38 protein-coding genes (2 of these 38 cut by a window edge) are annotated in these 57671 nt (G+C 67.1%); 18 read left to right on the forward strand and 20 right to left on the reverse strand.

The features are described 5' to 3' along the window. The 5 genes in view from OG394_RS02520 to OG394_RS02540 are tightly spaced (at most 28 nt apart) and all read right to left on the reverse strand, a layout consistent with a single transcriptional unit that may run on beyond the window. Positions 1–139: the start of an AraC family transcriptional regulator gene (locus OG394_RS02520; RefSeq protein ID WP_328993152.1), read on the reverse strand. The gene continues 743 nt to the left of window position 1, outside the view; the window shows 139 of its 882 coding nt (coding positions 1–139); it begins with the start codon at positions 137–139; the stop codon falls past the left edge of the window. Next, entirely contained in the window at positions 136–1434 is a 1299-nt protein-coding gene (locus OG394_RS02525; protein ID WP_328993154.1) for a polysaccharide lyase 6 family protein, read from the reverse strand. The genes OG394_RS02520 and OG394_RS02525 overlap by 4 nt, the downstream gene beginning before the upstream one ends. A gap of 28 nt (positions 1435–1462) precedes the next feature. Next, entirely contained in the window at positions 1463–2329 is an 867-nt protein-coding gene (locus tag OG394_RS02530) for a carbohydrate ABC transporter permease (protein WP_328993155.1), read from the reverse strand. Continuing rightward, positions 2326–3252: a carbohydrate ABC transporter permease gene (locus OG394_RS02535; RefSeq protein ID WP_328993157.1), complete on the reverse strand. Its 927-nt coding sequence runs from the start codon at positions 3250–3252 to the stop codon at positions 2326–2328. The genes OG394_RS02530 and OG394_RS02535 overlap by 4 nt, the downstream gene beginning before the upstream one ends. A 20-nt stretch (positions 3253–3272) precedes the next feature. Next, complete coding sequence (locus OG394_RS02540; protein WP_328993158.1) at positions 3273–4601, reverse strand: sugar ABC transporter substrate-binding protein; 1329 nt, start codon at positions 4599–4601, stop codon at positions 3273–3275. Positions 4602–4860: 259 nt separating this feature from the next. On the opposite strand from OG394_RS02540, the gene OG394_RS02545 reads away from it, so the two are divergent. Continuing rightward, positions 4861–7896: an alpha-N-acetylglucosaminidase gene (locus tag OG394_RS02545; protein WP_328993159.1), complete on the forward strand. Its 3036-nt coding sequence runs from the start codon at positions 4861–4863 to the stop codon at positions 7894–7896. A 261-nt stretch (positions 7897–8157) separates the two neighbouring features. After that, entirely contained in the window at positions 8158–9162 is a 1005-nt protein-coding gene (locus OG394_RS02550; RefSeq protein ID WP_328993160.1) for an endonuclease/exonuclease/phosphatase family protein, read from the forward strand. Here OG394_RS02550 and OG394_RS02555 read toward each other — a convergent pair. Both OG394_RS02555 and OG394_RS02560 read right to left on the reverse strand, forming a co-directional pair. Then, positions 9159–10424 carry an aminotransferase class V-fold PLP-dependent enzyme gene (locus OG394_RS02555; protein WP_328993161.1) on the reverse strand — a complete coding sequence of 422 codons (1266 nt, stop codon included), beginning with the start codon at positions 10422–10424 and terminating at the stop codon, positions 9159–9161. The genes OG394_RS02550 and OG394_RS02555 overlap by 4 nt on opposite strands. A 30-nt stretch (positions 10425–10454) precedes the next feature. Beyond that, entirely contained in the window at positions 10455–10742 is a 288-nt protein-coding gene (locus OG394_RS02560) for a nitroreductase family protein (RefSeq protein WP_328993162.1), read from the reverse strand. Positions 10743–11008: 266 nt separating this feature from the next. Here OG394_RS02560 and OG394_RS02565 point away from each other — a divergent pair, with 266 nt between their 5' ends. Beyond that, complete coding sequence (locus OG394_RS02565) at positions 11009–12187, forward strand: serine hydrolase domain-containing protein (RefSeq protein WP_328993164.1); 1179 nt, start codon at positions 11009–11011, stop codon at positions 12185–12187. Between the two features lie 1063 nt (positions 12188–13250). Beyond that, a complete protein-coding gene (locus OG394_RS02570) occupies positions 13251–13436 on the forward strand; it encodes a hypothetical protein (RefSeq protein ID WP_328993165.1) in 186 nt (61 codons plus the stop codon). Positions 13437–13672: 236 nt separating this feature from the next. Here OG394_RS02570 and OG394_RS02575 read toward each other — a convergent pair whose 3' ends face one another. Further along, positions 13673–15109, reverse strand: coding sequence for an MFS transporter (locus OG394_RS02575; RefSeq protein WP_328993166.1), 1437 nt, complete (start codon positions 15107–15109; stop codon positions 13673–13675). Positions 15110–15344: 235 nt separating this feature from the next. Further along, positions 15345–17519 carry an MMPL family transporter gene (locus tag OG394_RS02580; protein WP_328993167.1) on the reverse strand — a complete coding sequence of 725 codons (2175 nt, stop codon included), beginning with the start codon at positions 17517–17519 and terminating at the stop codon, positions 15345–15347. A gap of 91 nt (positions 17520–17610) precedes the next feature. Here OG394_RS02580 and OG394_RS02585 point away from each other — a divergent pair, with 91 nt between their 5' ends. Then, positions 17611–18285 carry a TetR/AcrR family transcriptional regulator gene (locus OG394_RS02585; RefSeq protein ID WP_328993168.1) on the forward strand — a complete coding sequence of 225 codons (675 nt, stop codon included), beginning with the start codon at positions 17611–17613 and terminating at the stop codon, positions 18283–18285. Positions 18286–18331: 46 nt separating this feature from the next. Here the strand turns inward: OG394_RS02585 and OG394_RS02590 are convergent, their stop codons facing one another. The 8 genes from OG394_RS02590 to OG394_RS02625 form a co-directional block, all read right to left on the reverse strand. Further along, positions 18332–22300 carry an RICIN domain-containing protein gene (locus tag OG394_RS02590; protein WP_328993169.1) on the reverse strand — a complete coding sequence of 1323 codons (3969 nt, stop codon included), beginning with the start codon at positions 22298–22300 and terminating at the stop codon, positions 18332–18334. A gap of 9 nt (positions 22301–22309) precedes the next feature. After that, a complete protein-coding gene (locus OG394_RS02595) occupies positions 22310–28525 on the reverse strand; it encodes an RHS repeat-associated core domain-containing protein (RefSeq protein ID WP_328993170.1) in 6216 nt (2071 codons plus the stop codon). A gap of 203 nt (positions 28526–28728) precedes the next feature. Then, complete coding sequence (locus tag OG394_RS02600) at positions 28729–34236, reverse strand: ATP-binding protein (protein WP_328993171.1); 5508 nt, start codon at positions 34234–34236, stop codon at positions 28729–28731. Between the two features lie 180 nt (positions 34237–34416). Then, positions 34417–35664 carry an ROK family transcriptional regulator gene (locus OG394_RS02605; protein ID WP_328993173.1) on the reverse strand — a complete coding sequence of 416 codons (1248 nt, stop codon included), beginning with the start codon at positions 35662–35664 and terminating at the stop codon, positions 34417–34419. A 24-nt stretch (positions 35665–35688) separates the two neighbouring features. Continuing rightward, complete coding sequence (locus OG394_RS02610; RefSeq protein ID WP_328993174.1) at positions 35689–38154, reverse strand: beta-galactosidase; 2466 nt, start codon at positions 38152–38154, stop codon at positions 35689–35691. Then, complete coding sequence (locus OG394_RS02615; protein ID WP_328993175.1) at positions 38151–39083, reverse strand: carbohydrate ABC transporter permease; 933 nt, start codon at positions 39081–39083, stop codon at positions 38151–38153. The genes OG394_RS02610 and OG394_RS02615 overlap by 4 nt, the downstream gene beginning before the upstream one ends. Then, positions 39083–39979: a carbohydrate ABC transporter permease gene (locus tag OG394_RS02620; protein WP_328993176.1), complete on the reverse strand. Its 897-nt coding sequence runs from the start codon at positions 39977–39979 to the stop codon at positions 39083–39085. Before OG394_RS02620 ends, OG394_RS02615 begins: the two co-directional genes overlap by 1 nt. 3 nt (positions 39980–39982) lie before the next feature. Beyond that, a complete protein-coding gene (locus OG394_RS02625) occupies positions 39983–41281 on the reverse strand; it encodes an ABC transporter substrate-binding protein (protein WP_328993177.1) in 1299 nt (432 codons plus the stop codon). Positions 41282–41541: 260 nt separating this feature from the next. On the opposite strand from OG394_RS02625, the gene chvE reads away from it, so the two are divergent. The 7 genes from chvE to OG394_RS02660 all read left to right on the forward strand — a co-directional run bounded on the left by chvE (position 41542) and on the right by OG394_RS02660 (position 49378). Next, positions 41542–42666 carry a multiple monosaccharide ABC transporter substrate-binding protein gene (chvE, locus tag OG394_RS02630; protein ID WP_328993178.1) on the forward strand — a complete coding sequence of 375 codons (1125 nt, stop codon included), beginning with the start codon at positions 41542–41544 and terminating at the stop codon, positions 42664–42666. Between the two features lie 2 nt (positions 42667–42668). Beyond that, positions 42669–44207 (forward strand): multiple monosaccharide ABC transporter ATP-binding protein, encoded by a 1539-nt coding sequence (gene mmsA / locus OG394_RS02635; protein WP_328993179.1) that lies wholly within the window; start codon positions 42669–42671, stop codon positions 44205–44207. Further along, positions 44204–45448 (forward strand): multiple monosaccharide ABC transporter permease, encoded by a 1245-nt coding sequence (gene mmsB, locus OG394_RS02640; RefSeq protein WP_328993180.1) that lies wholly within the window; start codon positions 44204–44206, stop codon positions 45446–45448. The genes mmsA and mmsB overlap by 4 nt, the downstream gene beginning before the upstream one ends. 745 nt (positions 45449–46193) lie before the next feature. After that, a complete protein-coding gene (locus tag OG394_RS02645; RefSeq protein ID WP_328993181.1) occupies positions 46194–46319 on the forward strand; it encodes a hypothetical protein in 126 nt (41 codons plus the stop codon). Positions 46320–46357: 38 nt separating this feature from the next. Further along, positions 46358–46930 carry a MauE/DoxX family redox-associated membrane protein gene (locus OG394_RS02650; RefSeq protein WP_328993182.1) on the forward strand — a complete coding sequence of 191 codons (573 nt, stop codon included), beginning with the start codon at positions 46358–46360 and terminating at the stop codon, positions 46928–46930. Between the two features lie 19 nt (positions 46931–46949). Next, on the forward strand, positions 46950–47492 hold the full coding sequence (locus OG394_RS02655) for a TlpA family protein disulfide reductase (RefSeq protein ID WP_328993183.1): 543 nt from the start codon (positions 46950–46952) through the stop codon (positions 47490–47492). Beyond that, on the forward strand, positions 47489–49378 hold the full coding sequence (locus OG394_RS02660; RefSeq protein ID WP_328993184.1) for an ABC transporter ATP-binding protein: 1890 nt from the start codon (positions 47489–47491) through the stop codon (positions 49376–49378). The genes OG394_RS02655 and OG394_RS02660 overlap by 4 nt, the downstream gene beginning before the upstream one ends. Positions 49379–49436: 58 nt before the next feature. On the opposite strand, the gene OG394_RS02665 is transcribed toward OG394_RS02660, so the two are convergent. Next, positions 49437–49637 (reverse strand): hypothetical protein, encoded by a 201-nt coding sequence (locus OG394_RS02665; RefSeq protein WP_328993186.1) that lies wholly within the window; start codon positions 49635–49637, stop codon positions 49437–49439. Between the two features lie 220 nt (positions 49638–49857). Between OG394_RS02665 and OG394_RS02670 the strand changes: the two genes are divergently transcribed. The 6 genes from OG394_RS02670 to aceB all read left to right on the forward strand — a co-directional run bounded on the left by OG394_RS02670 (position 49858) and on the right by aceB (position 55340). Next, positions 49858–50973: an aromatic ring-hydroxylating oxygenase subunit alpha gene (locus OG394_RS02670; protein ID WP_328993188.1), complete on the forward strand. Its 1116-nt coding sequence runs from the start codon at positions 49858–49860 to the stop codon at positions 50971–50973. A gap of 79 nt (positions 50974–51052) precedes the next feature. Next, complete coding sequence (locus tag OG394_RS02675) at positions 51053–51607, forward strand: hypothetical protein (RefSeq protein ID WP_328993189.1); 555 nt, start codon at positions 51053–51055, stop codon at positions 51605–51607. Positions 51608–51647: 40 nt separating this feature from the next. Next, positions 51648–52007: a cupin domain-containing protein gene (locus OG394_RS02680; protein ID WP_328993190.1), complete on the forward strand. Its 360-nt coding sequence runs from the start codon at positions 51648–51650 to the stop codon at positions 52005–52007. 108 nt (positions 52008–52115) lie between these two features. Further along, a complete protein-coding gene (locus tag OG394_RS02685) occupies positions 52116–52760 on the forward strand; it encodes a redoxin domain-containing protein (RefSeq protein WP_328993191.1) in 645 nt (214 codons plus the stop codon). 82 nt (positions 52761–52842) lie between these two features. Continuing rightward, complete coding sequence (locus tag OG394_RS02690; RefSeq protein WP_328993192.1) at positions 52843–53706, forward strand: cytochrome c biogenesis CcdA family protein; 864 nt, start codon at positions 52843–52845, stop codon at positions 53704–53706. Positions 53707–53747: 41 nt separating this feature from the next. Further along, entirely contained in the window at positions 53748–55340 is a 1593-nt protein-coding gene (aceB, locus tag OG394_RS02695; protein WP_328993193.1) for a malate synthase A, read from the forward strand. A gap of 171 nt (positions 55341–55511) precedes the next feature. Here aceB and OG394_RS02700 read toward each other — a convergent pair whose 3' ends face one another. Then, on the reverse strand, positions 55512–56183 hold the full coding sequence (locus OG394_RS02700; RefSeq protein WP_328993194.1) for a response regulator: 672 nt from the start codon (positions 56181–56183) through the stop codon (positions 55512–55514). Then, positions 56180–57671 carry the 3' portion of a sensor histidine kinase gene (locus OG394_RS02705; RefSeq protein WP_328993195.1) on the reverse strand. It continues 248 nt past the right edge of the window, so 1492 of the gene's 1740 nt are visible here — the last part of the coding sequence; its start codon lies beyond the right edge, outside the window; the stop codon is at positions 56180–56182. The genes OG394_RS02700 and OG394_RS02705 overlap by 4 nt, the downstream gene beginning before the upstream one ends.

Raw genomic sequence — 57671 nt, forward strand, 5'->3', positions numbered from 1 at the left:
ATTCGCGATGCACCTTGGTGATCCGGGCCGCGACCACGAGATCGAGCCGGCACCGGTCCAGGTGGCACCGGATCAACTCGGCGTCGGGCGGCGTGACCACCGCCGACCGCGCCGTGGCGGACGCCGTGGTGGAGGTCATGACGCGAACGGGCCGACGTCGGCCGCCTTCAGCGGGCGGACCCGAACCTCGTCCGCCCACGTGTGGGCTCTGCGCCTGCGGATGAACCCGTCGGCCGGGATGTTCCCGTCCGCGGCGTCACCCCAGAGGATGTTGCCGCGCCACGTGATGCCTTCCTGGAACGGCATGTCCACGTGTGTCCCGCTGTCGGCGATCAACAGGTTGTGCGCGATCGTGCAGTCCAGCGGCGGCAGTACGCGGTGACTCTCGCCGCTGATGCCCTTGCCACAGTTCAGCACGGTGTTGCGTCCGATCAGCACCCGGTCGGGCGCGTCGTTGCCGCGGCGCGACGCCGCCGATTCGCCGGGGAAGTGGTCGCGAACGTTTCCGCTACCAAGCACGATGCCCGACCCCTCGATCTCCTCGATGTAGTTGTTCGTGATTCGGTGGTCGTCGCCGTAGATCCGGACTCCGTTCGAGCCCGACAGGATGAAGTTGCCCTCGACCCGGTTGAAGTTCCCGTGCCGGAGGACGATGCCGCCGAAGCTGTCGCGGATCGTGTTGTGCCGGATCGTGTTGCCCGAAGACTTCACCGAGATCGCCTCCGGGTCACCGTTCGCGCGCTCGAACAGGTTGAAGTCGACCAGAGCGCCGGCGGTGCTCAGCGCCCGCGGGCTGACGCCGAGCCGGATCGGCTCGCCGCCGTTGTCACCGGGGAAGGTGTGGTCGCTGAAGTGGTTCCGGGTGACGTGCACGCCCTGGGCCATCTTGTCGCTGCCGGCGCCCTCGATACCGAGGTAGATGCCGAGCGTCGACTTCCCGTGGAAGGCGTTGCGGTCGATCGTGCTGTGGTCCGCGCGAACCATCAGCCAGTGCAGACCCTCGATATCGGCCAGCTGGAAGTCGTTCCGGGTGAGCCGGATCCGCTGGCAGTCCGGCGGCAGCTCCAGGGTGGTGCTCTGGCGGAAGGCGAAACCACTGATGGTGATGTCCGACGACGCGGCGAAAACGAAACTCCGCTCGCCGGTCAGCACCACGCCGGCCGGGGACTGCGCCCGTACGACGATCGGCTCCAACGCCGTACCGTGTTTGGCCGTGACCAGGATCGGCGTACCGGCCGGAACCGGATAGGTGCCATTGGCAACGGTGATGACGTCGCCCGGTACGGCGCCGTTGATCGCCTGCTGCAGTTCTTCGAGCGTGCTCACGAGCGAGTCATTGCCGCTGGCAACGGCCGGAACGGCTTCGAGAAGTCCGGTCAGTCCTACTGCAACTGTGCCAGTGACGCTGACAGCGAGAAACTTACGGCGGTCCATGTTTGCTCCGAAGTGGTTTGGGGTGTTCTCAGCCCTTGAGGGCGCCGGAGGTCAGCCCGCGGGCGAAAGAGCGTTGGAACAGCAGGAAGACCAGCACCGACGGCAGCAGCGCCAGCAGCGAGGCGGCCATCACGACACCAGGTGTGACGACCGGATCGATGCGCAGCGTCCGCAAGGCCAACGGCAGTGTGTACGCGGAGGAATTCGTTGCCACCAGCAACGGCAGCAGGTACTGGTCCCAGATCATCGTGAAGCCGAACACCCCGATGACGCCGAGGGCGGGCTTGCACAGCGGCAGGATGATCTGGGCGAAGATCCGGAACTCGCCGGCGCCGTCGATCCGCGCCGCCTCCTCGAGCTCGCGGGGCACGTCCTTCATGAACTCGGTCATCACCAGGATCGAGAAGGCCCAGGCGCCGAGCGGCACGATCATGCCGGCCAGCGTGCCCATCAGGTTGAGGTGCACCAGCGGCAGGTCCGCCAGGATCAGCGTCAGCGGCAGGGCCAGGATCTCCTCGGGCAGCATCATGGTGGCGAGGATGGCGACCATCACCAGCGTCATTCCCGGGAAGATCTTGCGGGCCAGTGCGTACCCCGCGAGCACCGAGACCGCGACCTGCAACAGCAGACCGAACCCGACCACGAAGAACGAGTTCATCAGGTAGCGCAGTACCCCGTGGTCGAACGCGATCCGGAAGTTGTCCAGCGTCGGCCGGGTCGGAATCACACTGAGCTGAGTCGGGTCGGACACGTGATTGAACGAGCTGACCAGCAGCGCGAGCAACGGTCCGGCGAACACGATGAACAGGCCGGCGTAGATGATCGCCTTGAACACTTTGGCAATGGTGCCCGTGCGCTCGGTGAGACCGAGGGCGGTCTCCGTGGCGGCGGTCATGCGGATCTCCTCCGTCGGAGCAGCTGGACGCAGATGGTCAGGACGAGGGTGGCGACGAACAGCAGTACCGCGCCGGCCGAGCCGACCCCGAGCCGGTTCTGTTCCAGGCCCAGCTTGTAGATAAGGGTCATCACGACTTCTGTCGAGCCGTTCGGCCCGCCGTTGGTCAACAGGAAGACCTCGGTGAAGCTGCGGAAACCACGCACCGCGGCGAGCACGAACAGGATCGCGAAGACCGGCCGGAGCCCGGGCAGCGTCACGTGCAGGATCCGCTGCTTGGTGGAAGCGCCGTCGACCGTGGCCGCCTCGTACAGACCGCGGTCGATACCGGCCAGGCCCGCGAGGAATATCATCATGTCGTACGGCGCACCGCGCCAGATCCCCGTCAGCATGATCGAGCCGAGCGACGTGTCCGGATGGTTGATGAACCCCGACGGACCGAGCCCGATCAGGCCGATGACCTGGTTCATCAGGCCCTCGCTGGTCGGGTGGTACATGATCCGCCACAACTCGGCGACCACGGCCATCGGTACGACGACCGGCAGGAACGCCGCCGACCGGATGAAGCTCAGCTTCCGGGTCTGGCCCTCGACCAGGAGCGCCAGCCCGAACCCGAGCGCCATCGAACCACCGGTCTGCCCGATGGCGAGCAGGATGGTGTTCCAGGTCGCGGAGCGGAAGCTCTCCGAGGTGAGGATCTCCGCGTAGTTGGCAGCGCCGACCCAGGTGTTGCCGAGGTAGGGGCGGACCTCCTGCACCGACATCGAGACGGCCTGCGCCATCGGGATGAACTTGAAGTACAGGAAGAGGATCAGCGCGGGTGCCAGGAAGAGCCAGGGCACCCACCACTGGCCGATCCGACGCCGACGGGTCCAGCCCGTCGACGCGGTCGGTGGCGGTGGAGTCTTTACCGACGCCGTCACAGGCGCCGCCTCGCGAACACTCACGACGCGCCGATGCCCTGCTGGCTAAGGGTTTCGCCCAGCTTCTGGTCGAGCTTGGTGAGCTCGGCGTTCAGGTCGAGGCCGCAGTCGGCGATCAGGGCGTTGATCGTGTCGGCGGTCGTCTGACGTACGGGCGTCCAGTTCGGGATCGACGGCGCGTAGCGGCTGCCGTCGCGGTAGGCGTCGGCGTACACCTTCCACCGCGGGTCGTTGCGAACCGTGGCGATGTCGACGGTCTTGTTCACCGGCAGCTGCACGATGAAGGCCTTTTCGCCTTCCATACCGATCTTCTGGCCCTCGGGCGAGATCGCGAAGCTGGCGAACTTGTCCTGCGCCGCCTCATTGGCCGAGCCCGCCATCAGGTAGACGCTGCCGCCCTCGGCTAGCACGGTCGCGTCCTTCGGGCCCTTCGGCGCGGGAACGACCTCGTACTTGTCCTTGCCGAGAGCCTTGTCGAAGCGCGCCAGCAGGTACGGACCGACGACGTACATGCCGGTTCGGCCGGCCTCGAACGTCTCGTTGGTCGGGGGAGTGTCCATGGTCGCCGCGCCGGGCTGGACCACCTTCGACGTACAGGCGAGGTCGCGGAACCACTTGGTGGCGGCCACCGACTCGGGGGTCGACATGGCCGGCTTGTACGAGCCGTCGGCCTGCTTGGCGATGAAGTCGCCGCCACCGGCCCAGAGGAAGTTCGAGAAGTACCAGGAGGCGTAGCCGCGCTTGGTCGAGCCCGGAACGGCCAGGCCGTACGTGTCCGGCTTGCCGTTGCCGTCAGGGTCCTCGGTGGTGAAGGCCTTCGCCAGGGTTGCCAGCTGGTCCCAGTTCGTCGGCACGGGCTGGCCGACCTTCTGCCGCCAGTCCTTGCGGATCAGCAGGGCTGCCGCCTGCGCGGAGTACGGCACGCCGTACGTCTTGCCGTCGCCCGACTTCGCCGCGTCGAGCGCGGGCTGAAGAAGTTGGTCGCTGCCCTTGATGGCGGCCAGGTTCACCTCGCGGACGATGCCCTGGGTGACCATCGTGCCGAGCTGCGAGGAGTCGTTCATGACGATGTCCGGCAGATCCTTCTGCGCGGCACGTTGCGAGAGCTTGGTCTCGAAGTCGTCGAAGATCGCGGTGACCTCGACCTTCTGGCCGGTCGCCTGCTCGAAGGCCGCGGCGAGCTTCTTCATGCCCTTCTCACCGTCGCCACCGGGCGTGGTGCGGGCCCACAGCTCGAGCGGGGCGTTCGGATCCTGGGCGACCTTCTCGGCGCCACCCGTACTACAGCCCGCGACTAACAACGCCGTCATCCCGGCAATCGCGGCGATCAACTTGGGTGACCTAGACATCCCAGCTCTCCTATCCAAGCATCGGGATTGGTTGTTTTCCGATGCTATTTCGTCGCAAGATAGCGCTTTCCAAGCCTGAAGGTCAATGATTCGTCCGATGTCTACTTCTGGTGATCGGCGTTCATTTGTGATGCCCAGGCGACGACCGGTTGCGCTTGGCTTGCGCGTTACTGCTCGAAGGGTTGACCCGGTGAGCAGTGATGGACTAGTTATGAAGCGTCTGATCATAATCCGTCCACAGGAAAGCCGAGGTCAGCAGATGCCCCGTAGCCGAATACGTCAATGTCTCGCCGTCGGGATCGCGCTCTCACTTCTTCTACCCGTCGGCGCTGAGGCTGCGCCGACCTCAGGTTGGGACGTTGAGCCGGTCCGGGACGTGGTCGAACGGCTCTTGCCGGCCAAGCAGGCCCGGCAGATCTCGTTGCATCCGCTTTCTGGCGGCCGGGAGAGCTTCACGATCGGTGCGACCGATGGCGGGCAGGTGCGGATCTCGGCCACCGGGCCGAGCGCGATGCTGGCCGGGTTCAACGCCTACCTGGACCGGGTCGCCCGCGTCGACGTCTCCTGGAACGGCGATTCGCTGAACCGGCTCCCGGACAAGCTCCCTCTTCCGCGCCGGGAGATCCGGCAGGACGCGAGCGTCGCGAACCGGTTCGCCCTGAACGACACCGATGACGGCTACACGGGCGCTTACCGGACGTGGGCCGACTGGGAGCGCGAGATCGACGTACTCGCCTTGCATGGGATCAACCAGATGTTCGTGCCGGTCGGCACCGAGGCGGTGTACCTCGACACGTTCCGCCAGTTCGGCTACTCCGAGGCGGAGTTGCTCCAGTGGATCCCGCAGCCGAGCCACCAGCCGTGGTGGTTGTTGCAGAACATGAGCTCGTTCCCGTCCGCGGTCACGGCTGACCAGGTGCGGGAGCGGGCTGAGCTTGGCGCGAAGATCGTCCGGCGGTTGCGCGAGCTCGGGATCACGCCGGTGCTTCCGGGGTACTTCGGCACGGTTCCGCCGGGGTTCGCCGCGAAGGTGCCGGGCGCACGGATTGTGCCGCAGGGTGGTTGGGTCGGCTTCACACGGCCGGATTGGCTCGATCCGACCAGCGCGCCTTTCGCGGACGTCGCGGCCGCGTTCTACGCCAGCTCGACCCGGCTGTTGGGGTCGTCGACGCATTACAAGATGGACTTGTTGCACGAGGGAGGCAGCCCGGGCCCGGTGCCCGTTGGCGCCGCGAGCGTGGCCGTTCGGGATGCCCTCGACGCGGCACGTCCGGGCGCGATCTGGGTGTTCCTCGGCTGGCAGAACAACCCTCGGCCCGACACGCTGGCTGCGATCGACCGTCGGCGTGTGCTGATCGTCGACGGGCTCTCCGACCGGTACGCCGATACCGACCGGAACGCGACCTGGCCGGATACGACGTACGCCTTCGGGTCGATCTGGAACTTCGGCGGTCACACCACGATGGGCGCCAACACCGGCGTCTGGGAGGACCGGTTCTGGCGCTGGCGGGCCAAGGCGGGCAGCCCGCTCGACGGCATCGCGGTCATGCCCGAGGCGAGTGATAACAACCCCGCGGCGTTCGACTATCTGACCGGGTTGGCCTGGCGTTCCGGGCCGGTCGACCCCAAGGCTTGGTTTGCGGATTGGGCGGCGCGACGGTACGGGGGCACGGACGCGTTTGCGGCGAGCGCCTGGCAGACGATCGGCCGGACGGCGTACGCGATGCCGGCCGACGGGTGGAGCGAGGCCCAGGACGGGTTGTTCGCGATGGTGCCCTCGCTGACCCGGCGGACGGCCGCCAGCTGGTCGCCCGAGAGCATGCGGTACGACGCGACCGCGTTCGCTTTGGCACTCCCGGCATTGCTGCGAGTGGACCCGAAGCTGCGCGCGACGTCGTCGTACCGCTATGACCTGATGGACGTGACCCGGCAGGTGCTGTCGAACCGTAGCCGGACGTTGCTGCCGCGGATCAAGGCGGCGTACGACGGCAAGGACCGGGCTGAACTGGATCGGCTGGCCGGGATCTGGATGCGGTATCTCGGTCTGCTCGACGAGGTGACGGCGACGAACCGGCAGACCATGCTCGGCCCTTGGCTGGCGGACGCCGGCTCGGGGCACAGCGCTCGCACCTTGCTCACCGTCTGGGGCCACCGGGCCGGGTACGACGCCGGGCTTGGCGACTACGCCAACCGCGAGTGGTCTGGTCTGATCAGTGGCTACTACGCCCCGCGCTGGAAGGCGTACCTTGACGAGTTGTCGGCCGCGCTGCGGGATAACCGTGCGCCGACGAGCTTCGACTGGTACCAGCGTGGTGCCGACTGGGCGGCGAGTAGCGAATCGTTGCCGACGGCCCCTATCGGCGATATCCACGCGGTGGCGGGCCGGGTGCTCGACGTGCTGCGGTCCGAGCCGGAGCCCGTTACCGCGACTGCGACGGTCGATCCTGCAAACGTTCCCGACGGAGCGAGTGCGACCGTCTCGGTTCGGCTCCGGAATACCGATCCGTTTAGTGTTGCCAAGCAGGTGCGGGTGGCGCTCGAGGCGCCGAACGGCTCGGGTCTTACGGTTCGCGAGCCGGTGGTGGAGCTGGCAGACCTGGCGCCGAACGGAGAGGCGACCGCGACGTTCAGCGTCCAGGCGTCTGGTACGGCGACGGAGTTCTTCGCCACGCTGACGGCGTCGGTCACGTCGACGCCTGCGGGTCGGCAGACGTCCGCCGTACGGGTGATGCGGGCCGGTCCGGTCGCCGGGGCTCTCACGCGATCCACCAACGCAGCGGTCTTCGGTCAGCTCGGTGATCGCTATCTGATCGAGGGTGGCGGCAACGATCTTTGGGGTTCGACCAAGCACTTCGGTTCGATCTATCGACGTGGTGTGTTGGCGCCGGGCGCGACGGTAACTACACGAGTAGATCGCCAGGATCCGAGTGGTCCGTGGGCTCGTGCGGGTGTCATCGCGAGCACCGACCTGGCGGGGAACGACGGCCGCGGATTCCTTAACATCGCGGTGACGCCACAGAACGGCTGCGTCTTCTCGTACGACTCGAACAATGATGGGACGCTGGACCGTTTCGCCCAACTGACCGGTCTGACGGCACCACTGTGGGTCCGGCTCACTCGCGTCGGCGACACCGTCACGGGCTCCTGCAGCACCGACGGCACTACCTGGCGCGCCGCCGGTACAACGACGGTCCCGCCCGGCGCCACCCTCGACGCCGGTCTCTTCATGACCGCCGCCAACGGCGGCTCCGGCACCCGCGGCGCCGCCGAATTCACCACCTTCCACATCAGCTGAACCCGACCGACGGACGCGAACCTCCCACCTTGCGTTGATTCGTCTGCCTCCGCTCGCCCATTCCGCGGCGAGTTCGCCTAAAAGCGGACGCATGCGGGCGGATTCGGACGAATCAACGCCAAACGCCGGCCCGGCACCACCTCCGCCCCGGCAGGGCTCGTCGGCAGTTGGTCGGGCGTTCGCTTTTGAGCTGTGGACGGGGCCCGTGGAGGTGGCGTAGTTTGCGCGGAGTTGTTCGTTCTGGTGCAGATGGAGACTGTGATGAACAGATTTGCCAGGTTTGGTCTTGCGTTCGTGCTTGGGATCGGAGGCGTCGGGCTGGTCGAGCCGGCGGTGGCGGGTCGGCCCGGGGAGGAGGTTCGGGTGTTGACCTGGAACATCCTGCATGGGGGATTGGGGGAGTCGTCCGATGACGTCGTGAACAAGCGGCAGACCATCGATCAGATCGTCGCGGTCCGGCCGGATGTGTTCTTCTCGGTTGAGACCTATGGCGTGGGTCCGGCCATCGTGGACGCACTCAGCAGCAGGGCGGGCAAAGGGAAGTACTACTCGGCGCAGATCACGCCGGGAAGCGGGCAAGGCCAGGACAACCTGTGGGTTTTCAGCCGCTATCCGATCGTGCGGAAGTACCCGGCTGTCAGCGGTGGCGGGATCAGCTCGTTCAACTTCGGCGGCGTACGCGTCAAGCTGCCGAATGGCCGCGGGCTCAACCTGTTCCCGATCTGGACGACGTACACGAACCCGTGGATCGGCGACTTGATCGACGAGAACGCCAACGATGTCGTCGCCGGCCGGCCGCTTCGGCACAGCGCGACGGAGATCGAGCACGCCGAGCGGGCCCAACTGGCGCAGACGGGCGAGATCCTCAGGCAGCTCCACCGCGTACTCGACGGGAACTCCGACGCGACTCTGGTTGGCGGCGACCTCAACACGGTACCGAGTAGTGACTGGTCCGCGGCGAATGCCGGCTGCCCGAGCCACTACGGTCAGGCCTTCGACTTCCGCACCACCGAGCAGTGGACCGATGCGGGATTCACGGACACCTATCGCGCGGCCAATCCTGACGCCTGTACGGCGGCTGGCCGGACCTGGAGCCCGCACGAGCCGGCCGACCTCGTTCCGCAACGCATCGACTTCACGTTTGCCCGAGGCAACGATCTGCGAGTGGTCGGCTCCCACACCTTGGATCAGCGACTGTCGCAACACGGCCCTGGCATCTTCTACTCCGACCACGCCGCGGTAGTGACCGACCTCCGCCTCGACTAGCCGAGAGCCGCGACGGCCTTGATGACCTGGTCGACCTGCTCGGGCGTGGTGACGATACTCGTGCCGAATCGCAGCAGGGGGTTGTCGTACGGCGTGACGCTGGCGACGATCTTGTGCTCCTCGCGCAACCTCTTCACGGCCTCGCCAGGGCTGAGGTTTTTCGGGGAGCACATCACCAGGCCGGCGGACAATTCCGGGTCCTTCGGGGTGACAAGGGTGACGGTGTTGATGCCGGCCAGGCCGTTCTTGAGCCGGGTCGCCTGTTCGGTGATGCGGGCGGCGATCCGGTCACGGCCAATGGCCTGGTGAAACGCGAACGCCTCCGGCACCGCCCACCGATGCTCGAACGAGTGGTAACCACCCGGCGTGGCCATCCGTCCCGGCCCGTTCGTACCCGAAAAGCTCGGGATCAGCGGGGCGACGGCGTCCCACGCCCGGCCCCAAAGCAGACCGGTGCCGCGCGGGCCGAACAGCCACTTGTGCGTGCCAGTGGTGAAGAAGTCGCAGCTGAGCTCCGCCACCGCGAGATCCACCGCGCCGAAACCGTGCACGCCGTCGACGAACAAGAGCGCCCGGTCCTGCGCCGCTCGATTCGCGTTGACCGTGGCGAGCATGTCGGCGATCGCCTTGATGGGCAGGCGTACGCCGGTGCTGGAGTGGACCCACGTGACAACCACCAGCCGCGTTTTCGGGCCGATCGCGGCCTTCAGCCGGGCCACGATATCGCCGGAGTTCGCGGCGACGGGATCGTCGTACAACCTCGCCCGGCGTACGACGGCACCGGTGCGGGTGGTGAGTTTGGCCAGGGCGTCGTGAGTGCCGAAGAAGTCGTGCTCGGTGGTGACGACGTCCTGGCCGGGCCTGATGCGAATGCCCGCGCAAAGCAGGCCCATTCCCATCGTGGTGCTATCCGTAAGCGCGACGTCGTCCGGCCGAACGCCGTCGCCGAGATAGCCGGCCGCCGCCGTACGCGCCTTCTCCTCCAGCTCGAAGGCGTGCTCCAAGACGGAGGCGGTGTCGGTGTCGAGCGCCGTACGGTGCTGGTTGATCGCGTCCCGGACCGGCGCCGGGTGCGAGGCGAGCATGAACGCGCCGAACTGCGCGACGTCGGTACCTAGCGCGAACTGGGCCCGGACCGATTCCCAGTCCTTCGGGTCGAACGGTTTGGCCGCGTCCGGCTTGCCGTCATCCGTGCACCCAGCCAGTACGGCGCCCGCGCCGAGCGCCAGCCCTGCCCCGAGCACACTTCGTCTGCCGACCATGTCACCCCTCCTACCCAGATCCGTGCGGCCTCACGACCCCCATTGACCACGATGTACGACTTGCTCGACCCCACGCCGCCGTTCGGCCATACCGGTGTCGATGTACCAGTACGGCGCGGGCCATTTGGCCTCGGCCTTGTCCTGCCAGCCCTTGTCCGGTTGGGCATAGCGCTCGAGGAAGGCCCAGCCCTGGGCGAAACCGGCGGAGGGTGCTCGCAGCGCGCTGGCCAGGATTCGCTCCACGGCCTCGGGCGCGAGTGGGCGGTCAGCGAACTGTCGCACCATGCGCCGACGGCGGATCACCTCAGCGAACCCCACCCCCGCACTGTACGACGATCCCAGGTCTCTTCTTTATTCCGCGAGTGGTCGCATCTGGTCCGCACGGTAGACGCCTGCCGCGCCAAGGCTCGGACCAGATGCGACCACTCGCGGAATAAAGAAGTGGGTGCGCTAGCAGGTGGTGGGGTGGTTGGCAAGGGTGGTTGCGGGAGTACTGGTTGGCCAGGTAGCGGGATCGTTCGGGATGGCGCCGTTGGCGAATGCTGGACAGGTCCGAAAGTCGCCGTCCAGCAAGGAGAAAGTCCGTGTCCCAACGTCCGAATGAAACGCAGCCCACTCGCCGTCGGGTACTGGCCGCCGTCGCCGCGATGGCGGTCGCGAGCGGCCTGGTCATCGCCTCACCCGCCGCCGGCGCCGCCTCCACGGCACCCGGCGCCGCGAGGTCGGGGGATGTGGTGCAGGGGGAGTTGGACGTGCTGGTTCGCGACTTCCCGGCCGCGCTGGCCGCCGTACGGGGTCGTGATGGGCGCGTCCGGAACTACACGGCGGGCGTCGGCGATCTGACGACGAACGCGAAGGTCCCGGTCGATGGGCGGATCCGCATCGCCAGTAATACCAAGACCTTCACGGCGACCGTCGTACTGCAACTGGTCGGTGAAGGAAAGATCGACCTGGACTCGCCGATCGAGAAATACCTGCCGAGCCTCATTCGCGGGGAAGGCATCGACGGGCGCAACATCACCGTCCGGCAGCTACTGCAGCACACCAGCGGTCTGCCGGAGTACACGGACAAGCTGTTCGCCGACGGCATTCTCAAGGAACTGCACACTTATCACGAGCCGCGGGAGCTGCTCGATCTCGCGCTGACGAAGAAGGCCGACTTCGAGCCGGGGGAGCGGTGGAAGTACAGCAACACCAACTACATCGTCGCCGGGCTGCTCATCCAGAAGGTCACCGGCCGGCCGATCGGTGAGGCGATCACCGACCGAGTGATCAAGCGCGCGGATTTGCGCGACACCTACTGGCCTTCCCTCGGCGAGCAGACGATCCGGGGACGCCACCCGCGCGGCTACTACGCGGAAGGTCCCGACAGCCCGTTCGTCGATGTCACCGAGCTGGAACCGTCGATGGGCTGGGCGGCGGGCGGGATGATCTCCACACCGAGTGACCTGCTCAAGTTCTTCACGGCATTGGTCGGCGGCAGATTGCTGAAGCCCGAGCAACTCGCGCAGATGATGACCACCGTCGAGGCTCCCGACGCGAACGCGACCGGCGACGCCCGCTACGGCCTAGGGCTCGCCACTTTCCCCTTGAGCTGCGGCGGTTTCGCCTGGACGCACGGCGGCGACATCTTCGGCTACGAAACCCGCAACGCGGTAACCCCCGACGGCCGCGCCGCCGCAATCGCCGTCACAGCCCTCCCGCGCACCCTCCCCCAAGCCCAACGCGTCGAACAAGCCCTTGACACAACCCTCTGCCCCTAAACCCACGCAGTACGGCACCCCCACGTTCCCCCCGCACCGCCACCAAGCCCACGCGGCACGGCGCTCCCGCATTCCGCCGCATTGCCGCGAAGGCCATGCGGTACGGCGCTCCCCTGATCCGCCGCATTGCCGCGAAGACCATGCGGTACGGCGACTCCGCGGCCCGCCGTACCGCCTTCGCAATAGCCGCCTCCACCCTTCTGCCGCGAGTGGTCAGGTAAGGACGCGCCCCCCGCGAGTCTCCTGCCGCGAGTGGTCAGGTAAGGACGCGACCACCCGCGAGTTTCCTGCCGCGAGTGGTCGCGTCTGGTCCACTCGCGAGGTCTGGCCGCGAGTGGTCGCGTCCTGTCGGTCCAGTTGTTGGAGGTCAGATGTGACCACTCGTCGCAGAAGAATAAGAAAGGGGCTGGCCGGGCCTTCGGTGCGTGTCTCGCCGGTTCGCCGTAGGGCGCCGGCCGCGATCAGTACCACGCCGATGCCATCCAGGCCGGCCGCGGCCAAGGGCGCGGTACGCCGGCCGAGGGTGCGGTACGCCGGCCGAGGGTGCGGTACGCCGGCCGAGGGTGCGGTACGTCGGGCGCGGGTGCGGGACGCCGTACAGGGTGGGTCCCCAATTCCCAAGCCCGCGGGCGGATTTGTGGATAACCCCTCCGCGAGGTGCCTCCTTGTGTCGCGCGTGTGCAAACGCAACAAGGCACTTCGCGGGAGGGTTTTCCCCAAATTGGCCAGAACGTGTGCGCTACGGGGCCGATGGGTCCGATGAGGGCGGCGGGGCGACCGGGCGGCGGGGTGTGGGGGTTACATGCCCCAGCGGGGGGAGGGGGTGAACTGCCAGTTGGGGGGTGGGCACCAGGTTGGGTCCCAGCCGCGTTGTTGGCAGTAGGCGCGAGCGATTTCGTCCGGGGGCGGCGTCGGGAAGGGAGTTGGGCGCGGGGTGCTGGGGCGGGGTGTTGGTTCGGGCGTACGGGTTTGGGAGCGGGCGGGCTTCTCGGCCGAGACGCGGCTCGGCTTTGGCGCTGCTCGACCAGGGGACGTCTCCGACCAGGGAGGTCTCGTCGTTGGAGTGACGGTGATGGACGAACTTGGTTTTGGCGTTGGTGAAGTGATGCCGATCTTCTGTTCGGCCTGCGGATCGGACTGGTGGTTCCCGGCGATGCCGAGCATCATCAGCGCCCAGATGTTGACGCCGACGAATACCGTGGCGGCAGCGCTCCAAGAGAAGATCGCCCGCTTTGACGGGCCGCCGTAGTAACCGATCGGACCGGTTACCGGCTTACCCGCTTCGTTCACCCAGAACCGGTGATCCGTGGGCGGTTCCGGCCAAGAGGGGTGCGGACGCCAATCCCGCGTCGGTGCCCAGCCGCGATCCGGCGGCGGCCACTCCGACGGAACCACGAATCGCTTCACGCCGCTCTCTCCTCCCGACCTCACGCAGTGCGTGGACAGGATACAGATTTAATCCGCATTGGACTGCTAAGTGAAATATCAGTTGCGGACGCGAGCCGGTTGGGTGAAATCGGCCGTCACTTTTGCCGCCGTGGCGCGGGCACGCCGACTGGTGGTGACGAGACCGGTGACGAACACCACGAGACCGCAGGCGCTGATGATCCACCAGCCGGGCCGGGCGGCGTCGGCGAAGCCCACCTCGAGTGGACCGACGAGACGACTGGTCAAAACCGAACCGACTACCGCGACCCCCAAAGCGGCGCCCACCTGACGGCTGGTCGACGCGATCGCTGCGGCGACACCGGCCTGGGATTGCGGCATGCCCGACACGGCAGTGGTGTTGATCGGCGCGTTGAGCATGCCGAATCCGAGTCCGAAGTCGATGTACGCCACCAGCAGCAGGGCGGTCGGTGTGTCGGCGGTCGATCGGGACAGCAGCAGACCGCTGAGCGCGATACCGGCGCCGGCCACCAGCAGCGGCAGCCGGGGACCACGGGTGCCGACGATCCACCCGGACAGTGGCGCGAATACGACGGTCATCGCGGCCATCGGCAAGGTGAGCAATCCGGCTTGCAGGGCGGTGAGCCCCCGCGCTTGCTGCAGATAGAGCGAGTTGAGGAAGAGGAACCCACCCAGAGCGAAGAAGCCGCAGGCGGCCATCAACGCAGCGCCGGAGAACGGGGCACTGCGGAAGAACCGTGGATCGAGCAGTGGTTCCGTCCGGCGCCGTTCGTAGACCACCAGCCCGACCGCCGACACCAGAGCGACGTCGAAGCAGGCGAGGATCACGGGTGACGTCCAACCCTTCCCAGTGCCTTCGATGATCCCGAAGATGAGTCCGACCAGCAGCAGCATCATCAGCAACTGCCCGATCGGGTCGATCCGGCGCGGATGCGCTGCACGGGATTCGGGCACGAACCGGGCGGTGAGCACGAGTGCGGCGATCCCGACCGGCACGTTGATCCAGAAGATGGAGCGCCAGCCGGCCGAGTCGACCAGCGCACCGCCCACGACCGGGCCGACCGCCATGCTGAGCCCGACCACACCACCCCAGATGCCGATCGCCCGCGCTCGCTCCCTCGGTTCCGTGAACGTGTTCGTGATGATCGACAGCGCCGCCGGGTTCAGCATCGAGCCGCCGATGGCCTGAATGATCCGGAACACGATCAGCAGTTCGACGGTCGGCGCGAATCCGCTCGCCAGCGACCCAAGGCTGAAGATGACCAGTCCGGCCTGGAAGATCCGTCGGCGCCCGAACCGGTCAGCAGTCGAACCGGCCACCATCAACAGGCTGGCCAGCACCAACGTGTAGGCGTCGATGGTCCATTGCAGCCGCGAAACCGGAGCGTCGAACTCCTGCCGGATCGAGGGCAGGGCCAGGTTCACGATGCTGGTGTCCAGCCCGACGATGAACAGACTCAGGCAGCAGACGGCCAGGATCAGCCGCCGGCGGGGCGTTCGCGAGGGTGTGTTCACAAGGCCTCGATCCTGCCCGCCAGGCCCAAGGTTCAGCAAACCCTGGCGCCGAACTGCATCCGGCGCAGGGCGGCATCAGTTCCCGTGGGGCTTGGTGGACCGCCAGGTCCACACGATGGCGCGAAACACGTCCAATCGGAACGAAATCGGCCACCGTGTGGACCTGCGCGTCCGCAACACCTGACCCCGGCCACGGTCGGACATCGGTGCCCCGCGGAAACGGCAGGAGCACCCGTCAACTCGCGGCCTCCGGTGAGGGGCGGGGGCCGTGTTCGGTGATGCCGATGTGGGTGTGGAGGCGGCGGAGGGGAGTGGGCGACCACCAGGCGCGGCGGCCGAGGAGGCGCATGGCGGCGGGTACGAGGATGCCGCGGATCAGAGTGGCGTCGATCAGGATCGCCAGCCCGCTGCCGATGCCGAACAGCTGGATGAAGCTGACCGAGCCAGTGCCGAAGGCGAAGAAGCTGACGGCCAGCAGAATCGCCGCCATCGAGACGATGCGCCCGGTGCGGGCCAGTCCTTCGGTGACCGATGGGACCAGAGCCATACCGCTGTCGTGGTGTTCCTTGATCCGGCTGAGCACGAACACCTCGTAGTCCATCGACAAACCGAAGGCGATGCAGAACAACAGCACCAGCATGCTCGTATCAAGAGGCAACGCGGTGAAGCCAAGCAAACCCGAGAGATGGCCGTCCTGGAAGATCAGCACCATCGCGCCGAGCGTCGCGGAGAGCCCGATCAGATTCAGCAGCAGAGCACGGATCGGCTGGAGCACGCTACCGGTGAAGAGGAACAGCAGCAGGAAGGTAGTCAGCGCGATCAGCCCGCCGGCAAGGGGAAGCCGTGATCCGATCGCATGCTGGCTGTCCATGAACTGCGCCGTGTTGCCGCCGACAAGGAACTCGGGACCCGGCAGGGCACGGATGGCGGTGACCAGATCGCGCGCGGTGTCCGACCTGGTATCGGCATTCGTCACGACCGCCAGCCGTTGGATGCCGTCGGCAACCAATCGCGCATCGGCGGGACTCCGGCCGGCCGGCTTGCCGTTGGCGAAGGCGCCCGCGGCTGATTCCACCCGTACGACGTCCGGCAATTGCGACAACCTCACGGCGTACGACGTGATGTCAGCGGTGGCGACCGGGCTGGTGCCGATCAGGGTGATGGCCGACGTGTCGTCGCTGCGGAAGTCGTCGCGCAGGGCGTCACCGGCGATCCGGCTGGTGGCGGTGGTCGGGAGGACGCGGTCGTCCGGCGTACCGAACTCGACGTGCAGCAGGGGAGTGGCGAGTAGGAGGAGCCCGGCGACGACCGGTACCGCGGTGATGCCGGGGCGGCGCATGGCCAGTGCCGCGAGTCTGCCCCAGAACGGCGCGACGGTCTTCGGCTCACCCTTGGCCCAGGGGAGTCGCAGCGCGTTAACGCGATGCCCGAGCACGGCGAGGATCGCGGGCAGCACCACCAGCGCGCCTGCCATGGCGATCAGGATCACGCCGATCCCGGCGTACGCGAAGGAACGCAGGAAGAACAGCGGGAACACCAGCAGTGCGGCCAACGCGACGGCGACGGTGGCAGCGCTGAACACGATCGTGCGGCCAGAAGTTTCGACTGTACGGATCACCGCCGCGGCGACGTCGGACCCCTTGCCGAGCTCCTCGCGATAGCGGCTCACCATCAGCAGCGCGTAGTCGATCGCGAGCCCGAGTCCGAGCGCGGTGGTCAGGTTGACCGAGTAGATGGAGACGTCGGTCAGCGAACCCATGACCGACAGCTCGGCGAACGTGCCGAAGATCGCGATGGTGCCGATCGCCAGCGGGATCAACGCCGCGACCACGCTGCCGAAGGCGAGGATCAGCAGCACCAGGATGATCGGTACGGCGATCGCCTCGGCCAGCAGCAGATCCCGGCCGACCTGGGCGTTGACGTCGTGGTTGACGCCGGCCTCGCCCCCGATGGCGACGTTCAACCCATCGTGCGAGCCGCCGTACGTCTCCACCAGGCGTTCGACGACCTTGGTACGGTCGTCGAAGTCGCCGCCGATCGAGGCGACCAGCAGTGCCTTCGTGCCGTCCTCGGAACGCATCGCCGCCGCGCCCGTCGTCCAGTACGACGCGACGCCTTGCAGATCCGGCTCGGCGGACAGCCGCCGCGTCAGTTCCTTGCCCTGGGCAACGGCTTGGTCGACTGGGCGGCCGGCGTCGATGACGACCACCAGGTTGGCCTGGCCACCGAAGCGGTCGGCCAGGGCCTGTCTCGCGTGGGTCGATTCCGCGCCAGGGTCGTCGAAGCCGCCACCGGCCAGTTTTCCGAAGGCGCCGAAACCGGCGACGGCGGCAGCGGCCAGCAGGATCGCGGTGAGGACCAGGACGAGTTTGGCGCGACGTACGGCGAAGGTGCCGAGGCGATGCAGCATGGCGGTGCTCCGAGCGGTCTTGAAGTTTACGGGTGTAAACTTTACGTGTGTTAACTTGCCACGAATGTTCACAGCCGTCAACATCGAGTCCATGACCGATCGAACGCCCTATCACCACGGCGACCTCCGCAATGCCCTGGTCGGAGCCGCGGCCGAGCTCGCCGAGCAGGGCGGGCCCGACGCCGTCACGGTCCGGGCCGCTGCGCGTATCGCCGGGGTGACGCCGACGGCGGCGTACCGGCATTTCAGTGGTCACGAGGATCTGCTGCTGGCGGCGAAGGAGCGGTCACTCGCGTCGATGGAGACCGCCATGCGCAAGCGGCTCGCGCGGTTGCCCGACGCGCCCGATCCCGCCCAGGCGGCGGTGAACCGGCTGGAGGCGATCGGCCGCGGCTACGTCGACTTCGCCCTATCCGAACCGGGCTTGTTCCGCACGGCCTTCTGCTCCGACCCAGCCAAGCAGTCAGACCCCCAGCAGTCAGACCCCAAGCAGTCGGGAGCGCAGGACTTCGGTCCGCCAGGCGGCGCACACGGCATGCTGCGGAGCGGCATCGACGAACTGCTCGCCCTGGACTTCTTCCGGCCAGACCAGCGCGACGGCGTCGAGGTCGCGGCATGGGCACTGGTCCACGGACTGTCGTTCCTACTGCTCGACGGACCATTCTCCCGCCTGCCGGCCAAAGCCAAGGCACACATGCTGGACCAGGCCCTCGACGCTTTCCTCAGCAGTCTCTGGAACTCAAGGAAATCCCTGCTCGACGGTTGATACGACGGTACGGCGGACGCGCGGGTCCGCCGTACCGTCGCCGCTGTTACGGCTGGTCCAACCACCACCGCTGGCACGGGCCGTTCCAATAGCGCCAGGTGATCAGTCCGGCGCCGGCAGCCGGATTACACCCAGCCACATCGAGCGAATTGCCGTTGCTCTCCTGAGTGATGGACCACGTGCCGTCGAAGGCCGGTTCGACCCGCCATCGTTGGCACGAGCCCTCGTTCTCCGGCATCGTCGCCACCTGCAGGGCCAGGGCGTCAGTGCATCCGAGTACGTCGACCGCCTGTGCCGTACTGGGCTCGATGATCTTGTAAACGTCATCACCGAGCGGCAGGAACTGCCACCGCTGGCACGGACTCCCCGGCACCCACTCCCACATCCTCATCTCCGCGTCAGGCCCGCAATTCGCGACGTCGAGCGTCATGCCGCCGTGCACCGCGCGGACCCGGAACTGTCCGTCCGGCTGGCCGGGGTTGAAGCCGGCCCGCAGGATCCACTGCTGGCTCGCCTCCGCGGCACACGTCCGCTGGACGATGCTGACGGCCTCACCGGTGCTGCCCTCGGCCGGTGACGCGCACTTGTCGCTGTGCGCGAACTTCAGCCTGACCACCGTGTCGTAGCTGCTGCCCTCCAGATACTCGATCCGCAACTGCTGGTTCGACGTGCCCATGCAGGGCCACTGCAGTACGCCGACCTCGTCGCCATGCAGCTGGTTGTAGACATCGAGACAGCGCGGGCGGCCGTCGTTGATGTTGCCCTGGAAGTGCGCGGTCTGGATCTCGAACTGATCGATACCCGCTATCTGCTTGATCCGGAACCGCTGGTTCAGTCCGCCGTGGCAGGTGTGCTGGACCAGCCGCTCGCCGTCGGCCTGGTTGTTGTTCCAGACATCCAGGCACTTTCCGGTGTTCCGGGAGACCAGCTCGTAGGTCCGGTTCTCGATATCGAAACTCGGCCCGGTGCTCGCGCCGACCCGCGGCTCCCGCCACCCACTGGCGGCCGGCCCGAACGACGTACCGGTCGAGGTGAGCGTGTAGGCCTCGCGGCCACCACCATCCAGCGAGTAGATCAGACCGACATCTTCCTTGCCGTCGGCACTGAAGTCGCCAGTGGCCAGAGCTGTTCGCGCCGGGTCGAAGGTGGTCGTGTCGCGCCACCACTCGGACAAGGTGTACGCGCTGCCGGTGGACTTGAACACCTTCAGCGAGGCGTCTGTGCCGCTGTTCTCGTAGAGCGTGACGATGTCGTCCTTGCCGTCACCATCCACGTCTGCGACCTGCGGCTTACTGCGTTCCCAGCAGTACGCGCCGGCGCCGCTGTCGTGCAGGACGGTGGGTGTCGGGCTGAACGCCGTACCGCTCGACTTGAAGTACCGCGTGACCGTATGGCAGCCACCAACGTTTTGCATGTCGACGAGATCGGCGTTCTTGTCGCCGTCAACATCGGCGAGCAGGGGAGCGCTACCGGACCAAGGGCTGGTCGTCTGCAGCCATTCGGTCGGGGCGTTGAGCGTCGGCCCGAGAAAGGTGAGCGTGCGCCAGCTCGTCCCGGCGACGTTCAACTGGGCCACGATGTCGGACTTGCCGTCGCCGTTGACGTCGCCGGCGACGATCCGGGCGGTGCTCAGCGGCCAGCCGTTCGCGCCGCTGTGCCACACGGGCGCCGACTCGAAGTTGTACCGTTCGCTGTCCGACAACCCCCGGTACATACCGATCCGCCGTCCCGCCTCCTCCCGGACCAACACGGCATCCGTGCGGCCATCGCCGTCGAAATCACCGCGGACCGGCCGCGTGCGGTACATCGCGAAACCGCCGTTGGCACCGCTGTCCCAGGCCAGCTGACCGGTCTGCAGCCCACCGTCCTTGGCGACGATGTTCCAGATGGCGGTCCTGCCGTCGCCCTGATCCAGTACGGCGGACAGGTCCGCGCGGCCGTCGCCATTGACGTCACCGCGGCGTTTGGCCGGCAGCTGCGTGAGCTTGTTGGCGCTCAGCTGCCAGACGGTCGGCTCGTCACTGACGTTGTTCGCCGCATCGACCGCCTTCACGTAAAGCATCTTCGCCGGCATGGTCCCGGTCGCCGTCTGCCAGACGGTGAGCGGGATCTTCGCGGTGCCGTCCGCGCCCGCCTTGATCCGGCTGGTGATCCGCTCCGGCTTGAAGCCGTACAGGTACTCCGCCACGTCGGTATCACCGGGCGCCGGTCGCAGCGTCACCGTACCGACGGTCCGGGCCGGAATGGCCGCCTCTCCATCCGGGAAATCCGTGGATTCCAGTACCGCGCCGAGCGGCTTCTTGGCATCGACCGTGAAATAGCAACGCTCGGTCGCCGGGCCGAAGTCGATGTCGTCCGGGACGTTGTCGTTGCTGCGGGCGTAGTAGTAATACGTCTGCCCGTCCGCCAGCTTGGTGCGATCGATGGCCGGCCAGGCGAACGCTGAACCCGAGGTGGTGGTGGCCGAATCGAGCTCGTAGGTCAGCGCGTCGTTCGAGGCTTGGTGAATCGACAGCCGGGTGGTGAGGTTGTCACCGTCCTTGTCACTCGCCACCGCGGAGAACGAGTACCCCGACAGTGGCCAGCTGACCACGATCGGCGCCTCTTTCGGAGCGCAGGGCCGGGCCCGGGTGAAGTTGACCCGGCTCGGCTTGTTCGGCGCGTTGTTGTAGGTGATCACGATCTTCGCGGTGTGCCCGTGGAACCTCTTCCACTGCGAGATATCGGTCTCGCTGGGTGCCTTCAGGCCGAAGGTGATCGTGGACTGCCCGGCGTCAGCGACCTGCTGGGCCGCCCATTTGAGCCCGTCGGACGTCCAGGACATCAGCATGTCCGGCTGTCCGCCTGCTGTCCGGGCGTTACCGCTGGCGGTGGCCACATGAGCTCGCCAATGGCCGCCCGTGTTCCGCCAGGTGACGGGCTGGTTCCGGTCGATGCCGTGGGTCCACCACAGTTCGGTCGGGGTCGGTGATCCCGAGGAGCTGTGATCCAGCCAGATCTGGAACGTGCCGCTGGTCACCCGTGCGCCGGCGATGTCGCCGCCGCCGAACTGGAAGAACGAGCGGTAGGTGATGACGTTGTCGTACGACCTGCCCACCTTGGCGCCTTCACCGCGGTCGTAGTCCCAGTAGGACTGATCCTGATACTCCGCGCTGACGTGGGTCCAGAGGTAGTTGTTCACCGCCCAGGACGGGTCGATATAGACGGGGTAACGCGTTGCCGGTGCGTTGAGCAACTTCTGATCCGGCTCGATGACCAGGTCCTGGGCGGATCTGGTCGTCGGGATACTGGCGTGCTTCGCCCTGGGTTCCTGCTGCTGTACGGCGGTGGGGCTGTCCCACATCACCGCCTTGCCGGCCGTGAACAGCGCCTTGCCGCTCGCGTCGGTGGCAGTCGTCGTACCGTCCGGTTTGGTGGTCAGCTTCAGCCCCGAGCCACTGATCGGGAAGCGCAACCGCTTGAGTGCGGGGTTCTTGGCCGCTTCGCGGTTCTTCACCACCAAGACGTGCTGGAAGCCCGTGGCCTCGACCCGGACCCGCAGGTCCACGCCGGGAAAGACTTCCGGGTACGTCGCGGTGTCGCCGTCGAGCACCGGCTTCGGCAGCCGGTCCGGCCAGGCCATCCGGACCTGCTTGGTGTTCTTGCCTAGGGCAACGAGCTTCTCGTCGCCGCCACCGGACAGCCGCAGGTCGGTCACGATCAGGCCGGGCCGGACCGAGCCGTCCGGCTGGAACTTCAGTTTGGTGTCGATGGGCGCCCAGCCCGGGCCCTTTCGGGCCCGGACCGGAGTCGCGTATTGCTCCATCGTGTGCAGCCCCGAGGGCTCGCGGAACACCTGGGTCGTCTCCGACTTCAGGTGGTCCAGCTCAACCCGCTGGGCCGCTTTCGGTTCGGCGGACACCGAGCCGGACCCCACGGGCCCGGCGGCTTGTGCCGCCGAGTCCGTGGTCAGCCCGAGCGAGGGGAGGAGTAGAGCCGCCGCCGCGACACTGGTAATCGCCAGTCTCGTTCTCATCGAGAATCCTCAGCAACCGTTGTAGATATTCGAGCAGGGGTTCTCACGCCACATCTCTTCCTCGCGAAGCCGCTCCGGGGTCTTCTGCTCCGAAGCCACATCGATGGCGTGCAGGCCACGACCGCCCCAGTAGCCCGCCAGCCCGCCGGCCAAGGCGCCGACGATGCCACCGATGACCACGCCGGGCGGACCGGCGACCGTTCCGCCCGTGGCACCGAGCTGCGCACCGGCCCACGCGCCGGCCGACACACCTGCCGCCGTACCGACCGCGGCCCCGACCGCCATGCCGCTGTCGGTGTAGGTGTCGCGGCCGAGAGCCTCCTCGTCCGGGGGCGGCGGCTGCTTCGCCTTCTCCTCGTCCTTCTTCTTCTGCTCTTCGACCTGCTTGCGGTTGGCTTCCGCCGCCGCCTGTGCAGCCCTGGCCTGTTCACCGACCCGCCTGGCCACGGCGGCCAGCTGGTCCACTCTTCGATCCAGGGCCGCGACGCTCGAGTTCGTCGCCCTGGCGGCGGCCAGCGCCTTGGCCATCTCCTGGGCATCCGGGCCGGATTCCTTGATGAACCGTTTGGTGACGATCTTGATGACTTCCTTGGTGTGGTACCGAACCGTGCGGATGATCTCCTTGAAGATCGTCACCTGGCGGGCCACCTCGGCCACCAGCGCCTGGGCGAAGTCATGGAAACCGAAGGCGGTCGCGACCTTCGAAAGGAAGGTGTAGATCACGATCTTGACGTAGACCGTGATGACCTCCCGCTTCAGTTCCTTGATGCGCTTGGTGTGGTAGCGCACGATCGTCTTCAGCTCGGTGACCGTTTCGGTCCGATAGCGCTTGCCATCGGCATCAATCGAGCTGACCGGACTGTTGTTCGCGTACGCATAGGCGTTCAGCTGTTGCGGATCGCCCGGATCCACGACCGGGTCGACGGAGATGAACCGGCCGGTGGTCGGGTCGTACTCCCGCGCACCGAGATGGACCAGGCCGGTCGACGAGTCCTTCGTACCGCCGACGAAGTCCCGCTGGCTCGGCCAGGCGGTCGGTACCGCACCGCGCGCCTCGCCGTACGGGGTGATCCGGCGCCGCTGGAAGGCCTGCGTCTCCGCGTCGACCATCAGCGTCGCCGAACCGTGGTGGTCGGAGCCGAGCCAGGTCAGCTTGCCCCTCGGGTCGGCTGAGGTGGCAACGCGAACGCCGATGGTCTGCTTGCCAAACGTGTAGTGCCGCGTTCCGACCTGGGTGCCGTCCGGCTTCAGCAGCACCTCGGTGCCGCCGAGGTACAGCGTGGTTCCGGTGCTGTCCTTGCGGAGCAGCCGGTTGCCCTCGGCGTCGTAGATGTACTCGGTCTCCTGGCTGCCCTTGGTGACCTTGGTCAGTTTGCCTTCGGGATCGAAGTCGAAGGTCTCACCGACTCCGGCGACGGTCCGGCTGGTCTGGTTGCCGTTCGCGTCGTAGCCGTACTCGTTGACCTTGGTGCCTTCCGGCCCGGTCGTGGTGATCTTCTGTACGGCGTGCGGCCGCGGCTGGCCGGTGGCCGGGTACTCGTAGGTGCTGGTCGTCGCACCCGCCGCGGTGTTGCGGGTTTCGGTCTTGCGGTTGCCGATCTTGTCGAACGTCCACGAGTGCCAGTACGGCGCAGGTCCGCCGAGTTGGCTCGCGACCATCGGTTGCACGGCGCAGTTGCCGTCGCCCGGTGTCCAGGCCTTGGTCAGTCGCTTCAGCTCGTCGTAGTTGAAGCACTGGGTGTCCTTCGGCTCCGTGCTGCCGGTCGCGGGCGCGTCGACGATCTTCGTGACGTTCCCCGCGAGGTCGTAGCTGTAGCTCTGGTCCAGAACACGTTGCGGACCAGGCGTTTCCCGTTGGCTGATCGCCCGGGTCAGGCGGCGGGTGGCCTCGTCGTACACGTAGGAGTGACGCAGCCACTTGCCGTCGGTCGGCTTGACCTCGAGCAGCGTCAGATCGCCGTACGAGTTGAACTCCGAGCCCGTGACGTAGCTGCCGAGCTCACTCGACATACCGGTCGGCAGGTCGTTGCTGTCGTAAGTGGTCGTCAGGGTTTCCGCCGGCAGGCCACCGACCGCCGGTAGCTCGGTGGTCTTCAGCAGGCCATTGTCGGTATAGGTCTGGCTGGTCGAGTAGGTCTTGGCCAGACCGCCTTGGGCCGCGGGAATCGTGACCTCCGTGCCGGTCGGCTGGCCGGCGGCCGTGTACCCGGTGACCCGGGTGGTGTAGGCCTGGCCGTTCACATAGCGGGTCGACGTACTCGCCGAGCCCTTGGCGATCGTGTCGTAACTGCGCTCGACCCGTATCGGCCCGTCGACCGAACCTTCGCGCGAGGATGTCGGACGGCCGATCAGGTCGTAGGTGTAGAACAACTTGGTGCCCTTGGCGTCGGTGGTCGACGTCAACTGGTCCAGTTCGTTGTAGGTGAAGCTGGTGGTACCGCGGTCCGGCTCCTCGACCTTTGTCCGACGACCCTGTACGTCGTACGTGTAGCGCCACACATTGCCGGCCGGGTCGGTGACCGAGGCCAGCTGTCCCGCCTTGGTGTAGGTGTAACTCGTCTTGTCGTAGTCGCCACTCGGGTCCGGGGTGTTGTAGGTCCGCAATTCGGTCTGGCGGCCCTGGACATCGGTGATCTTCGTGGTCGCCTGCTCACCGGTCGGCGGGTTGGTGGTCTGCCGATCCGGTTCGTGGCTGTGCGTGGTGGCCCACTTCTCCTCGTTGTACGACCAGAACGACTCCTTGCCCGGCCGGTCGAGTGCGTCGTACGTCGTCGACTTGCGCGCCGGCAGTTCTTCCTCGATGGGGTCGAAGACCACGTTTCCGGGCGGTGCGTCGTTGTAGTATGGAGTGTTCTCGATCACCTGCAGACCGCGTGAGTCGTACTCGATATCGGTGATGACGCGCCCGATACCGTCGGCGGATGCCTTCTGGATCTGCCGCTTCCGCTGCAGGCCATCGAGGATTTCGTACGTCGTCTCGACGGATCCATCGGCTTGCAGGCTCTTGGTCTGCACGACGCCGGGCTCGTCGACGCCACCGAAGTAGGTGTGCTCGACGTTGGGCGTCGCCGACTCCGCGCGGCCGGGCAGCCAGACCTTCGCGATCCGGCCGAGACCGTCCCGCTTCGATACGGTCTCGCGACCGGCGACGTCGATGACCTTCTTCGCCTGACCCCACGCCGGGTCGAGCTCGGTGCTCGTCGTGTGCCCGTTGGGCAGGGTCACCGTGGTCTTGGTGACCGGCCCGTCGGCCGGGAAGTAGTCGTACCGCGTGGTCCGGCCCTTCGCATCGGTCTCGGATTCCTTCCGGCCGTGCTCGTCGTACGTCGTGGTGCCCAGCGTTTCGTACGTCGGTTCGCCGGCGCTGGTGAAACCGGACAGCCGCTGGGACGCGATCGGCTTGGGTTCGGTCGGCGTGGCGCCGCCTTCGTACTGGACCTTCTCGTCGGAGATGACGTCGTCCTTGGTCCACGGCTGGTCACAGGCCTTGGCGACCGTCTGGGTGCGCGACGGCAGTTCCGTGATGCCCTGGGCCGCGTTGCTCACGTATTCGAACCGCGTGCAGGTGTCGTCAGCCGTCGTGGTCAGGTCGTTGGCATTGGTCGCCTCGGTGAGCAGACCGGTGCTGCTGTACTCGTTCTTGGCCGAGGTCTCGCGGAAACCGCCGCCGGGCTTGGCCTCCCAGCCGCGGACGGACTTCTGCTCGACCTTGAACGCACTCGTGGTGCCCCAGTCGCGGGTCCGCGTCGAGGTCGCCTGCGATACCCACGGCTCGGTGATGGTGCGTTCGGCGATCGCGCCGTTCAGCAGCTTGCTGCTCTCCCGCTCCTGGCCGGCCAGCACGTTGGCGTCCTCGATCGTCGCGCCGGTGGAGTCGACCAGCTTGACGTCCTTGACGGCGCCGTTCATGAGCTTGTCGCCGTCCATGCCCTGGAAGTAGCGGTGCTCGGTGACCGACTGCGGTCCGGACGGGTTGCCCTTGGTCACGATGACCCGCTTGTAACCACGCCACTGCGACCAGGTCTTGCGGCCGATCTCGACCAAACCGTCCTCGTCATCGTGGCGCCAGGCCGGGCCCTCGGGATAGGTGACCCTGGTCTCCACGGGCACCATGCCGCTGACGCGGTCGGACTCGGTCACCGACGTGACGACGTACTTGTGGAACCAGTCCTCCCGCTCGTCGGTGGCACCGGGCGGGGTCCACTTCATCGGGTGGCAACGGCGGTTGTTGTTGTCCACGGCCGGGACGTTGCCCGGCAGGCTGCAGTCCTTCTCCGAGTAGGAGATGGCGAGAGAACCGCCGGAGCCGTAGTGGATCGCACGAATGCGGAACCAGTCCAGCAGGGGCTGGCCGGTGCCGTCGTCGACCCGGTTGTTCATCGCGACCTTGTCGAAGTTGACCTCGGGCGTGTTGACCGCAGCGCCGACCTCGCCGATGTGGGTGAGGGCTTCTAGCCACAGTCGCGGCCCGGTGTTGTCGCCGGGGTTCGGGAAGCTGTGCCGCAGCGTCCAGCTGTCGACCGGTGAGAACGCGGTGCCGCGCCAGACCTCGGTGCGGACCTTGCTGAGCTTCTTCTTGGTCCAGAAGGTCGGCCCGAACCGGGTGCAGCGGGTGGTGCTGGTGCACTCCTGGTCGAGCGGGGTGTCGAAGTAGTCCGCGGGAGCGCAGTTGGCGCCCGTGACGCACCGTTCGGCGGTGTCGAAGTGGACCCGCGCGACCGGCTTCTCGGCGAATACCTCGCCGGCGGTCTGGCCGTAGTCGATCCGCTTGATGTTGCCGGCCCGGTCGTAGGTGCTGACCGTGGTCTCGGTGCCGTTGCGGGCGTAGTTGTTCTTCTCGACGTCGTAGAACAGCGACATGGTGTTGCCGTGCGGGTCGACGACGTAGTCGAGGTTCCAGCGGTAGACCTGCTGGCAGAACGAGTCGGCAAAGGCCGCCTTGTTGCACTGCTCACCGCCGTGGTTGCCCGCGACCGGGACGGTCCACGCCGAGTTGGTCGCCTGAGCGTTGGGGCTCGGGATCTTGTTCAGCCCGAAGTAGAACTTGGTGCCGTCCTTGGTCGTGATGAGCCAGTGCTCACCCTTCTCGGCGTCGGTGCCGCCCTGGTCGCCGTTGTCGGCGCCGGACAGCCGCTCCACCTTGGTGCCGTCGTCGGCCTTCGGGCGCCACTGGCCGGTGACGTCGTCCTTCACCAGCTCACCGCCCTTGCCGTTCAGGGTGAAGGTCGCGTTGTCGGTCGCGAAGCACAGGTCGCCGACGGCCCTGGTTCCGTTGTTGCCGGTCTGCTCGCTCTTGGACGAGCAGGAAGCGTAGCGACGTTCGATCGAGCCGCCCGGTGACAGCTCGAAGCCCTCACCGACCCAGGACGACTGGTTGTTGGTGCCCGAGGTCCGGCCGTCCACGCTGCCCGAGGAGTAGCCCAGGCTGATCTGCGCGGTGGGGCCGCCGGTACCGGGTGGCGTGCGCATCGGGTACTGCCAGTTGAAGTCGCCCGACGAGCCGCCGACCGACCAGGAGGCGGTGGGGGAGAGGTTGGTGTTGCCGAAGTCGCCGGCCGGTCCGGCCGCGGCCGCTTCCATCGCGAACAGACCATCAGCGGGTACGTCGGCGCTGAGCTTGCCTGATCCGGTGTTGCGGGTCTTCAGCGGCGTACCGGCACAACCGGCCGGAACGGGCGTCGCCGCCGCGCAAGCCGGGAGTTGGACCAGCCGTAGCCGGCTCGCCCAGTCGCCGCCGTACGCGTGCCGGAACGCCTGGTAGTCGAGTTCCAGCGCAACCTTGCCTCGAGCCTTCGCCTTATCGGTGTTCGTGAGTTTCACGAGCAGGGAGGCGCCGCGTTTGCCGAGCAGGTCCACCTTGACCTTGCTGGGCGCGCTGCCGTCGGTGGTGGCCGGCCCGATCGCGAGCGGCAGCGTGCCGGCCGCCTTCTTGGCGGGCAGTACGCCGGAGAGCCGCGCGTCCCAGGTGGTCGCGGGTAAGGCGACCTCAGCGGTGCCGGCTGACGGCCAGACCACGGCAGGCGTCTTCACGACGTCAACGTTGAGATCGGGCTGCCGTGGCTTCACCTGGTAGTCCGAGCCGCGGACGGACTTCACCTTGGCTGATTTGAACAGTGGCTCGGCTTTGGTGGGCGCCGGAACGGCCCCGGCCGGAGCATTCAGCCCGACCACCAGCGTGAGCCCGACCACCGTGGCCAGCGCACCACGCAGAACGCGTGTTGACATGGAACCTCCCCAGATTCGACCACCTGAATGTCGGCGAACGGGGGTACTACCTCAACGGTTTCGACGCTGGTGAATTAGTTCCTCAACCGGCGTGGGGTTGTGCCACGACTGGTTTCACGCTGCTGGCAGGGCGAATCGGCCCGCTACCCGCCTCCGAGCGGTGCCGGAGGCGGGTAGCAGGCTTTCGACCGAGATCGAATTCCTCAGGCGAGGCCGGATTCCAGGGCCGCGATGATCTTGGGGCGGAGGTCGGAGCCGGCGATGACCTCGTCGACCGAGCCGACGGCGACGGCGCGGTGGATGTTGTGGACCCGGTCGAACTCCGTTGCGACCTCGCCGAGCTTCTCACTGCGTACGTCTCGCCGGGTGTCGGCGAGTTGCGTGGCGAGGGAGGCGCGTTCCGCCCCGGACGCCTCGGCGAGCTGGTGTTCGATCGAGCTGACGCGCGGGTCCTTCGCCGTACGGCCGTCGACGTCACGCGTGAAGACGACGGCTGCCGCGGGGGCACCACCGATGACCGAGGCGTACGAGCCTTCAACCGCGAGCACCGTCATGCGCGGGTTGAGCGCCTTGGAGAAGACGACGAACGCGCCACCGTGGTACCGGGAGACGACGCAGAAGACGATCGGCCCGTCGAAGTTGACGATGGCCCGGCCGATCTCCGCGCCGTACTCGAGTTGCAGGTTGCGCATCGACTCGGGCGATCCGTCGAAGCCGGACAGGTTCGCGATCACGACGACCGGCCGGTTCCCGCTGGCGGCGTTGATCGCGCGGGCCGTCTTCTTCGACGACTTCGGGAAGAGCGTGCCCGCGGTGTAGAGGTCCGGCCCGTCGGTGGGCGGGAATCCGCGTCGTGCGACGGATTTCGACTCGATGCCGATCAGCGCGACCGGGATACCGCCGACGTGTGCGTCGTACACGACTGAGGTCTCCGCGTCGGCCATACCGGACCAGCGCTCGAGTGTCGCGTGGTCCTGGTCGGCGACGGCCGCCATCACCGTGCGGATGTCGAACGCCTTCTTGCGGTCCGGGTTCGTTTCGGCGGAGAAGATGTCGCCGATCGTCGTGAACCCCGAGTCGGCCGGGTTGTGCGGGTAGACGGTGACGTCGCGATCGAACGGGTCGCTAGTCACCGCACGACGCGGGCCGGTGTCGCCGGGGGCGACGTACGTGTGGTCGTAATGCGTCATAAGGATGCCGATCGCACGGGCCAGGTCCGGCGCCCAGTACTGCGCTTGCCCGTTCGGCCCCATCACCCGGTCGTATCCACCGATGCCGAAGTTGTCCTCGGCGGAGACGCCACCGGAGAAGTCGAGCGACTGCTTGCCGGTGAGCACCATCGCGCTGTCCGGCGTCATGACGAGAATGCCCTTGGTGTGCATGAGCATCGTCGCCTCGGCGTTCCAGTACGGCTGGGCGCCGACGTTGATCCCGGCAACGACGATGTTGATCTCACCGCCCGCCTGGGTGAACTCGACGATCCGCTTGAGCGCCTTCGCGACCCAGTCCATGTTCTCGGTGCCGGAGTCCATCGAGATCCGGGCGCCCGCGGAGACCGCGAACCACTCGACCGGTACGTCCATCGACTCCGCGAGATCGAGCGCGGCGATGATCCGCGCGCACTCCGCCTCGGACACGGCGCCGAGCGCGCGCAACGGGTCGCCGCAGAGCAGCACGCGCTTGACGCCCTCGGGATAGCGCTCGGTCGGGGTCGAGATGACGCCCGCGATGATGCCCGCCTTGTTGTGACCGTACGGACGGTCGACGGGCGCGAGCTTGCCGGTGTCGTCGAGGTCGTACTCGGTCGCCGTACCGCCTGGGCCGGCGATCATCGCCTGCAGCTCGTACGGGTAGACGACGCCACGACGCCGGGCCAGCACGACCTTCTGCCGGTAGTCGTCTAGCGGCTTGAGGTGCTCGGTCGGGGGACCCTCGATCGACGTGACGACACCGGAACCGGGCTGGTAGTGGAACCGCGCGGCCATCGGCACCTCGGCGCCGTCGGGGAAGGCGATCGTGCCGGCGACGAGAACTTCCTCGATACCGGCTCCCGCGGTGACGGGCGCGATCTTGTCCTTGAGCGACGTCAACTGCTGTACGTCGGCGTCGATGGCGGGCCAGATGTGAACCCACACGTAGTTCATGTCGAGCCGCGCGCCGGCCGCACCACTCGCGGACCGGGCCCGGCGGATCGCCTCGAGGCAGTTCGCGATCGCACGCTCAGCGTGGGGGAGCCCGGCCACCCGGCCTTCCTCATCCCGTACGACGGCGAGCTGGCGGATCTGCGCGAGCGCGACGAGTCGCTGGTCAGACTCGTTGCCCGGGGCAACACAACGGTACAGCAGTACGTCCTCGGGCGCCTCGAGCCGGGTGACGTCGAACTCGCGCAGCCGCCACAGGTTGAGCCGCCGGCCCACCATCGGGTGCACGCCGCGAACGAGCGCGTCCTCGGCCATCGTCTTGTCCGGCTGGGGCCGGAACGTGAAGTACCCGACGGGCCGATCGCCGCCCGGGCACACGGCTACGGCGACGCGTCGTACGTCATGGGCGAAGCCGATTTGGGCGATCCGGTCCGCGAGCGCGGCCGACGCCTCCTCGGGCGATTCGGGTGCGTCGGACCACGCGAGGTAGAGGTCGACGACGCCCTGATGGCCTTCCGGCGCGGTCGCGAGCTGGGCCTCGACGGCCTCGACGAGCTCGCTGCCCGGAGTCAGCTCGTCGACCCGGCCGATGGTCGTGACCAGGTGCCTGGGCCGGTCGTCGAGGGTGTACGCGGCGACGGCGAACGGCCGCCCGTCCACGCCGACCTCGCGCAGGTCGCGGAGGGAGTGCTCGCGGTAGTGCCGCTTGATGAGCACCGCGAGCATCGGCTCCCAGGCCGGCAGCACGCCGCCTTCGATCCGCTCGGCAAGGAACCGGACGATCTGCTCGGGAATCGCCGCGAGCGCGTCGATATGGGTGTCGCGGTCGGGCCCGGCCGGCATCCCGGCGATGGCGACGAGCTGGTCCCGGACGCCACCGAGCACGCTCTCGCGCTCCGCGTCGACGAGCGGCTGGTCGAACCACCGGAACCGCACGCTGCGCGCGAGATCGCCGACGACGGGGAAGCGGAGCTGCGTCGCGGTGACCAGACGATCGAGTACGTCGTGCGCGATCCCCTCGAGCGGCGCCGGCTCGCTGATCCACCGCTGGAGCAGGGCCGTGACGAGCTGGACCTCGGGCGCCGACCGCTGCTGGGCGAGGAAGACGCGGAACACGGCTTGTTCGAGTTCAGGCGTACGGTCGAGGTCGGTCACGCCGTAATGGCGCAGGACGCGGCCGAGTTTGGCGCGGAAGTCCTCCGGCAGTGCACCGCGCTCGGGGTCGAAGCTCTGCAGGTACGTATGGAAGTGCTCGCGCGGACTGTGCACGCGGTTCTCCAGGTGCAGGTCCTCATCCGCGGGCCGGTTGCGCGACAGCTCGGCGAAATCGGCGAACGCCTCGACGATCGCGAGCTCGGCCTGCAACGGCGAAACGCCTTCGGTGACGAGGCTGTCGCGCTCCTCCAGGTACGTCCGCAGGGTGCGGCCCTCGTCGCGCGGGTCGACGTCGTACCCGAGCAGCATCGCGGTCAGGTCGCCGCGGTTGCGGGCAGCACGGCCGGCCAGGTCGCGGGGGAGCGAGCTGCCGTTCGGAAGGTCGAGGTCGACCGGCTCCTCCTCGACCACGGCGGCCAGCTGCGTGCCGTCGCCGACGGGCTCGAGCCGGACCAGCGGGGCGCCGGTCTCGACCTGGCTGCCGATCGAGACGAGCAGTTCCTTGACGCGGGCGGCGAACGGCGCGGAGAGGGCCGTCTCCATCTTCATCGACTCGAGCACGAGCACGGGCGAACCGGCCGCGACCTCATCGCCGACGGCGGCGGGCGTCGCCACGACGAGCGCCGGCGACGGCGAACGCAGCACGCCGCCCTCGTCGAGGCTGACGCGATGGGTCACCCCGTCGACCTCGACCAGCTGGATCGACCCGTGGGTCGCGGTGACGAGCCGGAGAGTACGTCCGCCGATGGTGATGCGGCTCTTGTACTGGTCGATGCGGTCGATCTCGGCGTCGACGGTCTGCTCCGTCGTACCCGCGGCAATGACGACGCGGAACCGGTGCGAGCCGATCCGGGAGACGGTCAGCTTGTACGCCGTACCGCGCAGTTTGAGGTCGACGGCGCGACCGGTGCGGTGCTGCACCTGCGGACGGCCGCCGCGTGCGGTCTCGATCAGGCGCGTCCGCTCGACGGCCTCCTCGGTCTCGTACTCCTCGATGCCCGCGGCAACCAAGGCGACGCCGGAGTGCCGGTGCGCGACGAGGCGGCCCTGGGTGCGGACGCGGTCGATCCAGCCGGTGTCGGCGCTGCCGTCGATGACCTCCGGCGAGTCGAGCAGGTCGAGCACGAAGCTCTTGTTGGTCGAACCGCCCTCGATCACGACCGTCGTCTCGGTCATGGCCCGGCGCAGGCGCGCGAGAGCCTCGTCGCGGTCGCGGCCGAAGGCGATGATCTTGGCGATCATCGAGTCGAAGTCGGCGGGGATCGAGTCACCCTCACCGACGCCGGTGTCGACCCGGATGCCCGGGCCGGACGGCAGATCGAGCAGGGCGATACGGCCCGCCGAGGGCGCGAAGTCGCGGTCCGGGTCCTCGGCGTTGAGCCGGGCCTCGACGGCGTGGCCGATCTCGACCGGCTTCTCGCCCTCCAGCCGGCCGCCTGACGCCACATGGATCTGGAGCTTGACCAGGTCGGTGCCGGTCGTCGCCTCGGTGATCGGGTGCTCGACCTGGAGCCGGGTGTTGACCTCGAGGAACGCGAACAACCGCTCGGCAGGGTGGTAGAGGAACTCGACCGTGCCCGCGCCGGCGTAACCCACGGCGATGGCGAGCCGCTCGGCGCTGGCCTTGACCTCTTCCGTCTGCGCGTGGTCGAGAACCGGTGACGCGGACTCCTCGATGACCTTCTGGTTGCGTCGCTGGATCGAACAGTCCCGTACGCCGATCGCCCACGCGGTGCCCTGGCCGTCGGCGATGACCTGGACCTCGACATGGCGGGCGCCGGTGACGAGCCGTTCGAGGAAGACGATCCCGGAGCCGAAGGCGCGCTCGGCCTCGGCGCGAGTCCGCTCGTACGCGTCGGTAAGGTCGGCGTCGGACGCGACCATCCGGATCCCGCGACCGCCACCGCCGGCCGTTGCCTTGAGCATCAGCGGGTAGCCGATCCGCGCGGCCGCCGCCTTGGCGTCCTCCAGGGTGTCGACGCCACCGCGGCTCCACGGTGCGACGGGCACGCCAACTTCCTCGGCGATCAGCTTGGAGCCGATCTTGTCGCCGAGTTTCCGCATCGCCTCGGGGCTCGGGCCGATGAAGGTCACGCCGATCCGGGCGCACAACTCGGCGAAGTTCGGGTCTTCGGCGACGAATCCCCAGCCGACCCACGCCGCGTCGGCCTTGGTCTCTAGCAGGGCCTTCTCGAGTACGGCGTAGTCGAGGTAGGGCCGGTTGACGGCCGGGCCGAGGTCGTACGCGTGGTCCGCCTCGCGCACGAACATCGCCCGCCGCTCGCCCTCGGTGTGCAGCGCGATCGTCTCGATTCGGTGCCCGCCGGGACCCGCCTGAGCGTTGAGGTCGCGGACAGCGTGGATGAGCCGCATGGCGGCCTCACCCCGGTTGACGATGGCAATGCGCGAGAACACGGGTGTTTCAACCTCCGAAAGGCGTCGACTACGAGACCCCGGGCATGGGCGTCGGTGGGTAGCCTGCCATCTTTCGTTGCCAACTGGCGAGTACGGCCCCTCCTGCGACAGAGGGGCCGAATCCGTGTCAGGTAGACCCAGGTTGCCCCTTCGTCGCAAAGAAGGGGGGAGGGGCGGGAGCTAGGCGGGTGGGCGGAGGCGGCGGCGCATGGTGGGGGTGCTGGCGGGGCTGGCTAGGCCGAGGCGGCCGAGGAATTGCTCCAGGGTGAACGCCGCCATGCCGAGGGCGACCGCGTTGCCGGGCACCTTCGACGCCTCGACGGTCAGGCCTTGCATCGACCCCGGCAGCACGTGGTCGGGTAGTTCTTCGAGCAAAGCCGGGATGAGCCACTCGCTGAGGGCGGCCGACGTCCAGCCGGTGAGGGTGACGTACGGGATGTTGAGCAGGTTGACGAGATCGCCGAGCCCGGCCGCGAGGTAGTGCGACGTACGGCGCGCGAGCTCCGTCAGCGCGGGATCGCCGGCCACGAGCCCTTCGGCAACCGCGTCGACGAAGCCGCGTTGCAGGGGCTGCTGGAGCGCCGGATGGGCCGGGTCGATCTCGGCGAGCGACATCTCCAGACCGTGTACGCCGAGGTAGGCCTCGACGCACCCACGCCGACCACATCGGCACAACCGGCCATCCAGTTGCAGCAGGGTGTGACCCCATTCGCCCGCGTTGTTGGTCGCACCGCGGATCAACGCGCCGTCAACGGCGATCCCCGCGCCGACGCCGGTGCCGAGATTGACGACCGCCATGCTCCCGGCGACCCGGCCGACGCCGAACCACATCTCGGCCAACGCGACCGCCTTCAGCGGGTTGTCGACGTACACCGAACTCCCGAGGCGCTTCTCCAGCAGTTCCTCGATGCGTACGTCGTGCCAGTCCCAGTTCGGCGCGAAGACGGAGACGCCCGCGTCCGGCCGGACCTGGCCCGGCATGCTCACACCGACGCCGATGATCCGGTCGCGCTCGGTGCCAGTGGTCTCGACGGCCGAGTCGATCGCGCGGATGATGCCGTCGACGACGTACGCCGGGTCGTTCTCGTGCTCGTCCAGCGCGACCTCGCCGTGGCCGAGTGGGCCGAGGGCGAGGTCGAAGACGGTGGCATCGACGTACGTCTCGGCGACGTCGATGCCGATGATGCGGCCGCGATCGGGGTTGATGGTGAGTCGCTCGTACGGGCGGCCGACGGTGCTGCGCTCGACCGTCGCGATCCGCAGCACGCCCTCGGCCAGGAACTCGGTGACCAGGGTCGCGACCGTCGCCGGGCTGAGGCCCGTGTGCCGGACGATCTCCTGACGAGTGGACGGCCCGATCTCGAAGAGCGCATGCAGAACCTCGAAACGACTCTCGTTCCGAAGGTCCCGGGACGTCTGCCGCGGCACTGTTTCCCCCTTGGTTGTTCTGGTCTAGCCCGTCAGGGCCAGCCTACGTAGTTGCGGCTCATCCGGCCCGTCGACGCCCCTGACCAGCAGGGTCAATCCTGACCAGCCCCGCGGGATCCACAGCGCATCGGGATCACCACCCGAGAACGCCGGCCGATCGCCGACCCAGACCCGCCCGAGGCATTCCCCGGACGCCCACCCGGTCACGCGCAATTGCGATCCCTCTACCCGCAACAGCATGCCTGTCTCGGCCACGGGCAGGTCGACGTCGAGCCAGACTTCCTGCCCTGGTTCCAGGGTCAGCGGCAGCTCGAGCTCCGTCGCGGGACCGCCGGCCGAGGCGTACGCCGTTAGCAGGGCGTCGTCTTGCGTGGTGCACGACCAGCCGGTGACCGGGGCGAGCGTCAGCAGCTCCGCGCGAAGGCCTCCGCCGCTGGGGTTGTGCGGCAGCGTCACCGAGACCTGCCCGGTTCCGGCCGGCAGCATCACCCAGGGGTTCTCGGTGTGGACGGTGATCGGGTCACCGCCGTCCACGGTCACGTGCACCGGTTCGTCCACGCCGTCTAGACGCAGGGCTGATGCGGTCGGCAAGTCGACGCGACGCGTATAGGTGATCGGCACGCCGACCCGGGTGCTGCTCCAGCCACCAAGATCTCGGACGGGCGTACCTGCCCAATGACCGTCGACCGTCCAAAGCGCCGACAAGTCCTGCGCGCTCTGGACCGTCCAGACCGTGCCGAGTCCGCGCAGCGCACCGAGGCACAGGGCCGGCAGCCGTACGTCGTCGAAGTTCGCGTGTCCCCAGATCTCAACGGTCGCGTGGATCTTCGTAAGGCCCGTCCGAGCGCGTACGTCGATCCGCTGTGTCGCCCCGAAACCCGCGATCGTCGGGTGAACGCGACCCGCGATGGACAGGTCGACGATATCGCTCGCACCCACCACGAGCAGCTCGTCAACCCCGGTCAGATCCACTGACGCCGCGTAGGTTCCACGCCCGCGATATACGCCGAGCGACTCCAACGTCGGCGGCACCTCATGCGTGCCGGCCTCCTTCGCCGGGGCAACACCCGCCCGCCGCCGCACCGCCCGTACGACAGGCAACGCCTCCTCGGTGCTGTCTCCGTTGAGGTGAACCGGCGCCAGCACAACCAGCTCGAACCCATCGACCGTAAGACGCTCCGCCACCGGGATCTCGACGCGAGTCTCGCCAAGCACCACCGTCACCGGCACCGCCGACGAGAACACCAACTCGCCCTCCGACACGGCGACCAAATCCGCGGACGCCAGCGTCAAAACCACGTCCTGCAAGGGCAAATCGACCAGCATGAGCGGACACGAGTCTGCCGCGACAGCAACCCGGACACCACCAACCACCGCGTGACCGTCCAACTCGCCCAGATTCGGTACGGCGATCAGCTGCCCACCGCCGTACAAGTCGAGCGCCGACACCGACGAGCTGGTCGGGAAATCGGCCACCACCTCCACCCTCGAAACCCCCGATGTCGCTTGCGCCAGCCGTGGTCCCAGTGCGTCGACCACCCGCGCGAGCACCTGCGCCTCGGCGTACTCAGGTCGTTCTACACCAGTAGATGAGACGTAACCACCGAAGTCGTAGCCGTGGCTCATGAAATTGCCGGGCTGTCCCCAGTTCCCGGTGGACGGCGTGTAGCCGAAATTCCACCCGGACGACTGGAGGTAAGGCGCGATCAACGATGCCCCACTCGCCAGCATTCGTCGCAGCGTCCGATGCCGCCGATTCGTCTCCATGATGAGCAGCGGCAGCTCGCGATCCGCCAGCAGCCCGGCATAACGCCGTACCTCTGCCTCGATCTGCGGCGAGTCGTCGTTCGGATAGAAGTTGCACGCCGGTACGACGCCGGCGACGTCTCCCGTGGCGCCGGAGATATCGCCCTGCCCGGCACAAGCGATCAGCGGTACGTCGATGCCGTGGCCGATCGCCTGATCGCGAAGCGCAGTGAGGTAGCCCGCGCGGTCATCGCAGTCGAAGAAGTCCAACTCGTTCTCCAGCTGCACCATGATGACCGGGCCACCCGCCGAGTGCTGGCGATCGGCCAGGAGCGGCAGCACCTGGTCGAACCAGGCCGCCACTTGCGCCAGAAAGCGCGGCTCGTTCTGGCGTACGCGCAAGTCGGGATCGAGGCCGAGCCAGGCCGGCAGCGCGCCGCCGTCCCACTCGGAGCAGATGTACGGCCCAGGTCGCGCGACGACGTACAGCCCGGCCTCCTGCGCGAGATCGAGGAAGGCCGCGACATCACGCCTGCCGTCGAACGACCACTGGCCGGGCGCGACCTCGTGGAAGTTCCACGGCAGGTAGACGTCGACGCACGTATACCCCGACGCGCGCACCTGCTCGAGCCGCGCCTGCCACTGCTCCCGCGGAAGACGGAAGTAGAACAACGACGCGCACAGTACGACGAGAGGCTTGCCGTCGATCCGGATGCCGCGGGCATCGAGCTCAATCGTGGTCACTTGACCCCCGCGCTTCCGCCGCCGATATCCATTTCGTACAGATATCGCTGACCTAGGTAGTAGACGACGATCATCGGCAGGGTGAGCAGGATCGAGCCGACCATCACCAGGTTCCACGGCGGCGATTGCAACGCCTGCGAGGTGCTGGTGATGTACTGCACTCCCAACGCGAGCGGGATCTTCGACTCGTCGTTCAGATAGATCAGCGGTCCCATGAAGTCACCCCAGGTGGCGGTCAGGGTGAAGATGCCGATCGCGATCAGCACCGGCGTGAGCATCGGCAACATGATCCGCCGGTAGATGCCGAAGAAGCCGAGCCCGTCCACCATCGCGGCCTCGTCGATCTCGCTCGGCAGCCGGGCCACGAACTGCCGGACCAGGAAGACGTTGAACGCGTTCGAGAAGAAGTTAGGCACGATCAACGGCAGGAACGTGTTCACCCAGCCGAGCTCCTTGAACAGGATGAACTGCGGGATCATCGTGATCTGCGCCGGGATCATCATCGTCGCGATGACGATCAGGAACAGCACGTTCTTGCCCGGCGCCCGCAAGCGCGCGAACGCGTAGCCGACCAGGCCGCTGGACAGCACCTGACCGATCACCGCGCCGACCGAGATGATGATCGAGTTCAGCAGGAACCGCTGCATCGGCAGATCGGTGCCGAACACCCGGGTGAAGTTCTCCCAGTGGAACTCGCGCGGGATGATCGTGAAGGCGTTCGCGGTCACGCTCTGATCGCTCGACAAAGCGATCGAGACGACGAAGACCAACGGCACCGACAGGATCGCCGAGACGACGATCAACGTCGCGTACGTGAACGGTGTCGCCCGGAACGCCCGCACGGTCCGGGTCGTACTGCGGACCCGTTCCGGCGGCGGCGGCGTGGTGGTGGAAGGCGGCGGTGCGATGGGGGAGACGGCGACGGCCATCACTTCACCTCGGTCTCGTAGAACACCCAGCGTCGGGTGGAACGGAAAGCGATCAACGTGAACAGCAGGATCACGGCGAACAAGATCCACGAGATCGCCGACGCGTAACCCATGTGGTAAAAGGAAAACGCCTCGTCGAACAGCAACGGCACCATCATCTGGCTCGCGTTGTTCGGCCCGCCCTGATTCGGCGCGGTGAGGATGTACACCTGGGAGAACACCTGGAACGAGCCGATCAACCCCATCACGAGATTGAAGAAGATGATCGGCGTCAGCTGCGGAACGGTGATGCTCCAGAACTGCCGGACCGGTCCCGCGCCGTCCACCTCAGCCGCCTCGTACAACTCCCGCGGAATACCCTTCATTGCCGCGAGCAACAGAACCGTCGCGCTACCGGCGCCCCAGACCGACAGCAGGATCAACGCGGGTTTCACCCACGCTTCCTCGAGCAGCCAGGCCGGTCCGGTAATCCCGAACACGCCGAGACCATCGTTGAGCGGACCTGACGGTGCGAGCACCATCTTGAAGATCATCGCCGTCGCGACCAGCGGCACGAGCGTCGGCAGATAGATCAGCGTGCGGAAGACCTTGCGGATGCGAACCTGCTTGTTCAGCAGGTTCGCGAGCCACAACCCGATGACGATGCCGAGTGGAACAGAGATCGCCGAGTAGTAGACCGTGTTCCACAACGCCTTCCAGAAGATGGGATCCTCGGTCAGCAGCCGCGTGTAGTTCTCCAGACCGACCCACTTCGGCGCGGTGAAGGAGTCCCAGTCCGTCAGCGAGATGTAGATCGACGCGATCATCGGTCCCAGCAGGAAGACGATGAAGCCGATGATCCACGGCGAGGCGAACAGGTAGAACCACAGCGCTTCCCGGCGCCGGAGCGTCGACATCGCCTAGCCCGCCGGCTTGACGATCGACTCGAGCCGCTGCTGAATCGCGGTCAGCGCGGTGCGAGCGTCCTGCTTACCGAGCCAGAAGTTGGCCAGCCCGTCGTCGAAGGCCTTCTGCAGCTCGTTCCACTCGGGGATGAACGGCGCCCGGTAGACGAACGCGCTCGACTCGGCGAAGACGTTCATGTTCACCGGCGTCTTCATCCAGGCGGGCTTGAGGAATGCCTCACTCTTCTGTACGTCGATGCTGGCCGGCACGTCCTGTCCGCTGGCGATGACCTGCTCCTGCGCCTCGGGGGCGGTGAGGAAGTCGATCGCCTTGAACGCGGCCTCGGGGTTCTTCGCGGTGCGGGAGATGGCGAGGCCGCTGCCGAAGGCGGTCACGGCCTGTTCCTTACCGCGCCACATCGGTGCGACGTCCCACTCGATCTTGCTCTCCGCGAGGCCGCTGATACCCCAGAACCCGGTCGTGTTGACCCCGAGCTTGCCGGAGGCGAAGGCCTGGTCGCCGCCGACGTCCGCGCCCATATCGGCGTACTGCTTGGGGTTCGGTACGACGTTGTGCTTGTGGACGAGGTCACCGGCCCATTGCAGTGCCGTGATGACCTCGTCGGAGGCGACGGCCGGCTTGCCGCTGTCGTCGATGATCCGGCCGCCGTTCTGGTAGACGAAGCTCCACCACTGGGCCCACCAGCCCGAGCCCGCGTAACCCCACTGCTTGCCGGGAACGGTCAGCTCCTTGAACGCGCTCAACGCGTCGTCCCAGGTCCACTCCGCCGCGGGCGCCTTGATGCCCTTGGCGTCGAACAATCCCTTGTTGTAGTAGACGATCATCGCGCCGGACCGGTCCGGGATCGCGTAGATCTTGTCCTCGTAGGAGTAGATCTTGCCGATCGTGCCGAACCGCTTCTCGACGTCGAGGCCGGCCTTCTTCGCCAGCTCGTCCAGCGGCATGATCTGGCTCTTGCTCGAGTACACGTTGACGTTCTCGGCGACCTGCATGATGTCCGGGCCCTTGCCGCCCGCGATCATCGTCTGCACCTTCTGCGCATAACCGTCATTGGGGATCAGCTGGAGGGTGATCTTGATCTCGGGGAACTTCTTGACCAGCAGGTCGATGCGCTGCTGGTAGGCCTTCTTATCGGGCTCTCCACCCCAGACCGTCATCACCAGGTTGGCGGCCTCGGAGTTTCCCGTTCCTTTGTCACTGTCGGCTCCGCAGGCGGTGATCGTGATGACGCCGGCGGCCAGGCTGATGCCGAGAAATCCGCGACGCGATAGCTGCGACAAGTCTTTTGCCATGGCACTTTCCTCCAAGCTGGGTGAACCGCGCCTCTGGGCGGCCGACGGGTCGCAGCGGGTTCGAGTGACGGTTAAACTAACCATCAGAAAAATGCTTGACAAGACCTCGCAGGGGGTCAATGCGCGCCGTTTCAAACCGTGACCTGCCCGGTCGAACCTGTTCGATCAGATGTTCGGCGCAGCTCTTGACGTCTGTAATGTTAGCGGTAACACTCTCAAAAGCCAGCGGCCCTGAGAGGGCTTTCGACAGGAGAGACACGATGAGATTCAGACGTTCGGCCACCCTCTTGGTGGCGGCGACATTCACGGCCGTGGTGGCGGCCTGCGGTTCTTCGGCGAAGACGGTCGATCAACCGGCTGCTGATACCGCCGGTGGCGGGCTGGTCGGTGTAACGATGCCGACGAAGTCGTCCGAGCGCTGGATCAGCGACGGCCAGAACATCAAGGCGGCGCTGGAGAAATCGGGGTATCAGGTCGACCTGCAGTACGCGGAAAACGATATCCCGACCCAGGCCAACCAGATCGAGAACCAGATCACCAAGGGCGCCAAGCTGCTGATCGTCGCGTCGATCGACGGCACCGCGCTGACCACCCAGTTGCAGCAGGCGGCGGACAGCAAGATCCCGGTCATCTCGTACGACCGGTTGATCCGCAACAGCCCGAACGTCGACTACTACGCGTCGTTCGACAACTTCAAGGTCGGCGTCCAGCAGGCGACCTCGCTGCTGGTCGGGCTGAAGCTGAAGAACGCCGACGGGACCGAGGGTTCGGCCAAGGGCCCGTTCAACGTCGAGCTCTTCGCCGGTTCGCCCGACGACAACAACGCGACCTTCTTCTTCAACGGCGCGATGTCGGTGCTCAAGCCGTACCTCGACAAGGGCACGCTTGTGGTCCGCAGCAAGCAGACCGACTTCAAGACCGTCGCCATTCTCCGTTGGGACGCCGCCACCGCGCAGAAGCGGATGGAGGACGTGCTCACCGCCTCGTACGGCGGTGGGGCGAAGGTGGCCGGCGTGCTCTCGCCGTACGACGGGTTGTCGATCGGCATCCTGTCCGCCCTGAAGAGCAACGGGTACGGCACGGCCGGGCAGCCCTATCCGGTGGTCACCGGTCAGGACGCCGAGGTCGCGTCGGTGAAGTCGATCATCGGCGCCGAGCAGTACTCGACCATCTTCAAGGACACCCGCGAGCTCGCCGCCGTGACCGCGAAAATGGCCGACGCCGTGCTCAAGGGTGACAAGCCGGAGATCAACAACGACAAGGACTACGAGAACGGCGTGAAGGTCGTGCCGTCGTACCTCCTGCAGCCGGTGATCGTCGACAAGACCAACTACGAGAAGGTCTTGGTCGACTCCGGGTTCTACAAGCCGGCGCAGCTCGGGTAGCTATGACTGACCAGATTCTCCGGATGGGCGGGATCACGAAGTCGTTCCCGGGCGTGAAAGCGCTCGACGACGTGAACCTGTCCGTCCGCCGGGGCGAGATCCACGCCATCTGTGGGGAGAACGGTGCCGGCAAGTCCACCCTGATGAAGGTTCTGTCGGGCGTCTACCCGCATGGATCGTTCGAGGGGGAGATCCGTTTCGACGGTGAGCCTTGCGAGTTCTCCAGTATTCGCGACAGCGAGCACCGGGGCATCGTGATCATTCACCAGGAGCTGGCGTTGTGCCCGCAACTGTCGATCGCGGAGAACCTCTTCCTCGGCAACGAGCAGTCCCGGAAGGGCTGGATCGACTGGAACCGGACCAACTACGCGGCGGCCGAGTTGATGCGCCGGGTCGGCCTCCGCGAGAACCCGACCACGCCGGTCCTCGATATCGGGGTCGGCAAGCAGCAACTGGTCGAGATCGCGAAGGCGCTTTCCAAGCAGGTCAAACTGCTGATCCTCGATGAGCCGACCGCGGCCCTGAACGACGAGGACTCGGCGCACCTGCTCGATCTGCTGCGCGGTTTGCGCGACGAAGGCATCACCTCGGTGATCATCTCGCACAAGCTGAACGAGATCGTGGCGATCGCGGACCGGGTCACGATCCTGCGCGACGGCAGCACGGTCGAGACGCTGGACCTTCAGGCGGGGCCGGTGAGCGAGGATCGGATCATCTCCGGCATGGTCGGCCGGGACCTGTCCCACCGGTTCCCACCTCGCGAGCCGGTGATCGGTGACGAGGTGCTGCGGCTCGAGAACTGGACGGTGCACAGCCCGGCTCAACGCGGCCGCGTCGTGGTGTCCGACGCCTCCTTGTCCGTACGACGCGGCGAGATCGTCGGACTCGCCGGACTGATGGGCGCGGGCCGGACCGAGCTGGCGATGAGCGTGTTCGGCCGGTCGTACGGAACGAACATCTCGGGACGGATCGTCAAGAACGGCTCGCAGATCCAGGTTCGCTCGGTGCGAGAGGCAATTGGACACGGCCTCGCTTATGTCACCGAGGATCGCAAGCGCTACGGCCTCAACTTGATCGAGGACGTCAAGCGCAACGTGTCCGCCGCCGGGCTGTCGCGATTCGCCCGACGGGGATGGGTGAACGACAACGAGGAGTACAAGACGGCCGAAGGCTTCCGGCGCAGCATGGCGATCCGGGCGCCGAGTGTGCTCACCACCACGGGCACTCTGTCGGGCGGTAACCAGCAGAAAGTGGTGCTGTCCAAGTGGATCCTGACCGATCCCGACGTACTGATCCTGGACGAGCCGACCCGTGGTATCGACGTGGGTGCGAAGTACGAGATCTACACGATCATCAACCAGCTGGCGGACGACGGTAAGGCAGTGCTGCTGATCTCGTCGGAGCTGCCGGAGTTGCTCGGCCTGTGCGACCGGATCTACGCGTTGTCGGCAGGCCGGATCACCGGTGAGGTCAGCCGCGCGGAGGCGACCGAGGAGCGGTTGATGCACTACATGACCAGGGGACAGGAGCAGTCCGCATGACCAGTACGACAGCCACCGGTGGTGACACCCAAGTCACCACCACCTCGGCACTGCCGCCGGAGCGCCGGCGGAGGCCCTCGATCAACCCGCGGCAGAGCGGTATCTACGTCGCGTTCGCCTTGATCGTCGCGCTCTTCGCCGTACTGACCGACGGTGCTCTGCTGGAACCGCAGAACATCTCGAACATCATCGTGCAGAACTCCTACATCCTGATCCTCGCGATCGGGATGATCCTGATCATCATCTCCGGCCATATCGACCTCTCGGCCGGCTCGGTGGTCGCGGTGACGGGCGCGATCTGCGCGGTGCTGACGGTCAACCTGGACGTCCCGTGGCCGCTCGCCGTACTCGCGACCATCGCCGCCGGTGCGGTGATCGGAGCGTGGCAGGGTTACTGGGTCGCGTTCTTCGGCATTCCGGCGTTCATCGTGACGCTGGCCGGGATGCTGGTGTTCCGGGCGCTGACGCTGATGGTGCTCGGGAACCAGGGGATCGGGCCGTTCCCGGAGGAGATTCGCACGCTGTCCAACGGATTCGTGGCCGGCCATCTCGGCAATATCGGTCTCGGCCCGCTGGGTGGTGCCGATCTGTTGACGCTGTTGCTCGGGCTGGCGGTTGTTGGTGCGGCGACGCTGACCCAGTGGCGGGCGCGTAAGGCGCGGCTCGGGTACCACCAGAGCGTCGAGCCGATCGGCCTCTTCGCGCTGAAGGTCGGCGCGGCCGGGCTGGTGGTGTTGTTCGTTGTCGTACAGCTCGCGCGGTTCAAGAACTTGCCGTGGGTGTTGGTTCTGCTGACCGTGCTGGTGGTGGGCTATTCGCTGCTCAGCAAGGGGTCGGTGTTCGGTCGTCACATCTACGCCATCGGCGGCAACCGCGAGGCGGCGGCGCTGTCCGGCGTCAAGGTCAGCTCGGTGACGTTCTGGATTTTCGTCAACATGGGCGTACTCGCCGCCATCGCCGGCATCATCTTCGCCGGCCGGCTGAACCAGGCCGGGCCGACGGCGGGCTACAACTTCGAACTGGACGCCATCGCGGCCGCCTTCATCGGCGGTGCCGCAGTCCAGGGCGGCGTCGGCAAGGTCGTCGGCGCCATCACGGGCGGCCTCATCATGGCGGTCATCAACAACGGCATGTCCCTCATCGGCTCACCCAGTGACCGCGTAATGCTCGTCAAAGGCCTAGTCCTCCTAGCCGCCGTCGCCTACGACATCTGGACCAAACGCCGCGCCACCACCACCTAACCCCCACACCCGCGCCGGGTTGCACCCCTCCTCCACCGACCCTGCAACCCGGCGCGCCCCTTCATCTTTCCCTTCCGCCCCGCCGCACCCCGTTCATCGGACCCTTCGGACGCGGCGCGTCGCCGTTCATCGGACCCTTCTGACCACCTGCGGGCGGTTCAGATGCGACCACTCGCGGACGAGAAGGTAGGCGGCCGGCCAGGGCTTCGGCGTACGCCCACCGATTCGCCGAAACCCCCTGCCGCCGCAGCACCGTGGAAGTCGTACGACGTACACGGTGCTTGCCCATTTCCCAACCCCGCGGGCGGATTTGGGGATAACCCTGCCGCGAGGTGCCTCCTTGTGTTTGCACGCGCGCGACACAACAAGGCACCTCGCGGGAGAGTTGTCCCAAGATCGGCGTGCGCGTGTGCATTCCGCGTCGAGCGTCGCGGGGTTTCCGTGGGGAGTCGCATTTCGCGTCCGACCGTCGCGGGGGTTTCGTGACGAGTTCGCAATCTGCGTCCGAGTGGTGTTGTGGTTTCGGGGTGTGGGTATGCCGCGGGCGCGGGCGGTCGTTGCTGTGGGCAACGGGGTGCGGGTGGGCGGGAGACGTTGAGGAAGGGGGCTGCAGGTTGCTGCAAGTTCGGGGGAGTGGGTGGACCGTGGGTGGCGGTGGTGCGTACGGTCGGCAGGCCGACGCTGGGTAGTGGTGGGGTGACGAGGCGAGTCATGCTTGCCGGTGAGTTGAAGGGAAGACGACTTGATGCTGTCCAAGAAGGTCTCCGCACGGGCGATGGCGGCTTTGGCGCCGGTGGGCCTGGCGGCAACGGCCGGCGCTGCGAACGCGGCTGATCCGACCGGCCCGTACAAGTACTACTCGCGCCCCTGACCCGATACACCTGACCCGCGTTCGGCTGGAGGAAGATCGTGACGTACGTCGTGATCGGCTGTGGTGTCGCGTTGGCCTTGGTCTTCGGTACGTCGTGGCAGGCCAAGGTCGGCGCGAGGCGTTATCGGGACTTCGCGACTTCGGCCGGGCCGCTTGACGTACTCCCACGACCACTCCGCTCGGCCGCCGCCTGGCTGGTGGTCGTGGTGGAGGGCGTCCTGGCCGTCGCGTTGCTGGTGGTGGTGGTCACGACCTTCGGTGGAGTCGTGGTCTTTGCTGGGACGGCGTTGCTGCTGCTCGCCTTCACGCTCGCCATCGGGGTCAGTCTGCGCCGGGGAGACCGTCGGCCATGCCAGTGCTTCGGAGCAGGCGTTACACCGCTCGGTCGTGGCCAGGTGATTCGGAATCTCGTCCTCCTGGTGTTTGCGTTCGCCGGCCTGGTGGGTTCTGCCGATCAGGCCGGCGGAGCACGTGACGTCGCGCCGGCGGGCGCGTTGATCGCGAGTGTCGCCGGTCTCGTCGCGGGGTTGCTCATCACCCGGTTCGAGGATCTCGTTGATCTGTTCAGCTCGCCCGGCGTCTCGGACGGCCTTCGCCGAGTACCCCGTTAACGACACTAGGGAGTAGACCGTGGCCTTCCTGACCGCCGCCGTGATCCTGCTCGGCGCTCTCGTACTGCTCAATCTGGTGATCACCCTCGGGCTCGTCAAACGGGTGCGATCCCACGCCGAACACCTTGGCCAACTGGTCAACCAGCATCAGGCCGAGGTGGCGAATCCCGGCGCGCTCGAGGTCGGCGTACAGGTCGGCGAGTTCAGCGCGGTCAGCACCGAGGGGACCGAGATCTCGCGCGACACCTTCACCGATGGCGCGATCATCGGATTCTTCTCCACCTGGTGCGACGCCTGCGAGGAACACCTTCCAGGGTTCATCGCGTACGCCGAGCCGCTCGGCCGGGATCGAGTGCTGGCCGTGGTGCAGGGTGATGGCGATGGATTGGCCGACCTGACCGGCAGGCTGGCCAAGGTGGCTCAGGTGGTGATCGAAGAAGGCCAGGGGCCGATCGCCGAGGCCGTTGGCGTACGCGGGATGCCGACGATGGCGGTCGTGGACGGCGGCTGGCGGGTGGTGTCGAGTGGCTTCAGCGCCGCGATGCTCACGCCGACCCGATGAGCGACACCGCACGCGATCGGAGTAGCGACACCGCGCCCGATCGGAGTGGCTCTGCGCGGTCGATGGTCGCCGGTTGCGCGGATTCGATCGCCTTGGCCTGGCGCGCGGCTCCGGGCGGCCTCTTCGTCTTTGTGGCCGCGTCCATCGCGACCGCGCTCGCCCCCGTCGCGGCCGCCTGGCTGATGAAGGTGGTGCTCGACCGACTCACTGCGGGGCGGACGCCGGCCGGCGAGCTGGCGTTACTCGCGGCCGGGATCGCCCTCGCCGGACTGGCCATCGTGGTGTTGGCCGAGGCCCAGCGATACCTGGCCGCCGAGATCGGCCGCCGGGTCACCGTCCTGACCCGCGATCAGCTCTATGCCGCGACCGGACGGATGACGGGTCTCGCCGAACTCGAGGATCCCGCGTTCCGCGACCGATTGCGGATGGGCGAGCAGCACAGCCAGACCGGACCGGTCACCATCCTCGATGCCGTCACCGGCAGCTTCCAATCGGTGCTGACGATGACCGGCTTCATCGTCGCGCTGGTCACGCTCAGCCCTTTGATGGCGGGGATCGTGCTGGTCAGCGCACTACCCGGTTTGTACGCCGAGCTGAAGCTCAGTAGGCATCGCGCCGCCATGATGATGAGCCTGAGTCCGACCGAACGGCGAGAGTTCTTCTATGGCCTGCTGATGACCGGCCTGGAGGCAGCGCAGGAAATCCGCCTGCTCGGTCTCGGCCGTCTGCTGCGCGGCCGGATGCTGACGGAGCTGCGGAAAGCGAACGCGGAGCGGCAGAAGCTGGATCAGCGCGACCTGATCGTCCAGGGTCTGCTGGGTGCTCTCGGCGCGTCGGTCGCTGGTGCCGGATTGATCTGGGCGGTAGTGGCCGCAGGCAACGGTCGGCTGACGCTGGGAGACATCTCGGTGTTCGTCGCGGCGGTCGCCGGAGTCCAGAGCGCTCTTCAGACCCTGGTCGGACGACTCGGCATGGCACACAACGCCTTGCTGCTGTTCGCACACTTCCGGCAGGTCATCAGTGCAGGCCCAGGTCTTCCCGAGGTCGGCGACCCCATTGCAGTGCCTGACCTCCGGCACGGTATTGAGTTCCGGGACGTGTGGTTCCGGTACAGCGACGACCATCCCTGGGTGCTCAGCGGAGTCGATCTCTTCATTCCGTTCGGACAGTCACTCGCGCTGGTCGGCCACAACGGTGCAGGCAAGAGCACGATGGTGAAACTGCTCTGCCGCTTCTATGACCCGACGGCCGGCGCGATTCTGTGGGACGGCGTCGACCTGCGCGACCTGGATGTGACGGAACTGAGGCGTCACCTTGGGGCGGTGTTCCAGGACTTCATGTGTTACGAGCTATCCGCCGCCGAGAACATCGCCTTCGGTGAAGTGGACGGTGCCGAGCAGTTGGATGCCGTCAGCCGGTCCAGGCTCGAAGCGGCGGCTGCTCGGGCAGGGATCGACGACACCCTGACGGCTCTGCCCCGCGGCTACGACACGATGCTGTCGCGGATGTTCTTTGACCAGGACGACAAGGATGATCCCGAAACCGGCGTCCTGCTGTCCGGTGGTCAATGGCAACGAGTCGCGCTGGCGCGCGCCTTCCTTCGGGACAAGCGGGATCTGCTGATCCTGGACGAGCCGACATCGGGGTTGGACGCCGAAGCCGAGCATGAGATCCACGCCAGCCTCACCGAGCACCGCAAGGGTCGTACCAGCGTGCTCATCTCGCACCGCCTCGGCGCGGTGCGCGAGGCCGACCGGATCGCCGTGCTCGTAGCCGGCCGGGTCGCTGAACTCGGCAGCCACAACTCGTTGATGTCTGCGGGCGGGACCTACGCCCGGCTGTTCGCCTTGCAGGCCGACGGCTACACACCGGTCGCCAGTGCCTGAACTGATTGGTGCCGGTGACGACCAAGGCGTCACCGGCACCAGCCAGATCAGTGCGGGTTCAGCAGCCGGTCACGGTGGGGTAACACCCACCGCAGGCGCCGGATGCGCAGTTCTTGTACCACCTGACGAACCTGCCCCGGTTGATGTCCCACTGGCAGTAGCAGTACAGCTGGTAGTCCTGGACGCCAGCCTCGGCGACGACCTCGGGCACGAACCTGCCGAGGATCCGATCGCCCAGATTCTGCAGTGATTTGACCATGAGCTCTTCCTTCCGATCGTGCGGATACCGGGGTGGACGATACGCACGACGACGACGGCGGTGCGAGCGGTCGGACGCCTTCAACGGCTGCAGGTTCCTGCAAAACAAGGCGTTCTGAGCCCCCGTCACGATGGAGACCCGACCGTTCACTCGGGCTGCCATCGAATCGTCGCAACGCCGCGTCGTGGCAAGGTGGCGGGTTGGCGTCTACGGTGGGCTGATGGTGAGAGCACCGGTTGATCCGCAGGGGCTCGAGGCTGCGCTGCGGCCGCATGGTGAGTCCGTGATGCTGCCGCAGGAGGCTTATACCGATCCGGCCGTGCTGGCCTGGGAGCGGCGGCACTTCTTTGCCGACAAGTGGACCTGCCTTGGCCGGGTCGACGAGTTGGCCGACGGTACGACGTACCGCGCCGCCCGGGTTGGGGACGTTGCCGTGGTGCTCACGTTTGCCGACGGCGCCGCGCGAGCGTTCGCCAACGTCTGCCGGCATCGCGGGCACGAACTCCTGCAGCCGGGGCAGACCGGTGACCGGCAGGCCGTGGTCTGCCCGTACCACGGCTGGTCGTACAACCTCGACGGCGTGGTGAAGGCCGCGCCGCGGATGGGGGAGACGTTCGACCCGTCCGGTTACGGTCTGGTCGAGCTGCCGGCCGAGGTGTGGTGTGGCTGGTTGTTCGTCAACGCGCTGGGTGGTGCCGGGCCGTTCAGCGAGCACCTGGGTGGGATGGCGGACCTGGTCGCGCCGTACCGGCCTGAGAGTCTGACCCTGAAGGCGCGCCACTCGTACACCGTCGCCGCGAACTGGAAGACGATCGCGGAGAACTATCACGAGTGCTACCACTGCCCGCTGATCCACCCGGAGCTCTGCAAGGTCTCGCCGCCTACGTCGGGCGACAACTGGGACCTGCCGGGTGCGTGGGTCGGCGGCACGATGGACCTCCGGCCGGATGCGGAGACCATGTCGCTCGACGGGCGATCGCGCGGCATCCCGCTGCCGGGGGTGAACCCGCGCACCGTGGCGTACGTCGGGCTCTTCCCGAATCTGCTCGTCTCGCTGCATCCGGACTACGTGATGACGCATCGCATGGAGCCGCTCGAGCCCGGTCTTACGGCGATCGAGTGCTCCTGGTATTTCCCGGCCGAGGTGACCGATCCGTCGTACGCCGTCGAGTTCTGGGACATCACCAACCGCGAGGACTGGGCCGCCTGCGAATCCGTCCAGCGTGGTGCCGAGTCCCCGCACTTCCGGCCCGGTCCACTCGCGCCGGCCGAGGATGCCGTCTACCAATGGGTCACGATGCTCGCCCGCGGCTACCTCGGCAAACCGCTCAGCTGACCCGGCTCCACGAGCAGGATGGGGACACCCTTGGCCCAGCCGACCTGCCTCCGTTCCGGCATCGGCTTGGATGGGCTTCATGGACGTAACCAAGGACGGGCGAAGCTGGCGGATCGGTACGGCCGACGACGTCAGCTGGCTCGCCGGGCAAACCACGCCGGGCCTCTCGGTCACCACTGCGATTCCGCCGGTGTTCGACGCGTACGCCACCTTCTACCCACCCGACGGCGTGAGTATCGAGGCCCACGAGCGCGCCGTGGTCGACGTACTCGCCGAACTCACCCCCGACCAGCCGTGGTGGCTGGGCTATCTCGACACCGGCGCCCACGACATCGTCTTCCCCGAGGCGCCGACAATGTCCCTCTATTGGAACTGGCACTACCTGCTGGTCGAGGCCGGACCCGAGCAAGCCGTCACCTGGCGGACCGGTCACATGCGCGGCGAGGGCTCGCTACCGGACCTGTTCTTCCCCGCGGATCACTCCTGGCTCGTCTCCGCACTCTGGGACGACAGCTGGACCAACGTCGGTGGCTCGGCCTCCCTGATCACTGCTCTCCACCGCAACCCGCTCCTCAACGCCCGCGCCGTCGGTCCTGGTGAGGACGCCCTCCCGCGTGGCCTGACACGCGACTAGCCTCGGCGGGAAGTGGTTCCCGGATTGGTGAGGGTGGGTTATGAGCGAGCTGAGCGTTGATGACTTGATCGTGGATCGGCCGGATGGGCGTGACGGCGGGGAGGGGTGGACTGAGAATTACGAGGAGTTGCCGGGTGGGGCCGGGGTCTCGATCATTCTCGAGTCGACTACGCGGGCCGGGTTGGGGCCTCGGTTGCATAAGCATCCGTACGCCGAGACGTTCATCATTCGGCGTGGCTCGGCGACTTTCACTGTCGACGGGCACGAGGTGGTTGGACGCGCTGGGCAGATCCTGGTCGTGCCGGCTGATACGCCGCATAAGTTCAGGACGAACGAAGGTGGTTATGAGGCCATCCACATCCACACCAGCGGCGCCTTCGAGACCGAATGGCTGGAGTGACTACACCGAAAGCGCGAAATGGTCATCGGACCGTAAGGCGTCGCGCGCTGAGGGGGGCTAATACCGCCTTACGGTTGAAGAACCATTCGTCGAGGCTGGAGTCTTTTGATGTCCGTACGACGATTCGCTACCGCCGCGATGGTGGTCGCCCTCCTCGCGTCGGCCGGGTGCGGTGACGACACGCAAGGAGCCGATCCCGGCGGGTCCACGACGCCCGGTGCGTCGACCGGGGCGACCGGTGCACCGACCAACGCAACCGGTACGCGGACCGGCGCGAGCGGTACGCCGACGAGTGCGGCGACCGGTAAGCCGCCGTCCGGAGGGACGAGTTCGGGCCCAGTCGTCGTACCGGAGTCGTTGAAGTTCACTGGCACCACGTTGGATGGGAAGCCGTTCGATGGCGCGAGCCTTGCGGCGAAGCCGGCCGTGTTGTGGTTCTGGGCGCCGTGGTGCCCGAAGTGCCGTGCTCAGGCGGAAGCGACGGCCAAGGTGGCGAACGACTACAAGGGCCGGGTGAACGTCGTTGGCGTCGCCGGTCTGGACAAGCCCGATGCCATGCGTGCCTTCGTGTCCGATCGGAAGGTTGGGGACTTCCCGCACCTTTCGGATGAGGCGGGCGCTATCTGGAAGCGATTCGGGGTCATCGAGCAGAGCACGTACGTGGTGCTGGATGCCAAAGGCAACAAGGTGTTCACGGGGAACCTGCCGGCCGGAGCAGGCCTGTCCGACAAGGTCGCAGAGCTCGTCGGCTGAGGATGGCGACGAACGACGAGCGAGCGACGAGCGAGCGACCACATGAGCGACGCGGCGTACGAGCCGACCGTGCGAGCGGCGTATGAGTGATGTCCCGCTGCTGCTGGCGCTCGCGGCCGGCATGCTCGCCGCGGTTAACCCCTGCGGGTTCGCGCTGCTGCCGGCGTATCTGACGCTGCTGGTGCAGGGGGACGACTCCCCGAGTCGCGCGACGGCGATCGGTCGGGCGTTGGCGGCTACTGGGGCGATGACGTTCGGCTTCGCGGCTGTGTTCGGCATCTTCGGTCTGGTGATCGCGCCGGTGGCGGGTCAGGTCCAGCAACACTTGCCGTGGTTCACCGTCGCGCTGGGGCTGACGTTGCTCGTGGCCGGCGCGTGGCTGCTGGCCGGCCGCGAACTGCCGGTGCTGGTCCCGAAGTTGCGTCGCGGTCCGGCGGTCACGCGGTCAGCCGGCTCGATGGCGTTGTTCGGGGGCGCTTACGCGATCGCCTCGCTCGGTTGCACGATCGGACCGTTCCTCGCGATCGTCGTATCGGCGTTCCGCACCGACGACACGCTGGCCGGCATCGCATTGTTCGCGGCGTACGCGGCGGGGATGGGCCTGATCGTCGGCACGGCCGCGCTCGCCGTCGCCCTGGCCCGTCGGGGTGCGATCGGCAGGATCCGCCGCTTCGGAGGTATCGCCTCGCGCCTCGGCGGCGGCCTACTCGTCATAGCGGGCGCTTATGTCGCCTATTACGGTTGGTACGAGATTCGGGTATTCCGGGGCGAGACGACCACCGATCCCGTCATCGACCTCGCCGGGAAGGTGCAGACCTGGCTCGCCGATGCCGTCACGCGACTGGGGGTGACCGGTGCGATCCTGTTGTTCGGTGGTTTGCTGGTCCTTGCGATAGTCGTCGCCCGCAGGAAGCAAGGCGCCCGTAGGAAGCAGGACATCCGGTAGCAAGCAGGACGTCCGTAGGAAGCAGGAGAGGTAGACAGCCGATGCCAGAGATCCGAGTGACCGGTGGAGCCGTCGAGCGTGCTGAGGAGATTCTCACGCCGGCGGCCCTGGAGTTCGTCGCCGGGCTGCACACGCGGTTCGTTGCCCGGCGCAACGAGCTGCTCGAGCTGCGGCAACAGCGGCGGGCCGAGGTGGCGCGGACCAAGCGGCTGGACTTCCTCGCCGACACGCGGGAAGTGCGCGACGGCGACTGGACGGTCGCGGGCGCGCCGGAGGATCTCCGCGACCGCCGAGTCGAGATGACCGGGCCGACCGATCGCAAGATGACGATCAACGCGCTCAACTCAGGGGCACGGGTCTGGCTCGCCGATCTCGAGGACGCGAGTACGCCGCACTGGTCGAACGTGGTCGGCGGACAGGTCAACCTGTACGACGCGATCCGGCGCACGATCTCCTTCACCTCGCCGGAGGGCAAGGAGTACGCCCTGGCGGATCAGCGGTTGGCGACGATCGTGCTGCGGCCGCGCGGCTGGCACTTCGACGAGCGGCATCTCACGGTCGACGGCGAGCCGGTGGTCGGTGCGCTGGTCGACTTCGGGCTGTACTTCTTCCACAACGCGGCCGAGTTGATCGCGCGCGGGAGCGGGCCGTACTTCTACCTGCCGAAGATGGAAAGCCACCTCGAGGCCCGGCTGTGGAACGACGTCTTCACCGCCGCGCAGGAGCAGCTCGGCATCCCGCACGGGACGATTCGCGCGACGGTTCTGATCGAGACGATCCCGGCCGCGTTCGAGATGGACGAGATCCTCTACGAGCTGCGCGACCACGCCTCCGGGCTGAACGCGGGCCGCTGGGACTACCTGTTCAGCATCATCAAGTACTTCCGCGAAGCCGGCGCCGATTTCGTCCTGCCCGACCGAAGCGCGGTGACGATGGCGGCGCCGTTCATGCGGGCGTACGCGCAGCTGCTGGTGCGGACGTGCCATCGCCGGGGCGCGTTCGCCATCGGGGGCATGGCCGCGTTCATCCCGAGCCGGAAGGACGCCGAGGTCAACGAGCGGGCCTTCGCGAAGGTGCGCGAGGACAAGGAACGCGAGGCGGGCGACGGCTTCGACGGGTCCTGGGTCGCGCATCCCGACCTGGTTCCGCTCTGCCGCGAGGTGTTCGACGGCGTTCTCGGTGCCAAGCCCAACCAGCTCGACAATCCCGGCAAGGACGTTACGGTCACCGCCGACCAGCTCCTTGACGTACGGTCTGCCGGCGGTGCCGTGACCGAGGCGGGCCTGCGCAGCAACGTGCATGTCGGGCTGCTGTACGTCGAGGCGTGGTTGCGTGGCAACGGCGCGGTCGGCATCGACAACCTGATGGAGGATGCGGCGACCGCGGAGATCTCCCGGTCGCAGATCTGGCAATGGGTCCACAATCAGGTCGAGCTGGATACCGGCAAACCCATCACACCCGAGCTGGTGGAAGAGTTCATCGCCGCGGAACTGTACGACATCCGTGCAGCCCTTGGGCCTGATTACGACAGCCGGCGGTTCGACGACGCCAGCCGGATCTTCACCGAAGTCGCGCTGGCGGACGACTTCCAGGAGTTCCTCACGCTCCCCGCCTACGACCTGATCCGCGACTGACGGCAGCCATTCGTGGACCGGCATTAGCGTCGATTGGTCAGGATTCGCCCGCAGACTCGAGCCGACCAAGGTGACCCGCCGCTCAAGCGGTCGAATCCAGACCAATCGACGCAGTGCTTAGGGGATGCCGACCGGCAAGGGGCCGCGCGTGCACCCGTCATGCACTCAACATCAGCTCCAGCGGTAGCGGCGTTCGGGGCGGCCGGTGGAGCCGTAGCGGAGGGAGACGCCGGCCTGGCCGGTGGTGCAGAAGTGCTCCAGGTAGCGCCGGGCGCTGACTCGCGAGATCCCAACGAGTTCAGCACATTCCGCCGCGGACAAGGTGGTGTCGGCCGCGCGCAGCGTGCGTTCGACCAGCGCCGCCGTCTCCAGGCCGAGGCCTTTCGGCAACCGCGCGACGGCCGCGGGCGCGGTGCCGCGATGGAGCACGCGGTCGATATCGGCCTGTCCAGTCACAGCATCTGAAGGAAGCTCGCGGCGCTGCGCGGCGTACGTCTCGAGCCGCACGCGCAGATCGTCGAAGCCGAACGGTTTCAGCAGATAGTTGACCACGCCGTGCCGGACCGCGGCCCGAACCGCCTCGGCCTCGCGGGAGGCGGTGATGACGAGTACGTCGCAGTCCTGGCCCGCCGCCCGCAACCGGGACACCACCTCCAGCCCGAACATGTCCGGCAGGTAGAGATCGAGCAGCACCAGATCCGGCGACAGCGCCTCGACCTGGGCGAGCGCATCGGCGCCGGTGTTCGCGACGCCGACCACGCGGAAGCCCGGGACCTTGCCGACGAATCCCGTGTGGATCCGCGCCACGTGGAAGTCGTCGTCCACGATCAGAACGTCGATCATCGGGCCTCCTCCTTCCGGACGCTGACGGGCTTGACGGGCTCAACGGGCTCTCCGGGCTCAACGGGGTTGACGGGCTTGACGGGGCTGACGTGGTTGACGGACAAGCTGGCGGTGAACATCGCGCCCTCGGACGTGTTCGTCACGGCGATCTCGCCGCCTCGGCCCCTGCAGACTAACCGGGTGAGCGCCAGCCCGATGCCGCGCTCACCTTCCTTGGCCGCCTTGGTGGTGAACCCGTTGGCGAACACCTCCTGAGCCAATTCCGGCGCGACGCCTGGCCCGGAATCGCGGACCACGATCTCAATACTCGTCGCGTCCTGCTGGATCTCCACCTCGACCCAGGCCGGCGCCAACGACGTACCCGATCCGGCGGCCGCGTCGATCGCGTTGTCGACCAGATTGCCGACCACGGTGGCGACGTCGGCGGAGTCCTCGGGGATGAGCCGTTCCAGCGACGTGCGTTCCGAGATCCGCAGTTCGACCCGACGTTCGGCGGCCAGCGCGGACTTCGCCATCAGCAAGGCGGCGACGGCGGTGTCGTGGACCCGACTGGTCAGGGTCAGATCGAGCGAGGCGCGACGCTGGCTCAGTCCGTCGACATACCGTACGACCTCCTGGTGGTCGCCGATCTGGATCAACCCGGAGATGGTGTGCAACTGGTTCGCGAACTCGTGCGCCTGCGCCCGCAACAGCTCAGTCGAACTACGGAATGACCCCAGCTCGCGTTCGAGTTCAGCCAACTCCGTCCGGTCCCGCAAGGTGGTGACCGAGCCGAGCCGACGGCCGTCCTTCGCGACGTCCATCCGGTTCATCACCAGCACGCGCCCACGCCGTACGACGACCGCGTCGCGCACGTCGTCGTCGGCACGGCCCGCGGTGCCGGCGAGTACGTCGTACAGGCGGCCCTCGATCCGCAAGTCCGCCAGGCTCATCCCCACGCTGTGCTCGGGCAGATCGAGGAGCCGGCGGCCGACGTCGTTCACCAGCGTGATGCGCTGCTGCGGATCGAGCGCGATGACGCCTTCGGCCAGGCCGTACAGCATCGCCTCACGGTGCTCGGCCAGCCCGGCGATCTCGCGCGGCTCCAGACCGAGCGTCTGCCGCTTGATCCGCCGGGCCAGCAGCCAGGAGCCGATCAGCCCGATCACGCAGGCGATACCCAGATAGGTCAGCAGGTACGACGACGCGCCTCGCAGCCGTTGCCAGCTGGACGGTACCGGTTGGCTCACCGCCACGGTGGCGATGTGGTGGGCGGGCTTGGTGATGCGCCCGGTCCTCTGGTCCCGTTCCTCGTCCCCGAAGACCGGCACCTGGGCAACCAGTTGCTGCAAACCCAAGACCTCGAGATTGCCGGTCCACCCGCGGCCTTGGGCGACTCCCGGATCGCCGTACGTCAAGGTGGAGTCGCGATGGCGAGGATCGGAGGTGGCCAGAACCTTGCCCTGGAGATCAGCGATGACGACCTCGGTGACACCGGACTGGGTGAGG

The sequence above is a fragment of the Kribbella sp. NBC_01245 genome (genome assembly GCF_036226525.1).
Taxonomy (GTDB): domain Bacteria; phylum Actinomycetota; class Actinomycetes; order Propionibacteriales; family Kribbellaceae; genus Kribbella.

Excerpts from the sequence above, each read along its gene's own strand:
- OG394_RS02525 (WP_328993154.1), bottom strand. The coding sequence starts at position 1,434 with ATGGACCGCCGTAAGTTTCTCGCTGTCAGCGTCACTGGCACAGTTGCA.
- OG394_RS02530 (WP_328993155.1), bottom strand. The coding sequence starts at position 2,329 with ATGACCGCCGCCACGGAGACCGCCCTCGGTCTCACCGAGCGCACGGGC.
- OG394_RS02540 (WP_328993158.1), bottom strand. The coding sequence starts at position 4,601 with ATGTCTAGGTCACCCAAGTTGATCGCCGCGATTGCCGGGATGACGGCG.
- OG394_RS02545 (WP_328993159.1), top strand. The coding sequence starts at position 4,861 with ATGCCCCGTAGCCGAATACGTCAATGTCTCGCCGTCGGGATCGCGCTC.
- OG394_RS02550 (WP_328993160.1), top strand. The coding sequence starts at position 8,158 with ATGAACAGATTTGCCAGGTTTGGTCTTGCGTTCGTGCTTGGGATCGGA.
- OG394_RS02555 (WP_328993161.1), bottom strand. The coding sequence starts at position 10,424 with ATGGTCGGCAGACGAAGTGTGCTCGGGGCAGGGCTGGCGCTCGGCGCG.
- OG394_RS02580 (WP_328993167.1), bottom strand. The coding sequence starts at position 17,519 with ATGCTGCATCGCCTCGGCACCTTCGCCGTACGTCGCGCCAAACTCGTC.
- OG394_RS02585 (WP_328993168.1), top strand. The coding sequence starts at position 17,611 with ATGACCGATCGAACGCCCTATCACCACGGCGACCTCCGCAATGCCCTG.
- OG394_RS02590 (WP_328993169.1), bottom strand. The coding sequence starts at position 22,300 with ATGAGAACGAGACTGGCGATTACCAGTGTCGCGGCGGCGGCTCTACTC.
- OG394_RS02595 (WP_328993170.1), bottom strand. The coding sequence starts at position 28,525 with ATGTCAACACGCGTTCTGCGTGGTGCGCTGGCCACGGTGGTCGGGCTC.
- OG394_RS02615 (WP_328993175.1), bottom strand. The coding sequence starts at position 39,083 with ATGGCCGTCGCCGTCTCCCCCATCGCACCGCCGCCTTCCACCACCACG.
- OG394_RS02620 (WP_328993176.1), bottom strand. The coding sequence starts at position 39,979 with ATGTCGACGCTCCGGCGCCGGGAAGCGCTGTGGTTCTACCTGTTCGCC.
- OG394_RS02625 (WP_328993177.1), bottom strand. The coding sequence starts at position 41,281 with ATGGCAAAAGACTTGTCGCAGCTATCGCGTCGCGGATTTCTCGGCATC.
- chvE (WP_328993178.1), top strand. The coding sequence starts at position 41,542 with ATGAGATTCAGACGTTCGGCCACCCTCTTGGTGGCGGCGACATTCACG.
- mmsA (WP_328993179.1), top strand. The coding sequence starts at position 42,669 with ATGACTGACCAGATTCTCCGGATGGGCGGGATCACGAAGTCGTTCCCG.
- mmsB (WP_328993180.1), top strand. The coding sequence starts at position 44,204 with ATGACCAGTACGACAGCCACCGGTGGTGACACCCAAGTCACCACCACC.
- OG394_RS02645 (WP_328993181.1), top strand. The coding sequence starts at position 46,194 with ATGCTGTCCAAGAAGGTCTCCGCACGGGCGATGGCGGCTTTGGCGCCG.
- OG394_RS02660 (WP_328993184.1), top strand. The coding sequence starts at position 47,489 with ATGAGCGACACCGCACGCGATCGGAGTAGCGACACCGCGCCCGATCGG.
- OG394_RS02665 (WP_328993186.1), bottom strand. The coding sequence starts at position 49,637 with ATGGTCAAATCACTGCAGAATCTGGGCGATCGGATCCTCGGCAGGTTC.
- OG394_RS02670 (WP_328993188.1), top strand. The coding sequence starts at position 49,858 with ATGGTGAGAGCACCGGTTGATCCGCAGGGGCTCGAGGCTGCGCTGCGG.
- OG394_RS02675 (WP_328993189.1), top strand. The coding sequence starts at position 51,053 with ATGGACGTAACCAAGGACGGGCGAAGCTGGCGGATCGGTACGGCCGAC.
- OG394_RS02680 (WP_328993190.1), top strand. The coding sequence starts at position 51,648 with ATGAGCGAGCTGAGCGTTGATGACTTGATCGTGGATCGGCCGGATGGG.
- OG394_RS02685 (WP_328993191.1), top strand. The coding sequence starts at position 52,116 with ATGTCCGTACGACGATTCGCTACCGCCGCGATGGTGGTCGCCCTCCTC.
- OG394_RS02690 (WP_328993192.1), top strand. The coding sequence starts at position 52,843 with ATGAGTGATGTCCCGCTGCTGCTGGCGCTCGCGGCCGGCATGCTCGCC.
- aceB (WP_328993193.1), top strand. The coding sequence starts at position 53,748 with ATGCCAGAGATCCGAGTGACCGGTGGAGCCGTCGAGCGTGCTGAGGAG.
- OG394_RS02700 (WP_328993194.1), bottom strand. The coding sequence starts at position 56,183 with ATGATCGACGTTCTGATCGTGGACGACGACTTCCACGTGGCGCGGATC.